General features: G+C 56.8%; 49 protein-coding genes (1 of these 49 running past the window's edge). 13 read left to right on the plus strand and 36 right to left on the minus strand.

What is annotated here, in order from left to right; all coding sequences use genetic code 11:
- Nucleotides 1-185: 185 nt before the first annotated feature.
- On the minus strand, nt 186-1,430 hold the full coding sequence (gene amiC / locus HFD94_RS12115; protein WP_010248623.1) for an N-acetylmuramoyl-L-alanine amidase AmiC: 1,245 nt from the start codon (nt 1,428-1,430) through the stop codon (nt 186-188).
- A 232-nt stretch (nt 1,431-1,662) separates the two neighbouring features.
- Here amiC and argA point away from each other — a divergent pair, with 232 nt between their 5' ends.
- Nucleotides 1,663-2,991, plus strand: a complete 1,329-nt coding sequence (gene argA, locus HFD94_RS12120; protein WP_010248624.1) for an amino-acid N-acetyltransferase — start codon at nt 1,663-1,665, stop codon at nt 2,989-2,991.
- A gap of 50 nt (nt 2,992-3,041) precedes the next feature.
- Here the strand turns inward: argA and recD are convergent, their stop codons facing one another.
- The 12 genes from recD to rppH all read right to left on the minus strand — a co-directional run bounded on the left by recD (nt 3,042) and on the right by rppH (nt 21,679).
- Nucleotides 3,042-4,883, minus strand: a complete 1,842-nt coding sequence (gene recD / locus HFD94_RS12125) for an exodeoxyribonuclease V subunit alpha (protein WP_010671032.1) — start codon at nt 4,881-4,883, stop codon at nt 3,042-3,044.
- Nucleotides 4,880-8,419, minus strand: a complete 3,540-nt coding sequence (gene recB / locus HFD94_RS12130) for an exodeoxyribonuclease V subunit beta (RefSeq protein WP_122889655.1) — start codon at nt 8,417-8,419, stop codon at nt 4,880-4,882. Before recB ends, recD begins: the two co-directional genes overlap by 4 nt.
- Nucleotides 8,416-11,313, minus strand: a complete 2,898-nt coding sequence (gene ptrA / locus HFD94_RS12135) for a pitrilysin (protein WP_122889654.1) — start codon at nt 11,311-11,313, stop codon at nt 8,416-8,418. The genes recB and ptrA overlap by 4 nt, the downstream gene beginning before the upstream one ends.
- Before the next feature lie 108 nt (nt 11,314-11,421).
- Nucleotides 11,422-14,799, minus strand: coding sequence for an exodeoxyribonuclease V subunit gamma (gene recC, locus HFD94_RS12140; RefSeq protein ID WP_122889653.1), 3,378 nt, complete (start codon nt 14,797-14,799; stop codon nt 11,422-11,424).
- A 101-nt stretch (nt 14,800-14,900) separates the two neighbouring features.
- Nucleotides 14,901-15,161, minus strand: coding sequence for a prepilin-type N-terminal cleavage/methylation domain-containing protein (locus HFD94_RS12145; protein ID WP_022623816.1), 261 nt, complete (start codon nt 15,159-15,161; stop codon nt 14,901-14,903).
- Between the two features lie 25 nt (nt 15,162-15,186).
- Nucleotides 15,187-15,591 carry a DUF2509 family protein gene (locus tag HFD94_RS12150; RefSeq protein WP_045139652.1) on the minus strand — a complete coding sequence of 135 codons (405 nt, stop codon included), beginning with the start codon at nt 15,589-15,591 and terminating at the stop codon, nt 15,187-15,189.
- A complete protein-coding gene (locus HFD94_RS12155) occupies nt 15,588-16,115 on the minus strand; it encodes a prepilin peptidase-dependent protein (protein ID WP_181955366.1) in 528 nt (175 codons plus the stop codon). Before HFD94_RS12155 ends, HFD94_RS12150 begins: the two co-directional genes overlap by 4 nt.
- Nucleotides 16,112-16,582 carry a prepilin-type N-terminal cleavage/methylation domain-containing protein gene (locus HFD94_RS12160; protein WP_045139650.1) on the minus strand — a complete coding sequence of 157 codons (471 nt, stop codon included), beginning with the start codon at nt 16,580-16,582 and terminating at the stop codon, nt 16,112-16,114. The genes HFD94_RS12155 and HFD94_RS12160 overlap by 4 nt, the downstream gene beginning before the upstream one ends.
- A 186-nt stretch (nt 16,583-16,768) precedes the next feature.
- Nucleotides 16,769-17,563, minus strand: coding sequence for a thymidylate synthase (gene thyA / locus HFD94_RS12165; RefSeq protein WP_167433173.1), 795 nt, complete (start codon nt 17,561-17,563; stop codon nt 16,769-16,771).
- The gene (lgt, locus tag HFD94_RS12170; protein WP_010671040.1) at nt 17,560-18,441 is read right to left on the minus strand and encodes a prolipoprotein diacylglyceryl transferase; all 882 of its coding nucleotides are present in this window, start codon (nt 18,439-18,441) and stop codon (nt 17,560-17,562) included. The genes thyA and lgt overlap by 4 nt, the downstream gene beginning before the upstream one ends.
- A 451-nt stretch (nt 18,442-18,892) precedes the next feature.
- Nucleotides 18,893-21,139: a phosphoenolpyruvate--protein phosphotransferase gene (gene ptsP / locus HFD94_RS12175; protein ID WP_010248647.1), complete on the minus strand. Its 2,247-nt coding sequence runs from the start codon at nt 21,137-21,139 to the stop codon at nt 18,893-18,895.
- 12 nt (nt 21,140-21,151) lie between these two features.
- On the minus strand, nt 21,152-21,679 hold the full coding sequence (rppH, locus tag HFD94_RS12180) for an RNA pyrophosphohydrolase (RefSeq protein WP_009087042.1): 528 nt from the start codon (nt 21,677-21,679) through the stop codon (nt 21,152-21,154).
- Nucleotides 21,680-22,363: 684 nt separating this feature from the next.
- Here rppH and mutH point away from each other — a divergent pair.
- The 4 genes from mutH to HFD94_RS12200 all read left to right on the plus strand — a co-directional run bounded on the left by mutH (nt 22,364) and on the right by HFD94_RS12200 (nt 25,369).
- The gene (gene mutH / locus HFD94_RS12185; protein ID WP_122889652.1) at nt 22,364-23,041 is read left to right on the plus strand and encodes a DNA mismatch repair endonuclease MutH; all 678 of its coding nucleotides are present in this window, start codon (nt 22,364-22,366) and stop codon (nt 23,039-23,041) included.
- A gap of 99 nt (nt 23,042-23,140) precedes the next feature.
- Nucleotides 23,141-23,851, plus strand: a complete 711-nt coding sequence (locus HFD94_RS12190) for a TerC family protein (RefSeq protein ID WP_010248654.1) — start codon at nt 23,141-23,143, stop codon at nt 23,849-23,851.
- Nucleotides 23,852-23,969: 118 nt separating this feature from the next.
- Entirely contained in the window at nt 23,970-24,188 is a 219-nt protein-coding gene (locus HFD94_RS12195; RefSeq protein ID WP_003853956.1) for a YgdI/YgdR family lipoprotein, read from the plus strand.
- Between the two features lie 140 nt (nt 24,189-24,328).
- Nucleotides 24,329-25,369: an NADP(H)-dependent aldo-keto reductase gene (locus HFD94_RS12200; protein WP_010248659.1), complete on the plus strand. Its 1,041-nt coding sequence runs from the start codon at nt 24,329-24,331 to the stop codon at nt 25,367-25,369.
- A 40-nt stretch (nt 25,370-25,409) separates the two neighbouring features.
- Here the strand turns inward: HFD94_RS12200 and HFD94_RS12205 are convergent, their stop codons facing one another.
- The 5 genes from HFD94_RS12205 to HFD94_RS12225 form a co-directional block, all read right to left on the minus strand.
- Nucleotides 25,410-25,862 (minus strand): GNAT family N-acetyltransferase, encoded by a 453-nt coding sequence (locus tag HFD94_RS12205; protein WP_122889651.1) that lies wholly within the window; start codon nt 25,860-25,862, stop codon nt 25,410-25,412.
- Nucleotides 25,859-26,632 (minus strand): FCD domain-containing protein, encoded by a 774-nt coding sequence (locus HFD94_RS12210; protein WP_010248663.1) that lies wholly within the window; start codon nt 26,630-26,632, stop codon nt 25,859-25,861. Before HFD94_RS12210 ends, HFD94_RS12205 begins: the two co-directional genes overlap by 4 nt.
- 96 nt (nt 26,633-26,728) lie before the next feature.
- Nucleotides 26,729-27,046, minus strand: a complete 318-nt coding sequence (locus HFD94_RS12215) for a PTS sugar transporter subunit IIB (RefSeq protein ID WP_122889650.1) — start codon at nt 27,044-27,046, stop codon at nt 26,729-26,731.
- Nucleotides 27,047-27,061: 15 nt separating this feature from the next.
- The gene (locus HFD94_RS12220; RefSeq protein WP_122889649.1) at nt 27,062-28,489 is read right to left on the minus strand and encodes a glycoside hydrolase family 1 protein; all 1,428 of its coding nucleotides are present in this window, start codon (nt 28,487-28,489) and stop codon (nt 27,062-27,064) included.
- Nucleotides 28,486-29,844 (minus strand): PTS sugar transporter subunit IIC, encoded by a 1,359-nt coding sequence (locus HFD94_RS12225; protein ID WP_010248669.1) that lies wholly within the window; start codon nt 29,842-29,844, stop codon nt 28,486-28,488. The genes HFD94_RS12220 and HFD94_RS12225 overlap by 4 nt, the downstream gene beginning before the upstream one ends.
- 178 nt (nt 29,845-30,022) lie before the next feature.
- Here HFD94_RS12225 and HFD94_RS12230 point away from each other — a divergent pair, with 178 nt between their 5' ends.
- The gene (locus HFD94_RS12230; protein WP_010671044.1) at nt 30,023-30,331 is read left to right on the plus strand and encodes a PTS lactose/cellobiose transporter subunit IIA; all 309 of its coding nucleotides are present in this window, start codon (nt 30,023-30,025) and stop codon (nt 30,329-30,331) included.
- Nucleotides 30,332-30,363: 32 nt separating this feature from the next.
- Here the strand turns inward: HFD94_RS12230 and lysA are convergent, their stop codons facing one another.
- Nucleotides 30,364-31,620, minus strand: a complete 1,257-nt coding sequence (gene lysA / locus HFD94_RS12235) for a diaminopimelate decarboxylase (protein ID WP_122889648.1) — start codon at nt 31,618-31,620, stop codon at nt 30,364-30,366.
- A gap of 102 nt (nt 31,621-31,722) precedes the next feature.
- Here lysA and HFD94_RS12240 point away from each other — a divergent pair, with 102 nt between their 5' ends.
- Entirely contained in the window at nt 31,723-32,643 is a 921-nt protein-coding gene (locus HFD94_RS12240; RefSeq protein WP_010248675.1) for a LysR family transcriptional regulator, read from the plus strand.
- Here HFD94_RS12240 and HFD94_RS12245 read toward each other — a convergent pair.
- A complete protein-coding gene (locus HFD94_RS12245) occupies nt 32,640-33,803 on the minus strand; it encodes an MFS transporter (protein ID WP_010248677.1) in 1,164 nt (387 codons plus the stop codon). The genes HFD94_RS12240 and HFD94_RS12245 overlap by 4 nt on opposite strands.
- Before the next feature lie 361 nt (nt 33,804-34,164).
- Between HFD94_RS12245 and HFD94_RS12250 the strand changes: the two genes are divergently transcribed.
- On the plus strand, nt 34,165-34,791 hold the full coding sequence (locus tag HFD94_RS12250; protein WP_060680937.1) for a serine protease: 627 nt from the start codon (nt 34,165-34,167) through the stop codon (nt 34,789-34,791).
- 300 nt (nt 34,792-35,091) lie between these two features.
- On the opposite strand, the gene lysS is transcribed toward HFD94_RS12250, so the two are convergent.
- From lysS to xerD, 5 genes are all read right to left on the minus strand, one after another.
- Nucleotides 35,092-36,612, minus strand: coding sequence for a lysine--tRNA ligase (gene lysS, locus HFD94_RS12255; protein WP_010248682.1), 1,521 nt, complete (start codon nt 36,610-36,612; stop codon nt 35,092-35,094).
- Between the two features lie 9 nt (nt 36,613-36,621).
- Nucleotides 36,622-37,720 (minus strand): peptide chain release factor 2 gene (prfB, locus tag HFD94_RS12260; protein WP_099257461.1). Its coding sequence is split into 2 segments (ribosomal slippage): nt 36,622-37,644 and nt 37,646-37,720, totalling 1,098 coding nucleotides; the frame shifts between segments, so codons are not numbered across the junction.
- 231 nt (nt 37,721-37,951) lie between these two features.
- Nucleotides 37,952-39,685 carry a single-stranded-DNA-specific exonuclease RecJ gene (gene recJ / locus HFD94_RS12265; RefSeq protein WP_010671048.1) on the minus strand — a complete coding sequence of 578 codons (1,734 nt, stop codon included), beginning with the start codon at nt 39,683-39,685 and terminating at the stop codon, nt 37,952-37,954.
- Nucleotides 39,686-39,688: 3 nt separating this feature from the next.
- Nucleotides 39,689-40,402 (minus strand): bifunctional protein-disulfide isomerase/oxidoreductase DsbC, encoded by a 714-nt coding sequence (dsbC, locus tag HFD94_RS12270; RefSeq protein WP_010671049.1) that lies wholly within the window; start codon nt 40,400-40,402, stop codon nt 39,689-39,691.
- A gap of 21 nt (nt 40,403-40,423) precedes the next feature.
- Complete coding sequence (gene xerD, locus HFD94_RS12275; protein WP_010248689.1) at nt 40,424-41,317, minus strand: site-specific tyrosine recombinase XerD; 894 nt, start codon at nt 41,315-41,317, stop codon at nt 40,424-40,426.
- 102 nt (nt 41,318-41,419) lie between these two features.
- Here xerD and fldB point away from each other — a divergent pair, with 102 nt between their 5' ends.
- Nucleotides 41,420-41,938 (plus strand): flavodoxin FldB, encoded by a 519-nt coding sequence (gene fldB / locus HFD94_RS12280; RefSeq protein WP_010248777.1) that lies wholly within the window; start codon nt 41,420-41,422, stop codon nt 41,936-41,938.
- A gap of 128 nt (nt 41,939-42,066) precedes the next feature.
- Here the strand turns inward: fldB and HFD94_RS12285 are convergent, their stop codons facing one another.
- Both HFD94_RS12285 and sdhE read right to left on the minus strand, forming a co-directional pair.
- Entirely contained in the window at nt 42,067-42,477 is a 411-nt protein-coding gene (locus HFD94_RS12285) for a protein YgfX (protein ID WP_010671050.1), read from the minus strand.
- Entirely contained in the window at nt 42,452-42,718 is a 267-nt protein-coding gene (gene sdhE / locus HFD94_RS12290) for an FAD assembly factor SdhE (protein WP_010248781.1), read from the minus strand. Before sdhE ends, HFD94_RS12285 begins: the two co-directional genes overlap by 26 nt.
- A gap of 226 nt (nt 42,719-42,944) precedes the next feature.
- Between sdhE and ygfZ the strand changes: the two genes are divergently transcribed.
- Nucleotides 42,945-43,931, plus strand: a complete 987-nt coding sequence (ygfZ, locus tag HFD94_RS12295) for a tRNA-modifying protein YgfZ (RefSeq protein ID WP_010248786.1) — start codon at nt 42,945-42,947, stop codon at nt 43,929-43,931.
- A 58-nt stretch (nt 43,932-43,989) separates the two neighbouring features.
- Here the strand turns inward: ygfZ and HFD94_RS12300 are convergent, their stop codons facing one another.
- Complete coding sequence (locus tag HFD94_RS12300; protein ID WP_167433174.1) at nt 43,990-44,655, minus strand: hemolysin III family protein; 666 nt, start codon at nt 44,653-44,655, stop codon at nt 43,990-43,992.
- Nucleotides 44,656-44,824: 169 nt separating this feature from the next.
- On the opposite strand from HFD94_RS12300, the gene HFD94_RS12305 reads away from it, so the two are divergent.
- Both HFD94_RS12305 and HFD94_RS12310 read left to right on the plus strand, forming a co-directional pair.
- Nucleotides 44,825-45,544 (plus strand): MurR/RpiR family transcriptional regulator, encoded by a 720-nt coding sequence (locus tag HFD94_RS12305; protein WP_122889646.1) that lies wholly within the window; start codon nt 44,825-44,827, stop codon nt 45,542-45,544.
- 115 nt (nt 45,545-45,659) lie between these two features.
- Entirely contained in the window at nt 45,660-47,099 is a 1,440-nt protein-coding gene (locus HFD94_RS12310; RefSeq protein ID WP_122889645.1) for a 6-phospho-beta-glucosidase, read from the plus strand.
- A 30-nt stretch (nt 47,100-47,129) separates the two neighbouring features.
- On the opposite strand, the gene HFD94_RS12315 is transcribed toward HFD94_RS12310, so the two are convergent.
- The 8 genes from HFD94_RS12315 to HFD94_RS12350 all read right to left on the minus strand — a co-directional run bounded on the left by HFD94_RS12315 (nt 47,130) and on the right by HFD94_RS12350 (nt 57,172).
- Nucleotides 47,130-47,873 carry an SDR family oxidoreductase gene (locus HFD94_RS12315; protein ID WP_061902050.1) on the minus strand — a complete coding sequence of 248 codons (744 nt, stop codon included), beginning with the start codon at nt 47,871-47,873 and terminating at the stop codon, nt 47,130-47,132.
- A gap of 66 nt (nt 47,874-47,939) precedes the next feature.
- Nucleotides 47,940-50,813 (minus strand): aminomethyl-transferring glycine dehydrogenase, encoded by a 2,874-nt coding sequence (gene gcvP / locus HFD94_RS12320; RefSeq protein ID WP_167433175.1) that lies wholly within the window; start codon nt 50,811-50,813, stop codon nt 47,940-47,942.
- A gap of 80 nt (nt 50,814-50,893) precedes the next feature.
- Nucleotides 50,894-51,280, minus strand: a complete 387-nt coding sequence (gcvH, locus tag HFD94_RS12325; RefSeq protein WP_010248802.1) for a glycine cleavage system protein GcvH — start codon at nt 51,278-51,280, stop codon at nt 50,894-50,896.
- Nucleotides 51,281-51,303: 23 nt separating this feature from the next.
- Entirely contained in the window at nt 51,304-52,401 is a 1,098-nt protein-coding gene (gcvT, locus tag HFD94_RS12330; RefSeq protein WP_010248804.1) for a glycine cleavage system aminomethyltransferase GcvT, read from the minus strand.
- A 432-nt stretch (nt 52,402-52,833) separates the two neighbouring features.
- A complete protein-coding gene (gene ubiI / locus HFD94_RS12335; RefSeq protein WP_010671056.1) occupies nt 52,834-54,036 on the minus strand; it encodes an FAD-dependent 2-octaprenylphenol hydroxylase in 1,203 nt (400 codons plus the stop codon).
- A 13-nt stretch (nt 54,037-54,049) separates the two neighbouring features.
- Nucleotides 54,050-55,228, minus strand: coding sequence for a 2-octaprenyl-6-methoxyphenyl hydroxylase (gene ubiH / locus HFD94_RS12340; RefSeq protein ID WP_167433176.1), 1,179 nt, complete (start codon nt 55,226-55,228; stop codon nt 54,050-54,052).
- Nucleotides 55,225-56,547, minus strand: coding sequence for a Xaa-Pro aminopeptidase (pepP, locus tag HFD94_RS12345; protein WP_080694246.1), 1,323 nt, complete (start codon nt 56,545-56,547; stop codon nt 55,225-55,227). The genes ubiH and pepP overlap by 4 nt, the downstream gene beginning before the upstream one ends.
- Before the next feature lie 46 nt (nt 56,548-56,593).
- The gene (locus HFD94_RS12350) at nt 56,594-57,172 is read right to left on the minus strand and encodes a YecA family protein (protein WP_022623836.1); all 579 of its coding nucleotides are present in this window, start codon (nt 57,170-57,172) and stop codon (nt 56,594-56,596) included.
- A 170-nt stretch (nt 57,173-57,342) separates the two neighbouring features.
- Between HFD94_RS12350 and zapA the strand changes: the two genes are divergently transcribed.
- On the plus strand, nt 57,343-57,671 hold the 5' portion of the coding sequence (zapA, locus tag HFD94_RS12355; protein ID WP_008925677.1) for a cell division protein ZapA. Its footprint extends 1 nt past the window's final position; only the first 329 of its 330 coding nucleotides appear in the window; its start codon is at nt 57,343-57,345; its stop codon straddles the right edge of the window (only 2 of its three bases are visible, at nt 57,670-57,671).

Here is a 57,671-nt window from a genome sequence, read left to right on the forward strand (position 1 = left end):
CGGGGTGGAGCAGCCTGGTAGCTCGTCGGGCTCATAACCCGAAGGTCGTCGGTTCAAATCCGGCCCCCGCAACCAATCATTTAAACACCTGAAAGGGTGTTTTTTTGTTTCTGACGTTCCCAAAAGCCGCTTTAGCCTCTTTCTGCCCTGAAAAGCGCGCGGATAGCCCGGCTACCCGCACTCTTTTACCGATGGGCCAGTGCCGCCCCACTCTCCACATACGCTTTGATGCCGTTCAGAATCGCCTCTGCCACCTGATGCTGGTAACGGGTGGTTCGCAACTTGCGCTCCTCCTCCACATTACTGATAAACGCCGTCTCGACCAGAATTGACGGGATATCAGGCGCTTTCAGCACCGCAAATCCGGCCTGATCCACGGTGCGTTTGTGCAGATGGTTGATGCGCCCCATGCGATGCAGCACCTCTTTGCCGAATTTAAGGCTGTCATGAATCGTCTGACGCTGCACCATATCGAACATGGTGTGATCGAGATAGCGGTCACCGCTTTTGCTGACGCCGCCAATCAGGTCTGATTCATTCTGAGTCTGAGCCAGGAAACGAGCCGCCGCCGAAGTGGCACCGCTGGTTGATAAGGCAAACACTGAAGAGCCACGTGCCGCGCGGCTGGTAAAGGCATCCGCATGGATCGACACAAAAAGGTCGGCACGCTGTTTACGGGCTTTGGCAACCCTGACGCGCAGCGGAATAAAGACATCTTCATTACGCGTCATATAGGCTTTCATATTGGACTCTTTATCGATCAGCGCTTTGAGTCGCCGTCCAATCTTCAGCACAATATCTTTCTCGCGGGTCTTATATTTGCCGTGCGCGCCCGGATCTTCCCCACCGTGACCGGGATCGATCATGATAATGATCGGACGATCGCGCCCCGCTTTGCCGGGTAAGGGCGCCTGCACCCCTTCATCTTTCTCCAGATCGCCCTGGTTGTAATCTTTCAGCAGGGCCAGCAGAGGATCGTCCTCAACCTGGTTCTGGCTCGGATAGAGATCGACCACCAGCCGGTGATTGATCCCGGCGACCGGCGAGAGATTAAAGATCTTCGGCGCGACGTTGCGCTTTAATTCCAGTACCACGCGCACCGTGTTGCTGTCGAACTGACCGACACGGGCATTTTTAATAAAGGGATCGTCGACCCGAACCTGCTTATCTACCCCTTTCAGAACCGGATTGAGATGCAGCCCCTGAATATCAATCACCAGGCGTTCGGGATTGCTCAGCGCAAACTGCTTGTACTTCAGCGCGACATTGGACTCCAGCGTCATCCGCGAGTAGGTCGATGAGGGCCAGATACGCACCGCCACAATGTGGTTCTTCGCCGCCAACCCTGTCCGGCTGACGCTTAACAGCAGTAAGGCGCCCGTCCCCTGTAAAAATCGTCTGCGTGAAAAATGGGAATTAACGTCTGACATGCCGCTCCAGCTGCTGTGTAATGTCTAAAAAAGCGCCAGTTACTAAAATGGCGGCGAAAACTTTATCCAATCCGCAGCATGATGTCACCCCGGAAACCCTAAATAATGCAGGCTGTTAGCGGCTTTGACACCCAGAAAAACGTAAATTTTCGTCAGGATTAAGACTTGCAAAACCGGGCGTAAAAGCATAAAAATACAAAAAATACGAATAAACATTCACTGAGGGTTGGCCGTGAAGGAACGTAGTACCGAACTGGTTCAGGGTTTTCGCCATACCGTTCCCTATATCAATGCCCACCGGGGTAAAACCTTTGTCATCATGCTGGGTGGCGAAGCGATTGAGCATGAGAACTTCTCTGGCATCGTTAATGATATCGGCCTGCTGCACAGCCTGGGCATTCGCCTCGTCGTGGTGTATGGCGCACGACCGCAGATTGATGCCAGCCTGGCTCAGCAGCAGCTGGAGCCGGTTTACCATAAGTTTACCCGGGTCACCGACGCGCAATCGCTGGAGTTAGTGAAGCAGGCCGCTGGCCGACTGCAGTTAGATATCACGGCCCGCCTCTCAATGAGTCTCAACAACACGCCGCTGCAGGGCGCGCATATCAACGTGGTCAGCGGCAACTTCATTATTTCACAGCCGCTGGGCGTGGATGATGGCGTGGATTACTGTCACAGCGGCCGTATCCGTCGTATTGATGAAGAGGCCATTCATCGTCAGCTGGATAACGATGCGATTGTGCTGATGGGCCCGGTTGCGGTTTCAGTTACCGGCGAAAGCTTTAACCTGACCTCGGAAGAAGTGGCTACCCAGCTGGCGATTAAACTCAAAGCGGAGAAAATGATCGGCTTCTGCTCTGAGCAGGGCGTGCTGAACAGCGAGGGTGAAATCATCTCCGAGCTCTTCCCGAATGATGCGCAGGCCCGTATCGATGAGATTGAAAAGGAAGGCGATTATCTTTCCGGGACCGTTCGCTTCCTGCGTGGTGCGGTGAAAGCGTGCCGGAGTGGTGTACGCCGCAGTCATTTAATCAGTTATCAGGAAGATGGCGCGCTGTTGCAGGAGCTCTTCTCACGCGACGGTATCGGTACCCAGATCGTTATGGAGTCGGCAGAGCAGATCCGTCGCGCCAATATCAATGATATCGGCGGCATCCTCGAACTGATTCGTCCGCTGGAGCAGCAGGGTATTCTGGTGCGTCGCTCGCGCGAGCAGCTGGAAATGGAAATTGATAAGTTCACCATCATTCAGCGCGATAATCTGACCATCGCCTGTGCAGCACTCTATCCGTTTATGGATGAAAAGATTGGCGAAATGGCCTGTGTGGCGGTTCATCCTGACTATCGCAGCTCTTCACGCGGTGAGATGTTGCTGCAGCGCGTGGCACTTCAGGCACGCCAGATGGGGCTGGAAAAACTGTTTGTGTTAACCACCCGCAGCATCCACTGGTTCCAGGAACGCGGCTTTACGCCGGTAGATATTGAGTCCCTGCCCGAGAGTAAAAAAGAGATGTATAACTATCAGCGCCGTTCAAAAGTGTTGATGGCCGATCTCACCTGATTCAATCCGTAAGGGACAGGCACCCCCCGCGTGGTCTGTCCCCTCTCTTCTCAGCCAGATTCCCCTAGTCGCTCCACCAGACCGCTGCGTCGCTGCGTTTGCAGCTGCACGGCACGCTGAAATACGCCGGGTTCGCTGTAGATGGTCAGTTGCCGCCGTGCACGTGTAATCGCGGTATAGACCAGTTCACGGGTCAGCACCGGCAGAAACTGCGTGGGCATCACCAGCGCGGTATGATCAAACTCCGAGCCCTGTGATTTGTGCACCGTCATCGCCCAGGCCGTTTCATGTGAGGGTAACCGGCTCGGCTGAATCGCCTTGATCGATCCATCCGGCAGCGGGAAAAAGACCTTCAGGTTGCCCTCTTCATCCCGCATCGTCATGCCGATATCGCCATTAAACAGGCCGAGCGCGCTGTCATTTCGGGTGATCATCACCGGACGCCCTTCATACCAGCGGCTGCCCATGCCAGGACGACGGATGCGCTGCAGCTGCATCAGTCGCTGCTCAATACGCTGGTTCAGACCCTGCACGCCAAATGGCCCGTCACGTAATGCACACAGCAGCTGATAACGGCCAAAAGCGGCAATCACTTCTGCGGGCGACGACTGCTGTCTGATCAACTGCAGGAAGGGCTGATAACCCTGGGCTACCTCATCCAGCATCGCCTGATAAGCGTCAGCGCTGTTCAGCGGCTGGTAACTGATATCCTCATAAGCCGCAGCAAACACCGCCCTGACCTGCTCTGCATCGCCACGATTGATCGCTTTTGCCAGCTGGCCGATGCCTGATGAGTCATCAAAACGATAACTCTTCTGCAGCAGACAGATACTGTCGCGGACTGCAGGTGCCTGCACATCGTCACTGCCCTGCAGTGTGCAGCCGGTCAGCAGCGCGAGCTGTTCAGCCCGTGCCAGGCTGTAGCCGCTTTCGGTGCAGCGGCAGATGTCGCCCAGCACCGCACCGGCTTCGACCGAGGCCAGCTGATCGCGATCGCCCAGAAACACGACGCGGGCATGGGCAGGCAGCGCGGCGATCAGTTTTGCCATCATTGAGAGATCGACCATCGACGCTTCATCAACCACCAGCACATCAAGGTGCAGTGGGTTACCGGCATGGTAGCGCAGCCGCTGAGTGTCGGGCTGTGCGCCCAGCAGGCGATGCAGCGTGGTGGCTTCGGCAGGAAAACGCCGGCGTTCTTCGTCGCTGACCGCCAGTTCCTGCAGTGCACTGCCCAGTGACTCGGTCAGTCGCGCGGCGGCTTTGCCGGTCGGTGCCGCCAGCTGAATCCGCAGTGCACCGGGATTCAGGCGAATCAGGGCAGCGAGGAGTTTCGCCACTGTGGTGGTTTTACCGGTACCCGGCCCGCCGGAAATAACCGCAGTCTTGCGGGTCAGCGCCACGGCCGCCGCAATTTTCTGCCAGTTCTCCGGCTGGTCGTCAAACAGGCTGTTCAGCACGTCGCCTGCAGCATGCATATCAAACGCAGTTTTTACTTCCTGCGCAGCGAAGAAGTCGGCGACCCGGCCTTCGCTTTGCCACAGCCGATGCAGATATAAACGCTGGTTGCTCAGCACCAGCGGCGTAACCAGGCTGCCATCACTGACAGCCGACCAGTCAGCAAAGCGTGCTGTCCAGTCTTCCGGCGCACCAGCGGCGTGCCAGATCGCCTGAGCCAGCGCAGGCTGGCGACCAGCGAACAGATTCGCTTCGCAGAGGTTGCTCAGCGGTAAACAGACGTGCCCCTCACCCGCGTCAGCGCTGACGCAGGCCGCAGCGAGCAGCAGCCCAGGCTGTGATTCCGGGGCCACCAGTTGGGCAAACTGTATATCCAGCGGTCGCAGGAGACGCTTCTCTACCGCCTGCAGCAGCAGACTCAGCATGTCACTCATAACATCTCCCCGGTTTCACCAAACAGTGCATCAATTTCTTCCACAAAGGCTTCAGCAGGTCGGGTGGCGAAAATGCCGTTGTCCGGCGAGCTGCCATCCATCCCGCGCAAAAACAGATAAAACACCCCACCAAAGTGACGCTGATAGTCGTAGTCCGGCAAACGATGCTGCAGATAGCGATGCAGCGCCAGCGTATAGAGCTGATACTGCAAATCGTAGCGGTGGCCAATCATCGCCTGCGCCATCGCCTCTGGCGTGTAAGCGGCGTGGCTATCCCCCAGCCAGTTCGATTTGTAGTCGAGCAGATAATATTTTCCCTGCCAGCGGAAGACCAGATCGATAAAGCCCTTCAGCATGCCCCGCACCTGACGAAAATCCAGGGGGGCGGCCTGCTGAGAGAGGCTGTCGTGCCGGCGCAGCAGAGCGTCAAGATCCGCCGCAGTCAGCAGATTGTTGATCGGCAGATAGAACTCCATCTCAATCAGGCGTTCGCTGCTTTTTATCGCCGACAGCGTCAGCCCCTCAGCATTGAGCGGCGTATGTAAGACCCGGTCAATCCACTGTTCCAGAACCGGCAACCAGGTCAGCGGATAGCCATTATGCTGCAGCTGATCTTCCAGCCAGACGCTGTCCGGCGGTTCGGTAAAGTCGATCGACTCAAACAGACCGTGCAAAAACGTACCGGGTGCCGCTCCGCGCGGAAAGTGGTGGGGTGTCAATGCAGCCTCTTCACCCTTCTCTTCTTCGCCCGCGGCATCAATATCAAAATTGGGCATCGCATCCAGCAGCGGCGAGCTGTGATGCTGTTGCAGGCCTGAATAACTGGTTACCCGCCAGACGTCAGCCAGCGCGCGCGTAATGTCGCGACTGCTTAAAACCTCATCGCCCTGCTGCGCATCCTGCCACATTTCTCCCGGCAGCAGAGCCTCTTCAACCAGCGCAATCCCTTCACCGGTTAACGCATTCAATCGCTGACTGAGCTGCTGCGCATCCGCCGCCTCACCCTGCTGCACCAGGTAGCCCAGCGCGCTCTTGTGCAGATCGCTTTCGCCCTCTTTTTTGCGGGTGCCTTTGATCAGTGGCGCAATGCCGACGCTGCAGTGATAGACCGAACGGGTCAGCGCCACGTAGAGCAGACGCAGATCCTCCGCCAGGCGCTCCTCTTCGGCCAGCGCCAGACTTTGTGCATCACCCTGCACATCCAGCAGTGCCGTGAACGTGTCGCGATCGTGATAAAGCGCGCTGGCCGCCTCGCGGAACCCGGCAGCAAATGGCAGCCAGACCAGCGGATATTGCAGTCCTTTCGATTTATGGATGGTGATGATCTGCACCAGATGGCGGTCGCTTTCCAGACGCAACTGCTGGCTGGAGGCCTGGCTGTTTGGCCGGGCAATCTGCTGCGCCAGGAAGCGCACCAGGGCGTGCGGACTCTCCAGCTGCACCGAAGCCTCCTGCAGCAGTTCACCCAGATGCATCAGATCGGTCAGGCGACGTTCACCGTTCTCCGAGGCCAGCATATTCTCTGCCAGCTGCCGCCTGATCATCACGTCACGCAGCATCGGTAACACGCCGCGCTGATGCCACAGCTGCTGCCAGACGGCAAACTGCTCCACCAGCGCATCCCACTCGCGTTCATTCTGTGTCAGCGCGTCGAGCGTTGCTGCATCAATAGCAAAGATTGAGGTCGCCAGCGCGCTGCGCAGCAGACGTTCCTGCTCGGGTGCCTGTATCGCCTGCAGTAACCAGAGCAGTTCGCGCGCTTCCGGCGTGGTGTAGACGCTGTCCCGGCTGGAGAGATAGACCGAAGGAATCGACAGCGCATTCAGCGCGTCGCGGATTAAACCGGCCTCATTACGACTGCGCACCAGCACGGTGATATCGGAAGCCCGCACCGGCTGCAGCGCCTCGCCTTTGCCCAGGCGGGCGCGCCCCTGCTGTCCGGCCACCAGCCAGCGGCTGATATCGGCCGCACACTGCTGTGCCATAAACTGCTGGTAATCGCTGTTACCCACGCCCTCGCCAGGCTGCAGCCAGAACCGTAACGCCGGTTGCTGCTGCTCGTCAAAAATCAGTTTCAGCGACTGATTGGGCGCAGCAGGCTTAACTGGCTGAAAGGGGATCGCCGAGAACAGAAAAGGCGAATCGAGCTGAGAAAAGAGGCGGTTGACGCTCCCGACCATCTCAGGTGATGAACGCCAGTTGGTATCCAGCGTGTAGTGAGCGCTGACTTCGTTTCTGGCCCGCAGATAGGTAAAAATATCCGCACCGCGAAACGCATAGATCGCCTGCTTGGGATCGCCGATCAGAAACAGTGCCTGTTCAGGCTGATTAATATAGAGTGTGCGGAAGATGCGGTACTGCTGCGGATCGGTATCCTGGAATTCATCAATCAGGGCCACCGGGTAACGCGCCCGGATGGTTTCTGCCAGCAAAACGCCGCCTGGCTGCTGCAGCGCTTCATCCAGTTTACTGAGCAGATCGTCGAAGCCTAACAGTGCACGTAACCGTTTCTCGCGCTGCACCGTAGCGCGCACATCGGTCAGCGCCTGCGCAATGATGACATCCCGCAGCGACAGCGGTTCTGCCATAAACTGATCGATCGCCTCAAACAGCGAATGACGCGGCGCTTCACCCTTTTTAGTTTTCTCCTCCAGCACCTGCTGTCCAAAGCGCTCCAGCTCTTTGGGCAACTGATAATCCAGCGTTTCGCTGCTGGCCCACTGCGTGACGCGGGCCACCCAGTTGGGCAGATGTTTACTGCTGTAGCTGCGCTTATCAACGCCAGATGCAGTGATAATGCCCTCAACATCGGCGCTGAGCGCCTGCCACTGCTGCTTGATGGCCTCGATGCGCGCCAGATTGCGGGCGTGCCGTGATGCCAGCGTCTCATCGGCGGCAGGCGGACGTTTCAGCCCCGGGGACTCCCCCTGTAGCCAGGGGCGCAGCGTGGTCAGCAGGCTATCCGGCCCGCTCCACTCTGCGGCGATGATCCGTGCCACATCCAGACTCAGTGGATAGCACTGACGACGCCAGAAATCGGCGGCCGACTGCTTCAGCAGCGCCTGCTCATCTTCAATCAACTCCTGCTCGAACAGCATGCCCGACTCAAAGGCATTGAGATTCAGCATCCGCTGACAGAAGCCGTGAATGGTAAAAATGGCGGCTTCATCCATCTGCCGCTCGGCAGCCAGCAGCTGCGCGGCGGCCTGAGCCAGATCAGGCATCTGCTCCAGCAGTAACTGGTGCATCGGATTGCTGCTTTTGCCGCGGATACAGGCCAGACGTAGCTGATGAATATTCTCGCGGATGCGCCCGCGCAATTCGGCGGTCGCGGCCTCGGTAAAGGTCACGACTAAAATTTCTTCGACAGAGAGCGGCCGGCTGTAGGCGTTTTCACCGCCCAGCCCCAGCAGCAGGCGCAGATAGAGCAGACCAATGGTAAAGGTTTTTCCGGTGCCCGCTGACGCCTCAATCAGCCGCTCGCCTCTGAGCGGCAGCGTTAAAGGATTCAGCGATACGGGAGGTAACTGCGTCATTGGGTCTCACTCTTTACCGGCAGCGACTGCTGCAGTTGTGCCACTTCACTCCAGGTTTTCCAGCCAGGCTGACGGGCAAACTCAACTTTGCCATTGCCGGTGCCTGCAATCTGCGAGGTCATCACCATGCCCTTATGTTCGATCACGGCCTGCCGGAAAAAGTCTGCCAGGCTCGCCGGGGTTAACCGCTGAACCTGCTCTGTCATTTTTTGCCGGGTATCAAATTGATCATTCTGCCGATCAAAGTCGCGGCTAAAGCGATCCGCTTCCTCAAAGAGCGTCTGAGGACGCTGCTGCAAATCATTGATCATCGCCTGCTGATACTGGGCAAAGTCTGCCTGGCTCATACTGCGCAGACGTTTTTCCGCCTGCGGGTAGAAGGCCTGATAGCGCTGCAACAGCCAGCCCGGTTGTTTGCTGTTACTTTGCAGCAGGAAGCCGATCCCCCACTGGCGACCCACAGGCATCTGGAAGGCAAAAACCGCGTAGCCGAGCTGCTCTTTGGTCCGCAGCTGATTGTAGAACCACGGCTGCACAATCTGGCTCAGCATGGAGCTGTGCGCCATGCTCTGATATTCACTGTATCCCAGTGGAACATAGAGCGCGGCAAGGGCGGAGTCGGTGCTGCTGCCTTTTTGTTGCAGGTTGGCTTTCAGCGGTTTTTTAATCGAGACATACTGACTATGCCAGTCGCGGGTCGCATGACTCTGCATCTGCTGTTTGAGCTCATGCCCCAGCTGCGTCACGCTGTCAGCACTGAGGTTGCCCACTACCAGCATCTCCGGCGTCGCGTCGCGGAACAGCGTATCGCGATAGTCAGTAACATCCTTAAGTGATAGTGTGCTTACCAGCTTGCGGCGAGCCTCGCGCTGGGTATATGGCAGCTGCGACAGCAGTTGCATCGGCTGAATCGCCTGTTCAAACGCTTTGCCCTTTTCCGCCGCGTCCAGCCGCTCCAGATACCAGGATTTAGCCTGCTCCAGCTGCTGTTCTGTCGGCTGGAAAGTGGCATAACCTTCCACCAGTTTCTTCAGCAGGGTCGGCAGACGCTGAGTGAAGCCGTTGGCGCTGAATACCAGCCCTTCATCTTCACCCGTTGAGAAGCTGATGCCGCCCACTGAAGCCTGTGAATTAAGCTCGTCCAGCGCCAGGCTGGAAAGGTAGTCATTCAGGCCAAATAGCACCTGCTGACGGGCATCACTGATGGTGTGCTTATTGCGTAACGCCAGGGTGATCGCCGCTTTTGGCTCGCTGGCGTAATAACGACTGGGCATCCAGTAAATACGCATATCATCCTGGTTATCCAGTCTCACCGGATGCTGATACGTTTTGCCGTCTGACGGTAACAGGGTGAAGTCGTCCGGGATATAGGGGTTCAGCACGGGCATCGCCAGCGTAATCTGGCTGGCGCGCTGCTGCCAGTCTGCAAAGGTTTGTGGAGTGATCTTCTCAACCTGATAAGGCGCATCCACAAAATAGGCTTTTTTGTTGTGCGGCTCCTGCGGACTGATGTACCAGATACGCGCATGCTGCGGGGTCATCTCTTTCAGCCGGGCATTAATCGCGGCGGCATCGTACTGATCCGCCAGATAAGGTGCATCCAGCGTATGTTCAACCGGTACGCGTAGCATGGTGTCGGCCAGCCATTCAATGTAATCCATATCGCGGGTAATTGAGGGATAGCGGAAGTCGAGCGCCAGCACATGCGAAACTTCATTGAAATAGCGCTTATCATCCCCCTGCTGACGCAGCAGATTGATGTAGCTGAATATCGCCGCCACGACCTGGTCGCGCTGCGCCAGACCTTTATCAGTCAGTGACGCGGTAATCGCAAACACGCCGCTGTTGCGCTCGGTCATCGGGTCAGCACCCGCATTCACCCCGTCGGCCAGCCCCTGTTTTTGCAGCCAGTCAGTCAGCGTGTTTTTGCTGCGGTTACTGATTAAATAGCTTATCAGCGTGTCGGTTTTACTGCGGAACCGATCGCTGTTGTTAGCAATGCGGAATTCAATTTTTAGCTGCTTGCGCGGCTGGGCCGGAACGTAATGGATGATGATGCCCTGCTGCGCATCGGTCACCACCGGCACCGTAATCTCCGGCACGCTGGCGTCATGATTTTGCACCCGGCCAAAGGTTTTAGCCGCAATCGACGCCATCTCCGGCAGCGGTTTGTTGCTGTAGATCACCGCTTTCATCAGATTGGCGGAGTAATGCGTATGATAAAAGTCCTGCAGCGCCTGGTGCAGTTTGCTGCCTGGCTTATCTTTCAGGGTCTCAAGATTGCCGCCCGAAAAACGTGACGCCGGATGCGCCGGGTTCAGGGTTTCTGCGCCGACCTGGGCCATACGCAGGCCATCGCGCGAGCGCGCCATGGTCAGCTCGGCATTCACGGCGTGGCGCTCGCGGTCAGCGTTAACCGGATCCAGCAGCGGCTCAGCCACCGCATCCGCCAGGCGATCAACCGCCGGTTCCAGCGCGTCATTTTCCACTTCCAGATAAAAGGCGGTGCGGTAAGAGGCTGTGCTGGCGTTGTGGCTGCCGCCATGTTTTTTCAGGAATTCAGCCAGGTTGTCGGGCTGCGGGTAGTGCTTTGAACCCATCAGCACCATATGCTCAAGGTAGTGCGCCAGTCCCGCCTGCTGATCGGGATCGTCCAGCGATCCTATCGGCAGCGTCAGCGCCGCCAGCGATTTCGGTGCCACAGGATCGGAAACCAGTAACACCGTCATCCCATTATCAAGCCGGATAGCCTGATAGTGGCGGGGATCCTGTTCACTTTTGCGAATAGTGTCGTTAACCGGCTGCCAGCCTGATGATGCCTGCTCCTGCGCCTGCGCTGTGCAAGCCATCAGGCTTAACATTAGCGCCGCTATCCAGCGTGCGTGTACCCGCATGTAAACCCCTCTCGTTTCCCGATAAACCGCCAATGTCGGACGCGGCGGCTCAAAGCAGAGCAAAATTTTTGTGTAATGAGTCAGTCAGCAAAAACGCCTTCTGATCGGCTATTCATCATCCTGATGTGCAGCCAGCACCGGTAAATACCAGCGCTGTGCCGCCTCAGTTATCTGCTGTAGTTGTGGCTCATCCAGCACCCGGCAAAGACGTTGCAGATAGGGATCGCTGCCTTCACCCTCAACCTGATAGTTGCCTGACCAGGCCGTCAGCAGGCGATTACGCGCCTTAAGCTGGGTTGCCTCATCAGTCAGTAACTGCTGACTTTTTTTGTCGTAGCTGGCGGTCAGCCACGCGCCGCCACTTTTGTTAAGCAGCATCAGCGGCTGACGCATACCCGCGAGATATCCCGTGACATACTCATTCAGCGCAGCAATCGCCTCTGCCTGCGGCACAGCAAGGAAGCACCAGCGGCTCTGCTGCCGGCCAAACATCCGGCTGCTGCCGGTGCCGCCCAGCGCGCAGTAGACCAGATGTTCCAGCCAGAGTAGCAGTCCGTCGTTCATGTTGAGTACGCCAGGCCGCCAGCGCAGCAATCCATCACTCTGAACCTGCGTCAGCCACCCGGTTAAGCTGACCTGCTCCAGTTGCAGATTCACTTCCCAGCTCTCGCCGTCGCTGCGCTGGGTGACCACTTCTGCCGCTACTTCCTGCATCTCATCGCGCTGCGCCTGCCAGAACAGCTCACCGAACGCGCCATAAGGCAGATTACCGGCCGCACGATGGTGCGCATAAAGCCGCTGAGTATCCTCGCCTTCGACCAGGGCATTCAGCAACTGCGCGTTAATCTGATAACGCTCAAGGTTGTCGAGCGCAAACGGCTCGCTGTCAGGCAGTTCGTTCTCCTCCAGCCAGAAACTCACGCCAAGCCGCTGGTGGAACCAGGCCCGGACCGGATGTCGCCAGAAGCGCAGGAACGCCTCCAGCGTCAGCGCGTCAATTAACGGCGCCTCCAGCGGCTGCACAAAATCGGGCTGCGGCTGCCCCGCGCCTCGCGCAGCAGGCAGCCACTCACGGGCGAAACTTTGCAGTCTGGCAGCAGGCTGGAAATTCTCGGCGGCAAACGGCATCCGGCTGTGCAGGTGCTGCAGGTGCATCCGCACCCGTTCGGCACTCTCATCCAGCTCAAGATGGCCATCACCGTCCAGATAAAAACTCTGTCCAATGTAATCCAGCAGTTCTGTGACCAGCACCGAGGGGTAGCGTTCCGTATTATCCTGAATCGCCCGGCCGATATAACTGATATAGAGCTGCTGCTGCGCCGAAATCATCGCCTCCAGGAAGAGATAGCGGTCATCATCGCGGCGACTGCGGTCGCCTTTGCGGGACTGCTGCTGCATCAGATCAAAACCTAACGGTGCTAAAGTACGGGGATAGACGCCGTCGTTCATGCCCAGCAAACAGACCAGCTGAAAAGGAATGGAGCGCATTGGCATCAGGGTACAGAAGTTAATCTGCCCCGCCAGGAAACGCTGACTGATGCGCTGTTGATCAAGCCGGCTACGCAGATCATCACGCAACAGCGCCACCGGAATCGCCTCTTCAAACCGCGCATCCATGCCATATTCAATCAATTGCTGCCACTGCTCTTCCACCAGCAGCAAGGCGGCCTCGGTTTCTGCATCGGGCCTGAAAAAGGCATTGAGCAGTTCCCGGCACATGGGCAGCCAGGCCGCCAGTGGTCGGGGTTCGGCAAGCAGCTGCCGCCAGTGATTAAGCCGGGAGAGCAGCTCAGCCAGATGTCCCGCCAGCTCCCCCACCAGACCACCCGACTCGTCATAAGGCAGAATCCCTTCCCAGTCACCGTTGTGGCTCTCCATCGCATTACCCAGCAGCATACGCTGCAGGCCAAAGCGCCAGGTGTGCTGGCCGGTAACCGGAAGTGACAGGGCTTCTACGCTGGCATCATCCAGCCCCCAGCGTACCCCCGATTCGCTGACCCAGCGCCGCAGTAAACGCAGGCCGCTTTCATCAATGGCGAAGTGGGAAGCGAGCGCCGGGACATCGAGCAGCGCCAGCACATCCTCCGAGACAAAACGGCTGTCCGGCAGTGCCAGCAGATGCAAAAACGCCACAATGGCCGGATGAGCCTGACTGGCACGGCGATCTGAAATCGCAAACGGCAGATAGCGATCGGCAGGTGCATTGGCGAACACCGCCTGAATAAAAGGGGCGTAGGCGTCGATATCCGCCACCATGACGATGATGTCACGCGCTTTCAGCGTCGGATCGGCCTCCATCATCGCCAGCAGATGATCCTGCAACACTTCAACTTCGCGCTGGGCACTGTGGCAGACCTGCACCGCAATTGATCGATCCTCCGGATCCAGGCAGCGCTTCTGATCGCTGTGTGCCAGTTCCGCCGCATTCAGTCCGATGATGGCGTTATCCTGCAGATTGAGAAGATCGTGCTGCATACAGTGCAGCAGGTTGTCCGGCTCCACATCGACAAAAGCATCAATGTCATCGTTTGACTCCATCTGGCTCAGCAGAAACAGGTTGTCACGTCCCAGCTTGCCCCATGAGGCGAGCAAAGGATTGGTCAGTTGCTGTTCACCGGCGTCGTTAAACAGCGCCGGTGCCTGCTCTGCATCCCGGAAGAGTCCGCGTGATTCATCAGCACCATGACGTCGGCGCTGACGACTTTGCAGTTTCGCCAGAAACGCATAATCCTGAATATCGCCCCAGTAATCGCGGCAGGGATTGGTGAACAGCAGATGGATGTCGATGTGACGTCCCAGCGCCTGCAACGCCTGCAGATAGACCGGCGGCAGCGCAGAGATGCCACAGATAAAGACCCGTTTGGGCAGATTTTCCGGCGTGCTTTTCGCCTGATCCAGCGTCTGGATAAATCGCGCATAGAGGTTGGCGCGGTGCCATTCAGGCTGGCGCAGGGCCTGGGTATAACTCACCAGATCGCGCCACAGGGCAGCCTGCCAGCGCTGCGCCTCGCCCAGCCCCTCAATGGTTTCGCCGCGCTCCCAGCTGTTGAGCCAGTCGGCACGATAGACCAGATACTGGTCGAACAGATCGGCCACACGTGAACTGAGCTGAAACAGTTTACGCTTGTCGCCGTCGTCATGGAGATAGTGGCGTAAAGAGGTAAACTCTTCATGCTTCAGCATCTCCGGCAGCCGGTGCATCAGCTTCCAGCCCATGCTGGCCTTACTGAAAGCACTTTCTACCGGGATATCGGGCAGTACGCGGACGAACATCTCCCAGATAAAACTGGCAGGTAGCGGGAATTCGATATTGGCAGCAATACCAAAGGTTTGCGCCAGCTCCATCTGCAGCCACTGCGCCATACCCGGACTCTGCACCAGCACCATTTCTGAGGCGAAAGGATCATCAAGAGGGTCATGTTTAATCACCGCAGCCGCCAGAATCTTCAGCACATCAAGCTGATTTGAGTGATAAACGTGAAACATGAAAACTCCTGTGATAACTCAGAACGTGACTGCGGTATTGCGGCTCTGTCACTTTACCGCGTATCGCGGTTGAAACCCATCAAAAGGGCGACCGGGAAGAGTTAACATCGCAGCCGCGTCAGGGTGGCACGGCGCTGATAAGGTCCCGTCACGTCAGCCCGATCCAGGGTGCAGCCTGAAGGACCGCTCTGCTGTTGCAGTATTGAAGTCCAGCCGGGACTCTCATGTCCCATCAGTTGCTGCTCAGCCACCCGCCATGCTTCACGCTGATACCACTGCTGGCTGAATCCCAGTGCCAGTGCGCGATGATAGTGCAACAGCGTGCTGCTGCTTAATGCCATTAACAGCAGAGCAAACAACACTTCCGGCAGGCTGAATCCACCGCGCTTACTGGCAGGTGGCCGGGGGCGTGAGCGGGCAGTAATCGATCCAGCCGTGCGGCAACGCGGTAATCTGATTGCCCCGTAACCGTACCCACTGCCAGACCGCCATACCACTGCCGCTGGCCTCCCCTTTAAGCAGACCTTCATCCTTTTCACCTCGTTGTAAACAGCTGCGCCAGCCCTGGCGATCATCCTGCTGACAGCTGGCCGCCTCACTGGCTGACCAGCTCAGGGAGAAGCCCCATTGCAGCGCAGACTGCGCCCGCCAGAAACCCTGAGTAAACTGCTGCTCATCCGCCAGCAGTCGCATTCCCTGCTCAGACATCTTACGGCTGGCATGCAGCGTAAAGCTGCCGATGACCATAATCATCAACACCATGCCCAGAGCGCTGCTGCCTCGCTGCTTCACAGGTTCTCTGCCTCAATCCAGCTCTCCACCGTTTCAAGCCAGCGTCCGGCCCGTGCCTGCAGCACTATCCTGACCTGCGTGCCCTGCTGGCTGACGCTGAACTGCTCCAGCGTCATAAACGCGGGATCGGAGAGCCGCTCCCAGCCCGCTGACTGACACTGGTCAACACCTCGCTGCATCTCAAGCTGCTGTTGTCGCAGGCGATAACCGTAATAGTCACTCTCTGCATAGCTCACCCCTTCCCATTTACCGTTGCTGTTCTCATCCCAGCGCAGCAGCAGGCAGTTCTCTCTGATTTGCAGCGCCTCACTGCCACACTCACCGTGACAATAACCGGCACGCCGCACCGCTTTTTCCAGCGTCGCCATCATCTGCTGTAACTCCTGACGCAGCTGCGCCCGTTGCATCACGCCGGCGTTCTCTGCCAGCAGCAGCGGCAGAAAACGGCCAGCACTTAACATCACGACGGCGCTGATTGCCAGGGCGATCAGCATCTCCAGCAGGCTGAATCCGGCCATTTTCAACGACACGTCTCCTCATCCGTCATGCAGAGGCGAATACGGGCTCTTGCCGAGATAATCAGCCGCATTCGTCCGGCGCTGTTACCCAGCTCAATGCTACCCGCCCGGGCCACATTACGTCGGCCATAGAAGCCCGGTTCACCCCGGATGTCATAGAGCGCAACGCCAGCGTGCGGCGCTACGAATTGCAGCCGTTTTCGGCTATCACAGCCTGCAACGGGGCGGCTTCCGGCACCGATGCACCAGGGATCGCCAGGCCGTGACCATAAAACCAGATCGCTATTTTGCCGGTTGGCCTGGGCACGCAGCCCAAGCAGGAATCCCTGCAGTTGCTGAGCGCTGTCGCGCAGTTGCTGCCGCTGTTGCCAGCGCTGCCAGCCATGCAGCGCGGCAACGCTCAGCATGCCGGCAATCACCATCACCAGCAGCAGTTCCGGTAGGGTAAAGCCGCGTAAGTGTGCTGTTTTCATGGTGTCAGAGTGCGGGTGATGAACAGATGAAACAAGGTGCGGTTTGGCAGGCTGGAAAGCACGTCGCAGAGAATCTTCCCCAATAGCATGAATTGGCAGAAGCGTGCGAGCGTTGCCGCAGATTTACCGGTTTGCGGGCAAAAAAAAGCCCCGGCGAAGTGCCAGGGCGTTATCTTTTATCGCGAATCAGATGGCGACAGGGGCTTTGATCGCGGGATGCGGATCGTAGCCTTCAATCTCAAAATCTTCGAACTGATAGTCAAACAGCGACGCCGGTTTGCGTTTGATAACAAGTGATGGCAGCGGACGCGGTTCGCGGGTCAGCTGCAGGCGCGCCTGCTCCAGATGGTTACTGTAGAGGTGGGTATCACCGCCGGTCCAGACGAAGTCGCCCACCTGCAGATCGCACTGCTGCGCCACCATATGTACCAGCAACGCATAGCTGGCGATGTTAAACGGCAGGCCCAGGAAGATGTCGCACGAGCGCTGATAGAGCTGGCAGGAGAGTTTGCCGTCCGCCACGTAGAACTGGAAGAACGCGTGGCAAGGGGCCAGCGCCATCTCGCTCAGCTCGCCGACGTTCCAGGCAGAAACGATAATCCGGCGTGAGTCGGGATCGCGCTTCAGCTGCTCCATCACCTGGCTTAACTGGTCAATCTCCTGGCCGCTGGCCGTTACCCAGCTGCGCCACTGTTTGCCATACACCGGGCCGAGATCGCCATTCTCATCCGCCCACTCATCCCAGATGGAGACGTTGTTTTCTTTGAGATAACCGATGTTGGTATCGCCTTTCAGAAACCACAGCAGCTCATGAATAATCGAGCGGATATGACATTTCTTGGTGGTGACCAGCGGAAAACCATCCTGCAGGTTGAAACGCATCTGGTGACCAAAAATTGAAAGCGTACCGGTGCCGGTACGGTCAGCTTTTGGCGTGCCTTCGTGCAGCACATGTTGCATTAAATCCAGATACTGTTTCATTTTTCCTCGCGAAATTGTGGCTGCGGGCGACGACGATACGCCCAGATCATCATAATAATACCGGCAATAATCATTGGCACAGAGAGGATCTGTCCCATACTGATTCCGCCTTCAAACAGGCCAAGCTGGGCATCCGGCTGGCGGAAGAACTCAACGATAATACGGAAGGCGCCATAGCCAATCAGGAACAGGCCTGAGACGCTGCCCATCGGGCGTGGCTTACGAATAAACAGATTCAGGATGATAAACAGCACTATCCCTTCCAGCGCCAGTTCATAGAGCTGCGAAGCATGACGCGGCAGCACGCCGTAGGTGTTGAGCAGCGCCTGGTATTGCGGATTGGTGGCGGCCAGCGCGACATCTTCGCTGCGGGAGCCAGGGAACAGCATGGCATAGCGGAAGCCCGGATCGACACGGCCCCAGAGCTCACCGTTAATGAAGTTGCCGAGACGACCGGCACCCAGACCGAACGGGATCAGCGGCGCGATGAAATCAGCCACCTGGAAGAAATTACGTCGGGTGCGGCGGGCAAAGACCAGCATGACGACAATCACCCCGATGAGACCACCGTGGAACGACATGCCGCCATCCCAGACTTTGAACAGATAGAGTGGATTTTCCAGGAACAGCGGTAAGTTGTAGAACAGCACATAGCCGATGCGTCCACCAAGGAAGACCCCCAGGAAACCGGCATAAAGCAGGTTCTCCACTTCCTCTTTTTTCCAGCCGCTGCCCGGCTGATTGGCGCGGCGGACAGCCAGCCACATGGCGAAAACAAAGCCCACCAGATACATCAGACCGTACCAGTGAAGCGAAACCGGTCCAATCGAGAAGATCACCGGATCGAACTGCGGAAATGCAATATAGCCGTTATTCATCATTCACCGTCTATTTTTCAACCCTGAAAAGGGGCGTTGTCAGGCACATAAATTAAGGCTGCGCATCATAGCACAGCCGGTTTTGTGAATTGTCCCGCAAATGTAAACGCGGATAACGCCCAGAGTCTGACCCGTCAGGCGTACATTGTTGCAGCCAGACTGGTCACGGACAGCGCGCAACAACCGGAGCGTACACGTAGTACGTGAGGATTGTGAGCACTGCCCAGGGCCAGAATGGCAAATAAAATAGCCTGACCCGTCAGGCGTACATTGTTGCAGCCAGACTGGTCATGTACAGCGCGCAACAACCGGAGCGTACACGTAGTACGTGAGGATTACTCGCTGTGCTCGCCCCTTCAGGGCCGCCCTGACGGGCGTTCAGGTTGCTAAAGCAGCCTGTGTGAGCACTGCCCGGGGCCAGAATGGCAAATAAAATAGCCTGAAGTGGCGCTTAGCGACCGCCGCGGATTAATCCACCCAGCCCGCGACGCTCCATAAAGGTCGAGACCAGATGACGAACCTCAGTGGCGGTATGAGCATTCATCCCCTGCTCGCTGAGCTGCTGTGCTTCTTCGTGATCCAGATGGCGCAGCAGGTATTTCACCCGTGGTACGTTTTTGCCGTTCATGCTGAGATGGTGATACCCCAGCCCGACCAGCAGCGCCACGCACATTGGATCGCCGGCCATTTCACCACACAGGCACAATTCCAGATTGGCCAGACGGGCTTCCTGCGCAATCGTATTCAGTGCACGCAGCATCGCCGGATGCAGCGAGTCGTAGAGATTGGCCACGCGGGTGTTGTTGCGATCCACCGCCAGCAGATACTGGGTCAGATCGTTGGTGCCAACCGAGACAAAATCGACCCGCGACGCCAGATGCGGGATCATAAACAGCATCGACGGCACTTCAATCATGATGCCGATGCGCGGCGCGGGGATCGTATAGCCCAGCATCTCTTCGACTTCGCGTCCTGCGCGATCGATCAGCTTTTTCGCTTCGTCGATCTCATCGATATGGCTGATCATCGGCAGCAGAATACTGAGGTTGCCGGATGCGGCGTTGGCACGCAGCATCGCGCGCACCTGCACCAGGAAAATTTCCGGCTGGTCAAGCGTCAGGCGGATGCCGCGCCAGCCCAGACAGGGATTCTCTTCACTGATAGGCATGTAGGGTAGCTGTTTATCTGCCCCCACATCCAGGGTACGCAGCGTCACAGGCTTGTTGTGAAACAGCTGTAACATGCCCTGATACTGTGCCACCTGCTCCTCTTCCGACGGGAAGCCGTTCTGCAGCATAAACGGAATTTCGGTGCGGTAGAGACCGATGCCATCCACCCAGTTGCCCAGCGTCTGCTCATGCTCCGGGCTTAAGCCGGCATTCAGCATCACCTGCACGCGCTCGCCGCTTTTCAACTCACCGGGCTGATCGACCACGCCCTCCGCCATTTTGCTCAGCGCATTCTCTTCGCTGATCAAACGCTGGTACTCCTGCACCAGCACCGGCTCGGGATCGATCAACAGCTCACCGCGATACCCATCGACGATCAGCAAACGTTTGTTGAGCTGATGAGGCTGGATGTCAGCGCCCATGACCGTCGGGATCCCCATCGCGCGGGTCAGAATCGCCGCATGGGAGTTGGCTGCGCCGTCACGCACCACCACGCCCGCCAGCCGCTCATGCGGCAGCTCAGCTAAGGTGGTGGCGGTCAGCTCATCGGCCACCAGCACAAAGCGTTCCGGCCAGGCATTGGTGCCGACCAGCGTATCGTCAAGGTGAAACAGCAGGCGCTGACCCAGCACCCGCAGATCGCCTGCGCGTTCACGCAGGTAGGTGTCCGTCAGGCTGGCAAACTGTTCAGCAAACTTCTCGATCACCTGTTTCACTGCCCATTCGGCGACCGATCCGCGTTCGATCTCATCGAACAGATCTTTTTTCAGTCGGGCATCGGTTAACAGGTGAGAGTAAAGGTCGAAAATGGCCGCACTCTCTTTCTGAGCGCTGGCGCTGAAGCGTTTACTGAAGCGACGAAATTCACTGGTGGCTTCACTCATGGCGAGCGACAGACGCTCACGTTCGCGATGAACATCCAGCGTTGAGGCAGCCGAAACCTGATCGAGCAGTGGCTGCGTCTCATCTACCCAGCCCGGTGCCACCGCCACGCCAGGCGCAGCTGCAATCGCGCGCACCCGCGTCTGCCGGAACTGACCAAACAGCTGGGCCATCTGCGACTGCGACAGCAATGCCGCCATCTGGGTGGCAAGGGTGACCAGAAACGACTCTTCGCTTTCATCAAACTGACGGTGCTCGCGCTGCTGTACCACCAGCACGCCCAGTAACTGGCGACGGCTGATAATCGGCACGCCGAGGAAGGAGCGGTAGCGCTCCTCTTTCACTGCGGGGATATATTTAAAGCTGGGATGACTCTGGGCGTCAGCAAGGTTAATCGGTTCGGCCAGACGGCCCACTAAACCGACGATCCCCTCGTCAAACGCCAGGGTCACGGTGCGGCCACGCGGTTTTTTAAGTCCGCGCGTCGCCATCAGGTAGTAGCAGTGACGATCGTGGTCGGCGAGGTAAACGGAACAGACTTCCGTATCCATCGCCAGACAGATCTCATTAACCAGGATGTCGAGTGCTTCATTGAGACGCGGCGCACTCGCCACTTTTTCTACAATTTCGCGCAACTGAGTGAGCATAAAGGGCGTGGCCTATCCTCTCTTACGTCGATGGGCAGGATTATTTCGCTGCCCCGCACTCTCCTGCATAGACATCACCACGCCAGCGAATTCCTTCATCACCCGACGATAAACGTCGCGCTTAAAGGAGACAACCTGACGCACCGGATACCAGAAACTGACCCAGCGCCAGCCATCGAACTCGGGCGTGCTGCTGTGCTGCACATTGATATCCGCGTCATTACACATTAACTGCAGAAGAAACCACTTTTGTTTCTGGCCGATACATACCGGCTTTGTGTCCCAACGCACCAAACGTTTTGGCAACTTGTAACGTAACCAGTTACGGGTAGAAGCAAGTATTCGAACATCTTTCCGGTGTAATCCGACCTCTTCGAACAGTTCGCGATACATCGCCTGTTCTGCGGTTTCACCGGGATTGATGCCTCCCTGAGGAAATTGCCAGGAGTGCTGTCCAAAGCGCCTGGCCCATAACACTTGTCCCTGCCGGTTACAGATTACGATACCAACATTCGGGCGGTAGCCATCATCATCGATCACCGGACTACCTCAAAGCAAAATTTGAATGAGCTGATTGTTTCACACTCCTTACAGGCGGTAAACCACTGGATTCATGGGGGGTTAAGCCATCATCGCCGGGATAACTCACAGAAAATGGCAAAGTTATAAACAATGACCGTGAAAAAGATCGATCTTATTCACCTTTTCTGTGGATAGCTTTGTGCAGAACGCGGGAGTTATCTGAATAACCTTTTCAGTGCGCGCTGAAGAGCCAAAAAGAACCAACAACACATCCGTATGATTTTTAATGACATTAAATCGAAAATCTTACCGGTAAATCTTTTATAAACAGTGAATATTTTCATGGTAACTGGCAATTGCTTAAAATATAAGCACACTGCTTTTTATCCACAGATAATCGCTCAGGGTTAGGCCAGAGCGACGAAATTATGGCCAGATCGTGAAAAGTCAAGGCTGTAAATGGAACCAGTACCGCACTCAGACGGTGGTTATCCCATTTTTCTGTGGATAACCGGGCTGGAGATCCTGTTCATTGTTGCGGGTAAGCTGGGATAACCCTGAAGCACCTGGGGCGGCGAGCGTGCAATCCGCTAAAAAAAGCACGATCTATCATGTTATTATCGATCCCTGACGCGGATTATTTATGTGAGAAACGTGACTCACCTGCTGTTGTACAAATTTTAATCATTGCGAGTGTTCACCATGAGTTACCAGCCAGGACCACCTGAAGATGAAGCCAGCCTGCTGGCACGCGCGCAGGATTTAGCCGGTTTGACACTGGAAACCCTGGCTGGCCGCGCCGGTCTGCCCATGCCTGCTGATCTCAAACGCGACAAGGGCTGGGTCGGCATGCTGCTGGAGTGGCATCTTGGTGCCAGCGCAGGCAGCAAAGCGGAGCAGGACTTTGCCCATCTGGGTATCGAACTGAAAACCATCCCGATTGATGCGCAGGGTAAACCGCTGGAAACCACCTTTGTCTGCGTGGCACCTCTGACCGGCAACAGCGGCGTGACCTGGCTCACCAGCCATGTGCGCCACAAGCTGGCGCGGGTATTGTGGATCCCGGTTGAAGGCGGGCGTGAGATTCCGCTGCGGGAACGCCGTGTCGGCGCGCCGCTGTTATGGAGCCCCGATGCGGAAGAAGATGAGATGCTGCGACAGGACTGGGAAGAGCTGATGGATATGATTGTGCTGGGTCGCGTAGAGCAGATTACCGCGCGACATGGTGCCTGGCTGCAAATCCGGCCCAAAGCCGCCAATAGCAAAGCGCTGACAGAAGGAATCGGCGATCAGGGCCAGCCAATCATGACGCTGCCGCGCGGTTTCTACCTGAAGAAAAGCTTCACCGGGCCCCTGCTGGCGCGTCATTTTCTCCTCTGAATATCGCCACCCGCGTTGATGTGTCGCAATTTTGTGGGAGATCGGCGAAATGAATGCGTATAATCGCCGTTTACTTTTCGTTTAGGATTAAATGTCGGTATGTTTGAGTGGATTTCCGATCCCAACGCCTGGCTGGCGCTGGGCACACTGACCATCCTTGAGGTGGTGCTGGGTATTGATAACATCATTTTCCTGTCGCTGGTGGTCGCTAAACTGCCAAAACACCAGCAAGCCAGCGCACGTCGCATTGGTCTGATGGGCGCGATGCTGATGCGTCTTGGCCTGCTGGCTTCTATCGCGTGGGTAGCCCGTCTGACTAACCCGCTCTTTACGCTGATGGATCATGCGTTCTCGGCGCGCGATCTGATTCTGCTGTTTGGCGGACTGTTCCTGCTGTGGAAATCGAGCATGGAGATCCATGAAACGATCGAAGGCAGTGAAGGCGAACACAACACCCGCGTCCATTCCTTCCTGGGTGCGATTGTACAGATCATGATGCTCGACATTATTTTCAGCCTCGACTCGGTGATCACGGCCATCGGCCTCTCCGATCATCTGTTCATTATGATGGCGGCGGTGGTTATTGCCGTGCTGATGATGATGTTCGCTGCGCGCGCGATCGGTGAGTTTGTTGACCGCCATCCGTCAGTGAAAATGCTGGCTCTCTCTTTCCTGATTCTGGTCGGTTTCACCCTGATCCTGGAGAGTTTTGCGGTCCACGTACCAAAAGGTTACATTTATTTCGCTATGTTCTTCTCAATGGCGGTTGAGTGTCTTAACCTGATGCGCAGTAAGAAAAAGCACGCCTGATAAAGTCAAGGGCGAGCCTGCTCGCCCGGTTATTTTCAGATTCATACGATTAACCCTGCCGGCAAAACCATTTATTACTACACTGTTTGCACTTGACCATTTGTGAGGATTAGGCGTGATGAAAGGGTTGGCAGGAGTAGCACTGGTGATGGTAACCGCCGCATTCTTAAGTGGATGCAGTTCTGATTATGTCATGGCGACCAAAGATGGCCGGATGATCATGACCGAAGGCAAGCCGAGCATTGATAAAGAGACCGGCCTGGTGGAGTACACTGACCAGACGGGTCATATGGTGCAGATTAACAGCGATGAGGTTTCTACGATCATTGAACGTTAAGTGCCCGATTTAATCACCTGCCACCGATTCCCGGCTGGCAGGTGATTTCCCCGACTTTTCCCCCTTCCTTCCCCGCCATTGCTCGCGCTATAGTCCCTGAGGACACAACATTCCATTCCATAAAGAAAAGGAAGCTGGCAATGCACTATCATCGTATTCCCCACAGCACGCTGGAAGTGAGTCAGCTGGGGTTGGGCACCATGACGTTTGGCGAACAGAACAGCGAAGCCGACGCCCATGCTCAACTGGATTTAGCTATCCGTTCCGGCATCAACTTTATTGATACTGCCGAGATGTATCCGGTGCCCCCGCGTCCGGAAACCCAGGGTCTGACCGAACAATATATTGGCAGCTGGCTTAAACAGCGCGGCAGCCGCGACAAAATCATTCTTGCCAGTAAAGTGGCCGGGCCTTCACGTGGCAATGATGCGTCGATTCGCCCGGATATGGCGCTGGACCGTAAAAACATCCGCGCAGCACTGGATGCCAGCCTGAAACGCCTGAATACTGACTACCTTGACCTCTACCAGCTGCACTGGCCACAGCGTCAGACCAACTATTTTGGCAAGCTTGGCTATCAGTACAGCGAAACCACTGCTCAGGTGACGCTGCTGGAGACGCTGGAAGCGCTGACCGAACAGGTGCGAGCCGGTAAGATCCGCTATATCGGGGTGTCGAACGAAACCGCGTGGGGCGTGATGCGCTATCTGCAGCTGGCGGAGAAGCATGAGCTGCCGCGCATTATCAGCATTCAGAATCCCTACAGCCTGCTGAACCGCAGCTTTGAAGTGGGTCTGGCCGAAATCAGCCAGCATGAAGGCGTAGAGCTGCTGGCGTATTCCAGCCTGGCGTTTGGAACGCTGAGCGGCAAATACCTGAATGGCGCGCAGCCTGCGGGCGCACGCAACACGTTGTTCAGCCGCTTTACTCGCTACAGCGGCGAGCAGTCACAAAAGGCGATTGCCGAATATGTGGCACTGGCTCAGCAGCATCAGATCGACCCGTCGCAGATGGCCCTGGCCTATGTGCGTCAGCAGCCGTTTGTGGCCAGCACGCTGCTGGGCGCCACTACGCCTGAACAGTTGCAGATCAATATCGACAGCTTCAATCTGACCTTAAATGCAGAGATCCTGGAAGGCATTGAGGCGATCCACCGACGTTATACTTATCCGGCTCCCTGAGCGCTCTGTTGCCAGCTGCCGCGATGGCGGCTGGCATCTCTTACAGGTCGCGATAATAGAGTTTTACCGGCTTAGCGGGATACTCCAGCGCCTGGCCCTGTGGCAGCCAGCCATAACGTTCGTAGTAGCCCCCAAACGTTGACCATAACCATAACCGTGGATAGCCCCGTGCCTGTGCATAGGCAATGACATGCTGCTGCAGCGCCTCACTGACACCTTTGCCGCGCACCGACTCATCAATATAGAGCGCCGCCAGCCAGGGGAAAAGATCCTGACGGCTGATCAGGTCGCAGCGCCAGAATCCCACCGTGCCGACTGCCCTGCCCGCCTCCACGGCAACGAAAGTCACCGGAAAATCAGCACCGATAAGGCTGCTGTTCACCACACTGGCAAAGAACGCCCGGCTGGTGGCTTCACCAAATGCGCGCCACTGCCAGTCGATGATCTGATCGGCAAATTGGGGGGCATCGCTGAGCGATACAATCTCAATCACATCAGTTTCCCCTGAAAGATCGGGACTGAATCAAACAGGTAGCCATCAAAGTCAGGCGCATCGGCGTCGGAAAGCTCCAGCAGCGTATTCTTGACGTTCTCAAGGTGCTGCCAGGTGGATTGCCAGGCCCCCATCACATCACGCCGACGCAGAGCGGCCAGGATAGTCTGGTGATCGCCAAGCCACTTCAGGCGATAGGCGCGGGTTTCAAACTGCGGGCGCAGCTGCTGCCAGAGCGGGCTACTGTCATGATGTCGCCAGATGCTGGTGACGGTATCGAGCAGCATCTGATTCTGACTGGCACCCGCCAGCAGCAGATGAAACAACTTGTCGTTGTCCTGACTGCTGTCGTTGGCGGCGATAGCACGCTGCTCCTGTTCCAGCGTTCGGCGCAGATTTTCAATGTCCGCTTTGGTCGCCATTTTTGCGGCAAAGGCTGCAATATTGCTCTCCAGCAACTGACGTGCCTGTAGCATTTCAAACGGGCCAACGTCGCTGCGGAAGAAGGCCTCTTCTTCATCATCACTGGCGGAAGGAATACGCATCACATAGACGCCGGAGCTCTGGCGGATATCCACCGTACCTTCCAGCTCCAGCATCAATAATGCCTCGCGCACGATGGTCCGGCTGACGCCCCAGGTTTCAGCCAGCTGACGTTCAGGCGGCAGGCGCGATCCCACCGGATAGTGCCCGTCACAGATCTGCTGACGCAGGTGCTGACCAATTTCCTGATACTGCTTTTTTTCTTGCGGCGCTTCGGCTTTGTCCACACTGTCACCCTTTGCAATCAATGCGCTAACGGCATTGCCGCGGTTCCCTGCGCGACAATGCCCGCGAACCGGAGAGGCTGGCTCGCAAACTGGGGCTCAGTGTATCAAAGCCAGCGCCTGATCGAGTACCTTTGCACCATTCAGCGTGCCGTAAGCAACCGTATCGATCACCGCGATGGGCAACTGATAGCTGTCGGTGAGTTTTCTGTTCTCCTCCAGTTTGAAGCGCACCTGTGGCCCGAGCAGCACGACCACCACCTCGTTGCCGTAGTTTTGCAGCTCTTCACGCAGGTTTTGCTCCGGAATGGCGTAGATCTGAAATGTCAGTCCGCGAGCGGCAGCCTCCTTTTCCATCCGCGTCACCACCATTGAGGTCGACATGCCCGCAGCACAGGCCAGAACAATTCGTTTCATGCTCGTTTCCTCGCGTTATTTCGGCTCATCATCAAGCCACAGGGTAAATTGCTGCGTGTCGCGCAGCGTACGGAACCAGTGGGCAGATTTCTTCATACGGCGCTGACGCTGCTTATCTAAGTCGATTTCGATAAGACCATAGCGATTTTTAAAGGCATTCATTGGCGAGACATTGTCGGTAAACGCCCACAGCATGTAGCCCTGACAGTTAATACCCGCCTGACTGGCGCGTATCGCCTGATGCAGGTGCTCGCTGATAAATGCGATGCGGTAATCGTCCTGAATCTCCCCGTCGGCATTTTTGAACTGCGCTTCGTTCTCAATTCCCATACCACTTTCCGCCACAAACCACGGGATATTGCCGTACTCATCGCGCATCCGCTGCGCCATATCCCAGATAATTTCAGGCTGAATTTCCCAGCCGCGCGAAGGGTTCATCCGTCGCCCCGGCAGTTCAAAGTGTTCGTAATACCAGGCGGGATGAAAGGGTGTCTCGGAATGCCAGGCGCGGGACGGTGCCTTCACGCGATGCGGATAGTAGAGATTAAGCCCGACCTCATCGACGGTATTGGCGGCAATAATCGCCAGCTCTTCCGGGGTGGTTTCCCACTCAATCTGATGCTTATCAAGCAGCGCCAGCAGCTCCGCCGGATACTCGCCTTTAATGGCGGGATCGAGAAACACCCGGTTGTAGAACAGGTCATAAATATGCGCCGCCTTCTGGTCGTGCGGGGCTGACGATCGCGGATAGGTGACTTCCGGATTGAGTATGGTACCAATGCGACCGGCATAGCCTGCCGCGCGGAACAGCTGCACTACCCGGGCGGTAGCAAGATTTTTGTGGTGGTTCCACTGCATCCATTTATGGGTGTTCTGCTCATAAGGCCAGCGCAGCGCGTCGAGATAGACGCGGGTCTGCACCACAATCGGCTCGTTAAACACAAACCAGCGCGTGACCCGACCGGCATAGCGTTTAAACACCTGTTCGACATAACGGATAAACAGTTCAACCACATGCTTTGACTGCCAGCCGCCATACTGGTCCAGCAGCGTGGCGGGCAGCTCGTAATGCTCCAGACAGAGCATCAGTTCAATGCCCTGGCGCTGCATTTCATCAATCAGCCGGTCATAGTAAGCCGCGTATTCCTCATCGACCGTAGCGGTTTCGTAATCGATCAGGAAACGCGACCAGTTGATCGAAGTGCGGTAGTGGGTCAGCCCGCTGGCCTTCATTAGCGCCACATCCTCACTAAAGCGGTTGATAAAGTCGGTGGCAACCGCCGGGCCGTAGCCGTTGTGCCAGACGTGACGATCCTGCTGATACCAGGCGTCAGGCCAGGAGTCCTGCCCCGCTTTTTTTCCGCTCCAGCCTTCCGTCTGCCAGGCGGAGGCAGCAGCTCCCAGAATGAAATTCTCAGGTATGTGGACAGTCTGACGACTCATAACACCTCCGTTCGGTTGGGGTTCAGCTCAGGTTGCAGGCTCTTTGCTTCCGCTGCTTCTGCTGCATCCGCGCGGCGGGCTGCGACTTTCACAAATGGCAGATAGATAAGTACTGACACCAGAATGCAGACGATCTGCGTCACCACCGCACCCATCGATCCGGCCGTTGACAGCCAGGCATTGATAATCGGAGGCGTGGTCCATGGCACCATCACCACGGCTTTCCCGGCAAATCCCATCACCGTAGCGAAGTAACCGATAGAACCTGTCACTAGCGGTGTGATGATGAAAGGGATAGCCAGTATCGGGTTAAGCATAATCGGCATACCAAATATAACCGGCTCGTTGATATTGAAAATGCCTGGCCCGAACGACAGTTTGGCGATTTCACGCATCTCTTTGCGTCGTGTTGCCAGCATCACGGCGGTGAGCAGCCCGATGGTCAGGCCGGAGCCGCCGATGCTCATATAAACATCCCAGAACGGCATGGTGATGATGTTCGGTGCCTCTTTTCCCTGCTCAAAAGCGGTCATGTTGACCATAATCGCGCCAAGCAACAGCGGCTCACGGATCGGCTTCACCATCTGGTTGCCGTGAATACCAATCACCCAGAACAGCTGGGCGACGAACATCAGAATCAGAATGCCCCACAGGCTCTGCACCACCGACTCCAGCGGCTGCTGCACCACCTGGTATACCGCGTCGTAAAGGTACATGCCGGTGACGCGATGGAAGATAAAGCCAAAGGTCGCTATCAGCGTCACGGTGATGATTGAGGGGATGAGCGCGGAGAAAGAGGCGGCCACGTTGGGCGGCACGGTGTCGGGCATTTTGATTTTCAGCCGCTCAACCTGTTCGAGGCGGCAGTAGATCTCTACCGACAGAATGGCGATAAACATGCCGAGAAACAGGCTTTTGGTATCGGAGAATTGTTTGGCCAGCACGTCGGTGACCAGGTGCATCTGCCCATCGACCATCATCTGTAAGGTGGTCGGCGTTACGGATACAAAGCAGATGATCGCCAGCAGGCCGGGAAACAGCGTTTTTATACCGTTGATGCGCCCAAGCTCAATACCAATCAGGAACACCGCACCAATGTTGAGAAAGCTGAGCGTGGCGTAATTGATACTGCTGGTGATGGGCTTGAGGTCAGCTAAAAAAGCCAGGGCGGCAAAGCTGGCAAGGCCATTTTTGCTGTCCAGCACCATGTTAGAGATCAATACCGAGAAGGCGCCAACAATGATCACCGGCATCAGGGTAATGAACGAGGCTTTAATCGCCATGATGTAGCGATAACTGTTAAAGCGGGTGGCAAAGCTGCCCAGGGAATCGATAAGGCGGTCCTGTAGAGACATGATCAACCCTCAGAGATGTAAGATCGGTATTCCTGTAATCGTCGTGGTCTTCCCTGTTAGTGGCATACCAAAATGACGAATATCCTCGGTTTTTTCTGTGACGAACCTCCCGGAAACGTTTATTGGCATTCCAGTATGATTAAAACGGCCAATTTGGCATACCAATAGCGGAGGCGTTATGGATTACGAACAGACCATGATGGAATTGCTGATCAATGCAGGGGAAGCCCGTTCGTCGGCGATGATGGCGATTCAGTGTGCGCGCAAACGCGACTGGACCGGGGCTGACGCGGCGCTGGCAGCTTCAGATACCGCGGCAAAAGCGGCACATAAAATTCAGACCGCGTTGATTGGTGCAGACGAGGGAAGCGGAAAATTGCCGGTCACGCTGATTCTGGTGCATGCGCAGGATCATCTGATGAATGCAATGCTGTGCCGCGAGCTGGCAGAGGAGCTGGTCATGCTGCGCAAAGAGATCTATGGCTGACAGGCGGCGCGCCGGCCGCCTGAGCGAGGTGATTAGCTGATTTCCAGTGCCAGTAGCGACTCAATAGTCTGCGCGCGGCGGATCTCGCGCGGCTGGCCCTGCTCAAACAGCACTTCCGGGATCAGCGGACGGCTGTTGTAGTTAGAGGACATGGATGCACCGTAAGCACCGGTGTCGTGGAACACCAGGTAATCGCCAACCTTTGCCGCCGGAATCGCGCGTGGTTCGACCATGCCGCCCTCCAGCTGGGTAAAGACATCACCCGATTCGCACAGCGGGCCAGCGACCACCGTGTCGATAGTCTGCTGCTCATCAATGGCCCGCTCATCGCCCGCCATCAGCGAGATATGGTGATAGCTGCCATACATGGAGGGACGCATCAGGTCACTGAAACCGGCATCGACCAGCACGAAGTGACGGCTGCCCATCGACTTAACCGCCCGTACCTGAGAGACCAGCACACCGGCCTCGGCCACCAGGAAACGGCCCGGTTCGATCTCCAGCTTTATCGCGTGACCCAGATGCTGAGCGATACGCTGCCGCGCTGCATCCCACAGGCCGAAATAGTGATCGGTATCGATCGCCTCTTCGCCATAGCGATAAGGCACAGAGAGGCCGCCGCCCGCAGAGATCGCGGTCAGATCCTGACCCGACGCCATCACCAGTTCAACCATCGCATCACAGACCTGCTGCAGATGCGCATAATCGACGCCAGAGCCGATATGCATATGAATGCCCACCAGCTGCAAGCCGTGCTGTTTAATCGCCGCCAGCGCCCCGGCTAAATCGGCATGCCAGATCCCGTGCTTGCTGTTTTCGCCACCGGTATTGGTTTTCTGACTGTGGCCGTGACCAAAACCAGGATTGACCCGCAGCCACACCGCATGTCCCGGTGAGACCGCGCCGAGCTGATGCAGCATATCGATCGATCCGGCATTAACCGGCACCTTTAACGCGGTCACCCGCTCCAGCGTCGGCTGATCGAACAGATCCGCGGTAAAGACGATCTCATCACCGCCAGGCTGGTAACCCGCGGCCAGCGCACGTTCGATCTCACCCAGCGATACCGAGTCCACTTTCACGCCTGCTGCGCGCATCAGGCGCAGGATATGCGTATTCGAGCAGGCCTTCTGCGCAAAGCGCACCATATCAAATGCCTGCAGCTGGGCAATACGCGCCTGAATAATCTGCGCATCATAAGCCCAGAATGGCCCGGTGTAGCGGCGTGCCAGCGGCAGCAGGTTAGCGGCGCTGAGTGCGGTTTCGGTACTCTGTAAGGAACGTGGCATGGCAATTCTCCTGTGGCAATAGCTGCATTAAGCCAGAATCGTGTCATAGCGAAAAATATCTGTTTTAATAGCATCTATGCAGAATGGATATAGGAAGGGTGCGTGGCGAACATTAACTGGCGGCATATCGAGATTTTTCATGCGGTGATGACCAGCGGCAATCTGACTCAGGCCGCGACACTGCTGCACACCTCACAGCCGACGGTGAGCCGGGAGCTGGCACGCCTGGAGCAGCAGCTGGGATTAGAGTTGTTCGGACGGGTTCGTGGTCGCCTGCAACCGACGGTGCAGGGATTGCGTCTTTTCGAAGAGGTGCAGCGATCCTGGTACGGACTGGATCGCATCATGGAAGCGGCTGAAGGACTGCGCCAGTTCCGTCAGGGTGAGCTGTCGATCGCCTGCCTGCCCGTTTTTTCGCAGTCGCTGCTGCCACCACTGTGTCAGCCCTTTTTACAGCGCTACCCGGATGTGAGCCTGAATGTGATTCCACAGGAGTCGCCGCTGCTGGAGGAGTGGCTGTCAGCACAGCGCTACGATATCGGCTTAACCGAAACCCAGCACGCTCCGGCCGGCACTGACCGTCTCGCCCTGCTGACCTGCGATGAAGTATGCGTATTGCCTCAGCATCACCCTCTGAGTCAGCGTTCAGAGCTGACGCCGCACGATTTTGCGGGCGAACAGTATGTGAGCCTGTCGCGCAGTGACAGCTATCGTCAGTTGCTGGATGCGCTGTTTCATGAGCAGGGAGTCGAGCGGCGGCTGGTGATGGAGACGCACAGTGCCGCTTCGGTGTGCGCCATGGTCAGAGCGGGCGTGGGCATTTCAATTGTGAATCCGCTGACGGCGCTGGATTACGCCGACAGCGGTGTGGTGATGCGTAAGTTCAGCGTGGCGGTTCCGTTTACCGTCAGCCTGGTGAGGCCGCAGCACCGCCCTGCATCGGCGCTGGTCGATGCCTTTGTCAGCCATCTACAACGGCAGGTGGCTGACTTTCCGGCACGCATCGCCGCCCGCCTGGCTTAAGCGCGAACCCTGGCGGCTGCGCGGCCCGATTTGCGGAAGGTGATCAGACAGATCAGCAGGCCGATTGCCGCCAGCGCAGCGGCAGCAACCGGCACCGCCGTCAGGCCATATCCACGGCCAATCACCGCACCGCCGACCCAGGCACCCAGCGCATTGCCCACGTTAAACGCCGAAATGTTCAGGGTTGAGACCAGGTTAGGCGCCTCTTTGCCGTGCCGTACCACGTTGATCTGCAGACCCGGCACCGTCGCAAAGGTCGCCATCGCCCACAGGAACAGGGTGATCTCCGCCAGCCACAGCGCATGGCTGGTCCAGCTGAACAGCAGCGAGAAGATGGCGATCAGGGAGAAGCTGAGGATCAGGCTAAAGGAGACTTTCCAGTCGGCCAGTTTGCCGCCAAGAATATTACCGACCGTCAGGCCTGCGCCAATCAGGAACAGCGTCCAGCTGACGCCGCGATCGCTGATGCCCGTCACCTCTAGCAGCAGCGGCGCAATGTAGCTGAACAGCGCAAACATCGCCGCGGCAAAGAACACCGTCATCAGCAGCGACAGCCACAGTTTCCCGTTGGCCAGTGCCCCAATTTCACTCGCCAGGTGAACCGGCTTTTCCTGTTTATTGTTGGGCAGACTCACGATCAGGGCGATAAACGCCAGCACGCCAATCACAGCCACGCCCCAGAAGGTGGCTCGCCAGCCAAACATCTGTCCGAAACTGGTTCCCAGCGGAACGCCCAGCACGTTGGCTAAGGTCAGTCCGGTGAACATCAGTGCGACAGCGGAAGCCTGGCGACCGGCTGGTACCAGACTGGCGGCGACCACCGCGCCAATACCGAAGAAGGCACCGTGACAAAGCGCGGTGACGATGCGTGCCAGCATCAGCAGGTTATAGTTGTAAGCCAGCGCACACAGCAGGTTGCCGACAATAAATATCACCATCAGCAGAATCAGCGTTTTTTTACGCGGCAGCCTGGCGGTGAGCAGCGCCATAATCGGCGCACCAATCGCCACGCCCAGCGCGTAGCCGCTGATCAGCCAGCCCGCCGACGGAATTGACACCTGAAGGTCACGCGCCACCTCCGGCAGCAATCCCATAATGACAAACTCAGTGGTTCCGATGGCGAACGCACTCAACGCCAGCGCCATTAATGCTACAGGCATAACACTCTCCCAATATCATTTGCAGGTGAACTGCACAGACGCGCAGCCCCTCGACGCTTATTAAAATTTGATCTGCGTCACGGTGAGCATTACAGCACAGTGCTGATGCGCGACATAGCCTGCGCGCAGCAAAGGATTATTGCCGGGGCCGCAATAATCCTGCTGCTTTGCCGGAACAAATGGCTTTGTCAGCCTGCTGGCTAAGCCCGTTAAAGCGCACATGACCCAGGGTCAGGTTGTCATTTCCCCCGAACCCGTTACGCTTTTTAGTGCGTATTTAATTAATAAATCCTTAACGTTGCCGATATATCCCTAATCAATTGCCAGGTGATGTAATCAACTTCTGACGCAGGGAGAGAGAATGCAACGACTCATAGCCTTAATGGTGTTTGGCTTAACCGGTTGCTCGGTAGGTCATTATGAGTACAGTAAAGAAGCTGAAAAACGGGTGGATATGACCGTGACCGGCATTCCCACCGTGCTGGGTTTAGGCACGCTCGGTACCACCATCCCACTGACGCCGGAGTACAGCCTGACCGCCGCCCATGTGGCAAAGTTTTCGCTTTACCGGGTCAAAGCCTGGCATCCGCAATGCGATCTGGCCGTGGTCTACCACAAAAACAGCGAAATGAACCTGCCACCCAACTTTCGTAACAGCCACATCGGCGATCAGGTCAATCTCTACGGCTACAGTTTTATTTCGGCCATGCCGGTCAGTTCCAGCGGGCAGAACCTGATTAATACCACGCTGGCGAACAGCTGGAACAAATCAGACTGCGTCGTGGTGGCGGCGAATGCGGGTGTGGTCAAAGGGATGTCGGGCGGCGCAGTCTATAACGCCTCTGATGATACGCTGGCGGGCGTGATTATTGGCTACAGCAATAACATCAACGACAATATCAGCGGTAAGACACTCTATAAGAACGTTGCGCTCTATGTGCCCTATGCACGGTTTCAGACCTGGCTGGATCAGGCGATTAAATCCTGATATCTGCTGAACGAACAGATGTAAAAAAGGCCGGAATTTCCGGCCTTAAGCTTGGTGACAAAGTCGGGCCTGGTTCGCTGTAAGACCGAGCCTGCACAGGTAACACGGTCAGATCGGAAAGACGCAAAAACTGTCATCCATGACCGCTCGGCCCACGCCATCCATGGCGCGGGACGCTTTCCTCTTCTGACCGTGTTCCCTGTGCCGTGAGTTTATCAGTTGCTGCCAAATTCACTCTGATTCGGCTTTGTCATCACGCTGTCAGGCCTGAAGATCAGGCCTGACAGCGACTCATAACGATTACTTGCTGCCTGGGCGCAGTGCCGGGAACAGAATCACATCGCGGATAGTGTGGCTGTTGGTAAACAGCATCACCATACGGTCAATACCGATACCCAGACCGGCGGTTGGCGGCAGACCGTGCTCCAGTGCGGTGACATAGTCTTCGTCGTAGAACATCGCTTCGTCGTCGCCAGCATCTTTGGCATTCACCTGCTGCAGGAAACGCTCAGCCTGATCTTCCGCATCGTTCAGCTCGGAGAAGCCATTACCGATTTCACGACCGCCAATGAAGAACTCAAAGCGATCGGTGATTTCCGGGTTCTCGTCGTTACGACGGGCCAGCGGAGAGACTTCAGCCGGATATTCAGTGATGAAGGTCGGCTGAATCAGATGCGCTTCTGCGGTCTCTTCGAAGATTTCGGTTACGACGCGGCCCAGCCCCCAGCTTTTCTCAACCTTGATGTGCAGTGATTGAGCAATCGCCACCGCTTTATCAAAGTCTTCCAGATCGGCCAGATCCGTTTCCGGACGGTATTTCTTGATCGCTTCACGCATGGTCAGTTTTTCAAACGGCTTACCGAAATCAAACTCCTGCTCGCCGTAAGGCACCACGGTGCTGCCCAGCACATCCTGCGCCAGCGTACGGAACAGGCTTTCGGTCAGCTCGATCAGATCTTTGTAATCCGCATAAGCCATATAGAGTTCCATCATGGTGAACTCTGGGTTATGACGTGGCGAAATACCTTCGTTACGGAAGTTACGGTTGATCTCGAACACGCGATCGAATCCGCCCACTACCAGACGCTTCAGATAAAGCTCTGGAGCGATACGCAGATACATGTCGATATCCAGCGCATTGTGATGGGTGATGAACGGACGCGCAGACGCGCCGCCAGGGATCACCTGCATCATCGGGGTTTCCACTTCCATAAAGTCGCGGCCCACCATGAACTGGCGAATGCCGGCCATGATCTGCGAACGAATTCTGAAGGTGTTACGCGACTCCTCGTTGGCGATGAGATCAAGGTAACGCTGACGGTAGCGCGTTTCCTGATCGGCCAGGCCGTGGAACTTGTCCGGCAGCGGACGCAGTGCTTTGGTCAGCAGGCGCAGTTCAGAACAGTGAATCGACAGTTCGCCGGTTTTGGTTTTGAACAGTTTGCCGCGCGCGCCCAGAATATCGCCGAGATCCCACTTTTTGAACTGCTCGTTGTAGATGCCTTCAGCCAGATCGTCACGCGAGACGTAAAGCTGAATCCGGCCACCCACATCCTGCAGGGTCACGAAAGAGGCTTTACCCATAATACGACGGGTCATCATACGTCCGGCGACGCTGACTTCGATGCCGAGATCTTCAAGCTCTTCGTTGCTCTTCTCGCCATAGCTCTCATGCAGCTGGTTTGAGAGGCTGTCACGACGAAAATCGTTAGGAAACGCCACGCCATTTGCACGCAGCACGCTCAGCTTTTCGCGACGCGCTTTCAGTTCGTTATTTAACTCAACGGCGGCATCAGCGCTCTGCGGTTGTTGTTCAGACATGTCGGTTCCTTATAACCCTGCTTTTAAACTAGCTTCAATGAATCGATCCAGGTCGCCGTCCAGCACCGCCTGGGTGTTACGCGTCTCTACGCCGGTGCGCAGATCTTTGATGCGTGCATCATCGAGAACGTAAGAACGGATCTGACTTCCCCAGCCGATGTCGGACTTGTTGTCCTCCAGCGCCTGTTTCTCAGCGTTTTTCTTCTGCATCTCAAGCTCGTACAGCTTCGCTTTCATCTGCTTCATCGCCTGATCTTTGTTCTTGTGCTGAGAACGGTCATTCTGACACTGGGTGACGGTACCGGTTGGAATATGGGTAATACGTACCGCAGATTCCGTCCGGTTAACGTGCTGGCCGCCCGCCCCTGACGCACGATAGACGTCAATGCGCAGATCGGCTGGGTTGATGTCGATATCAATATCGTCATCCACTTCCGGATAGATAAAGGCGGAGCTGAATGAGGTGTGACGACGGCCGCCGGAGTCAAACGGGCTCTTACGCACCAGGCGATGCACGCCCGTTTCGGTGCGCAACCAGCCAAAGGCGTAGTCGCCTGACACGCGAATGGTCACAGATTTAATGCCTGCAACTTCACCTTCAGACTCTTCGATAATTTCGGTTTTGAAGCCTTTGGCTTCAGCCCAACGCAGATACATACGCATCAGCATGCTGGCCCAGTCCTGCGCTTCGGTGCCGCCGGAACCCGCCTGCAGATCGATGTAGCAGTCGGCGCTGTCATACTCGCCAGAGAACATGCGGCGGAATTCCAGCTCGCCCAGCTTGCCCTCAAGGACATCCAGCTCGGCAACCGCTTCGTCGAAAGTCTCTTCGTCTTCCGCTTCTACCGCCAGTTCAAGCAGACCCTGCACATCTTCCAGGCCCTGCGACATCTGATCCAGCGTCTGCACGATCGCTTCCAGCGAGGAGCGCTCTTTGCCCAGCGCCTGAGCACGCTCAGGTTCGTTCCAGACATCGGGCTGTTCCAGCTCGGCGTTTACTTCTTCGAGGCGTTCTTTCTTGGCATCGTAGTCAAAGATACCCCCGAAGAACGTCGCTGCGCTCACTGAGGTCCTGAATACGGTTTTTGACCGGGTTGATTTCAAACATGGCTTTAGCGTCTTTCTTATGTTCGATGGGACAGGAAATTTAACGCACAAGTTTACCCGAAACTGGCGGCAGATTGTAGCGCTGAGACAGCCGGCTGATGCCGGGGCGGCGTGACGCGTTGCATTTGCTTATCGGGCTGCGACGACAACCGCTCGCACAGCAGGTTAACGCAGGGAAAAAACAGGCTGACGCGCCTCTGCCGTGACCGGAGACGCGCGCGCCTTATAAAAATCAAAGCGGCCAGATATGGTCAATGATCAGCTGTACCGAGCGGTTACCGCGATACTCATTGATATCCAGCTTATAGGCCAGCTCGACCTGACGAATGCTGCTGTCGGGCCACAGCGTGGTATCGACATTAAAGGCAATCCCGTCGATCAGCGGACCGCCGTCCAGCGGTTCGACCATCACTTTCAGATGTCGCTCGCCCACCAGCCGCTGTTGCAGCAGCTTAAATTTGCCGTCAAAAGCGGGTTCCGGGAACGCCTGGCCCCAGGGCCCCGCTTCGCGCAGCATCTCAGCGGTCTGCAGCGAAAACTCCTGCGGCTGCAACGCACCATCTGACCAGATGATGCCCTGCAGAGATTCGCCATCCAGCCACTCACCGACCAGATCGGCAAAGCGCTGACGAAACTCCTCGTAGCGTGCGGTTTCCAGTGATAAGCCTGCCGCCATGGCATGACCGCCGAACTTCAGCATCAGGCCGGGATTCAGCGTATCCAGACGCTCCAGCGCGTCGCGCAGATGCAGACCGGCAATTGAGCGGCCTGAGCCTTTCAGCGTGCCGTCGCCCGCCGGAGCAAAGGCAATCACCGGACGATGGAAACGCTCTTTCAGACGGGAGGCGAGGATCCCCACCACACCCTGATGCCATTCGGGATGATAAAAGGCCAGCCCCAGCGGTAGATCGCTCTGCTCACGCTCCAGCGCCTGACACAGCGCCAGCGCTTCGCTCTGCATGCCCTGCTCTATCTCTTTTCGTGTCTGGTTCAGCGCGTCCAGCTCACTGGCTAACATCCGTGCCTGACTGAGATCCTCAGTCATTAACAGCGCCACGCCCACCGACATATCGTCGAGCCGGCCTGCGGCATTGAGCCGTGGCCCCAGCGCAAAGCCGAGATCGCTGGCCGCCATCTGACGCGCATCGCGATTAGCAATCTCCAGCAGCGCCCGGATGCCTGGCCGGCATTTTCCGGCCCGAATGCGGCTGAGTCCCTGCCACACCAGAATGCGGTTGTTGACGTCGAGCGGCACCACGTCGGCAACCGTGCCGAGCGCCACCAGATCCAGCATCTCCGCCAGATTGGGTTCGGTGCGAGTGGCACCAAACCAGCCCTGGGTGCGCAGATGGGCGCGCAGCGCAAGCATCAGATAGAACGCAACGCCCACGCCCGCCAGTGCACGTGAGGGAAAGTTGCAGTCCGGCAGATTGGGATTAACGATCGCCTCAGCGGCTGGTAAGGTCTCGCCCGGCAGGTGGTGGTCGGTAATCAGCACCGGAATCCCGTGCTGATGGGCACATTCAACGCCGGCGTGGGAGGAGATGCCGTTGTCGACGGTCAGGATCATCGCCGCGCCGCGCGCCCGCGCCTGCTCAACCACTTCAGGGCTGAGGCCATAACCATCTTCAAAGCGGTTAGGCACCAGATACTGCACGTTGCCGCCGCCCATGCTGCGCAGCGCCATGACCGTCAGCGCGGTACTGGTCGCGCCATCGGCATCAAAGTCGCCCACCACCATAATGCGACGCCCATCCAGCAGCGCCTGATGCAGCAGTTCCACTGCGCTCTCAATCCCGCTTAAGGACTGGTACGGCAGCAGGTTTTTCGCCCCGCGCTCCAGCTCTGCCGCGTCGCGCACGCCGCGTTGCAGATAGAGTCGTTTCAGCAGCGGCGGCAGCGTCGCCGGAAGCGCATCATCAACCGTCACCTCACGGCGACGGAGTTCCACATCCTGTTTTACCACCGATTAACCACCACGCTTCTGATTGTCCAGCACCTGCTTCAGCTCCTGCGGCGACTGATAACCTGGGATCATCATGCCGCTGTCAGTCAGCATCGCGGGCGTGCCCTGAATGCCGAACAGCACGCCAAGTTTATAGTGCTGGGCGATATCGATTTTGCAGCTGTCTGGTGCGGCCATCTTCGGCGCATTGCCTTTCATCGCCTCATCAAACGCTTTATTGCGGTCAGCGCTGCACCAGATCGCTTTCATCGCCGGTTCAATCTGACCATTCAGCCCTTCACGCGGAAACGCCAGATAGCGCACGGTGATGCCCAGCGCATTGTAGTCCGCCATCTGCTCGTGCAGCTTGTGACAGTAGCCACAGGTGATGTCGGTAAAGACCGTGATCACGTGCTGCTCTTTAGGCGCTTTGTAGACGATCATCTCCGGCACCAGCGCCTCGACTTTTTTGTCCAGCAGCTGGTTAGTGACGTTGACCGGCTGTTTGCCGCTGACGTCATAGAGCGGGCCCTGGATCATATGTTTGCCGTCGTCGGTCACGTAGAGCACGCCGCTTTCTGACAGCACGGTTTTAAAACCCGGCAGCGGTGACGGGCTAATTTCTGTCTGGTTCAGACCGAGCTTTTTAAGTGATTGCTGAATGGCGCTGTCATCGGCCTGTGCGAGACCGGAAAAGGCGCTGGCTAAAAGAGCCAGCATGGCAAAATGCTTGTTCATTTTTGTCCTTATCGCCGCGGTTCAGGCCCGCGGATGGTGTTGTTGATGCAACTGACGCAGGCGCTCAGTGGCGACGTGCGTATAAATTTGGGTGGTGGAGAGATCGCTGTGTCCCAGCAGCATCTGTACGACACGCAGATCGGCACCGTGGTTCAGCAGATGGGTCGCAAAGGCATGGCGCATCACATGCGGTGATAACTTTTCGCTGTCGATCCCCGCCAGCGTGGCGTAATGCTTGATGCGATGCCAGAAGGTCTGGCGCGTCATCTGCTGCGCCCGATTACTGGGAAACATCACGTCCAGCGTCTGACCGTTGAGCAGCCACGGACGACCATGTTCCATATATTGCTCCAGCCAGTAAACCGCTTCTTCACCTAAAGGCACCAGCCGCTCTTTATCCCCTTTACCGATAACCCGGACAACGCCCTGGCGCAGGCTGATGTCGCTGAGCGTCAGGCCAATCAGTTCGGAGACGCGCAGGCCCGTGGCGTAGAGAAGCTCCAGCATCGCTTTGTCGCGCAGCTCCAGCGGGATATCGATATTCGGCGCCTGCAACAGTCGCTCGACCTGCGCCTCACTGAGATCTTTCGGTAAACGCTGCGGCAGTTTTGGTGCTGACAACAGCGCGCTGGGATCGTCCGGGCGCAGCTTTTCGCGGTAAAGATACTGGAACAGGCGACGCATGGCGCTGAGCAGCCGCGCTGAGCTGGTCGCCTTGTAGCCTCCCTCCAGCCGTTCAGCCAGAAACTGCTGCAGATCCAGCGGCGCCACGCTAAGCAGCGTCAGCTGATGATGCGCCAGCCATCCGGTCAGCGTCTGGAGGTCCTGGCGATAAGAGGAGAGAGTGTTCTGCGCCAGATTGCGTTCAATCCAGAGCGCATCAAGAAACTGTTCTGTCAGATCGCTGTCCTGCACGTTATCTCCGCCGTCTGGTGTAAAATCATGCTCATTATGCCTGATTCAGCAGCGCTTCTGGTACAATTGCGCCAAAGTCAGTATTTACAGAGTGTTATCTGCATGAAAATCGGTCTTTTTTACGGTTCCAGTACCTGTTACACCGAAATCGTAGCGGAGAAAATTCGCGATTTTATTGGCGAAGAGTTAGTGACGCTGCATAACGTGAAAGATGACGACCCACGCCTGATGGAGCAGTACGACTTGCTGATCATGGGCATCCCGACCTGGGATTTCGGTGAGTTGCAGGAGGACTGGGAGGCGATCTGGCCGCAGTTGCCCGCGCTGAATCTGCAAAACAAGATTGTCGCACTGTATGGCATGGGCGATCAGATTGGCTATGGCGAGTGGTTTTTAGATGCGCTCGGCATGCTGCACGATTTGCTGCAGCCGATGGGGGTACGTTTTGTTGGCTACTGGCCGCTTGAAGGCTATGAGTTCACCAGCCCGAAACCGCTGAGTGCCGATGGCTCGCAGTTTGTGGGTCTGGCGCTTGATGATGTGAATCAGTTTGAGGTCACCGATGAGCGCGTTGAGCAGTGGTGCGAGCAGGTGTTAACCGAAACCGCCGGACTGCTCTGACGGCCCTTCTGCCGGTGTCGAACCGTAGCCTGAACAGGTGAGCGGCTTTAACCGCTCTTGCCTGTCATTATTGAACCGCAGTGCAGGCAGATGAACGGCTTCAGACGCTCTTGCCTGCACTGCTGCCATTAATGCCGCGCCGGGCTGAAGCAGCAGGCGCGTAACGCCCGCCATTCGCCAGGCTGCATATTGTCCTGCATCAGCCACCAGCGCAGCGTGGCACCCTGTTCGCTCTTCGCCACCAGCAGCACGCCAACGGGTAACCAGCGTAGTGGCTGAGTTGGCCGCCAGCGTTTTCCCTGCCAGATCCAGCAATGGACGCTTTCCCGCTGTAACGTACCGTGCCGTTGAATCAATCGCCAAACGCTGCGCCAGCCCTCAGCCAGCAACAGCAGAATAATCGGCGCTTTAACCAGCCAGCCGCCTGCAGGCAGCGTCATCAGCACCACGCCAGTCACGGCTGCTATCAGCCAGGCGCAGACTAACCCGCACGCCAGACGAGAGGGCCGCAGCTTACATTGCCACCGGGCCGCGAGCATGGTTACGCTGCTGGATCAGGTTCACCATCCGCTTAAGCTCCGGATCCTTTGGCTCACCGTGATTCATCAGCCAGTTAAACAGATCGGGATCGTCACTCTTTAGCAAATCCACAAAGACCTGCTTATCGGTGTCGCTCAGCGTCTCATACTCAAATTTGAAGAACGGCATAATAGCCACATCCAGTTCCAGCATGCCGCGACGGCAGGCCCACTGAATGCGTGATTTATCATTAATATCCATGCATCAATTTCCACAATTCACAACGTGGCGCCTAGTGTAACCTGGTTTAATGCGGCTCGCAGGCGCAGCGTCGCATGCTGTGCAACCTGCCACATTTCAGGCTGGATCTTTTCAGGGTTATCACGCCTTTTGTGCGCCGTTTTCCGTAAACAGGTTGCATTGCCAGTCGGCTCTTTTAACATTGAAGATATTATTCCGGATGAACCTTCTTATACAGGATATCTCCATGCCCACATTTACTTTACCGCCGCGCCAGCCTGCCGCGTCGTCTCGTCTGCCGTTAACCCTGATGTCACTGGATAGCTGGGCGCTGGTTTCCATTACTGGTGCCGACAGCACCTCTTACCTGCAGGGTCAGTTAACGCTGGATGTCGCCGCGCTGGATGCCGACCACCATTCGCTCGCCGCACACTGCGATGCTAAAGGCAAAATGTGGAGCAATATGCGCCTGTTCCATCGCGGTGAAGGCTATGCTTATCTGATCCGTCGTGAGCTGCGCGACACCCAGCTGCCCGAGTTAAAGAAATACGCCGTGTTTTCGAAAGTGTCGATGGTGGCTGATGATGAGTCAGTATTGCTGGGCGTGGCCGGTTTTCAGGCGCGCGCCGCGCTGGCAAATCTGTTTGATAGCCTGCCCGACAGCGAAAAACCGGTGGTGCAGCAGGGAGAAACCACGCTGCTGTGGTTTGCCCATCCGGCCGAACGTTTTCTGATTGTCACTTCGCTGGCCCAGGCAGAAGCGCTGAAGCAGAAGCTCAATGACGATGCACAGTTTAATGACAGTCAGCAGTGGCTGGCGCTGGATATTGAAGCGGGCATTCCGGTGATTGATCCCGCCACCAGCGTGCAGTTTATTCCGCAGGCCACCAACCTGCAGGCGCTGGATGCTATCAGTTTTAAAAAAGGGTGCTATGCAGGTCAGGAGATGGTGGCACGGGCGAAATATCGCGGCGCCAATAAACGCGCGCTCTACTGGCTGGCGGGTCAGGCAAGTCATCTGCCCGAAGCCAATGCCCCGCTGGAGTTGCAGATGGGTGAACGCTGGCGTCGAACCGGCAGCGTGCTGGCTGCGGTGCAGTTAGATGACGGGATTAGCTGGATTCAGGTCGTGATGAATAACGATCTGGAGCCGGACAGCGTGCTGCGGGTGGAAGGCGATGAAGGCGGACATCTGACCATTCAGCCACTGCCCTACTCGCTGGATGAAAGCTGATTGAGCGTATGGCCCTTCCGCTAAGGGAAGGGCCAGTACCGCAATTCAGAGGCTCAATTCAGCGCACATAAAAGTAGATAGCGCAGAAGTGGCAGAGACTCCCACCCAGCACGAACAGATGCCAGATGGCGTGGTTAAATGGAATGCGGCGCGCCACATAGAAAATCACCCCCAGCGAATAGATAATCCCGCCTGCGGCAAGCAGCCAGATGCAGCCCGGCGGCAGGATCATCGCCAGCTGATAAACCACAATCAGCGACAGCCACCCCATACAGAGATAGGTCACCAGCGACAGCGCTTTAAAGCGATGCGCAATCGTGAGCTTGAACAGGATACCGGCCAGCGCCAGCCCCCAGATCACCGCCATTAATCCATACGCCAGCGGCGTCCTCAGCGCGACCAGCAGAAACGGCGTATAGGTGCCGGCAATCAGCAGATAGATGGCGCAATGATCGAACTTTTTCAGCCAGGGTCTGGCCGGGCCAGCCGGAATAGCGTGATAGAGCGTCGAGGCCAGAAACAGCAGGATCATGCTGCCACTATAGAGGCTGTAACTGATAAAAGTGAGGGTGTCGGCCTGCCTCTCCGTTGCCTGATTGAGCATCAGTATCAGTCCGACGATGCCGAACAGGCAGCCAAGACCGTGACTGATACTGTTGGCAATTTCCTCGACAAACGAATAGCCCGCAGCGTGTTGATGTTTGTGAGAGAGTGTGGGGGTCATAACAGATTCCTGATCAGCTCCATAGCAGTGATATCGTTATCCAGCGTAGCCAACAATTTTTTCAGTGTACACTTGTACGCTAAAATTATCCTGGTGAAATTCACTATCCCTTAAACCGGGTGATGAATCTGGTAAACTGGCCGCCAGTCAACTGTTCAATGAGTCATTCATGTTTTCGCATAGCGATCTCGCCCACCTTAACGATCTGGAAATGCAGGTCTATCAGTTCATCATTAAGCACCGCGAAGGCGTCAGCTACATGACGATCCGCGAGCTGGCTGAGCAGGCTGGTGTCTCCACCACCACCGTGCTGCGTTTCTGTCGCAAGATGGGCTGTGAAGGCTGGTCGGAATTCCGCATCCGCCTGCGTTTAAACGAACAGCAGAGTGCGCCAATGCTCAACACGGCGGGCGTCAGTGAAATGCTGAGCTTTTTTAAGAGCATCAATAATCCGGAGTTTGAACAGCTCATCGCTGAGGCCGCGCAGAAGATTAATCAGGCTGAGCGGGTCTTCTTTATTGGCGTCGGCACCTCCGGCAGCCTGGCAAAATATGGCGCACGCTTTTTCTCTAACCTCGGTAAATTCAGCCACGCGATTGACGATCCCTATTATCCGGTTAGTCCCGATCTCTATGAAAACGCCATTGCCATTATTTTATCGGTCTCCGGTGAAACGGAAGAGATCCTGCGCATTGCCAGCCAGTTCAGCCTGAATAAGTGTAAAATCATTGCGATAACCAACACGGAGAGCTGCTCACTGGCGAAGATCGGTGATTTCAACCTCTGCTACCATGTGCCCATCATCCGTATGGCGGACAATTCCGACATTACGACTCAGGTGCCAGTGACCTATATTATTGAAGCAATCGGCCGCCAGCTGGGGAAATAAAACAGCCTGTTTTTTGGATGTAACAAACGCAATTATTGCCGCGCTGTTATATCGTGACTTTCATTATTGCCTTGCTACACTCAGCTCAATTTCAATATCCGTAATGGGGTGAAGCATGAGTGCAGAATTGCAGTTACCAAAAGGCTTTCTTTGGGGCGGAGCGGTGGCAGCGCATCAGGTTGAAGGCGGCTGGGATCAGGGCGGCAAAGGCGTCAGCATTGCTGACGTGATGACCGGCGGTTCACACGGCGTTGACCGGGTGATCACCGACGGCGTGCAGCCGGGTCATTTCTACCCGAACCACAAGGGTGTGGAGTTTTACTCCCACTACAAACAGGATGTCGCGCTGTTTGCCGAGATGGGCTTCAAATGTTTCCGCACCTCGATTGCCTGGACCCGTATCTTCCCTAACGGTGACGAGCAACAGCCCAACGAAGCAGGCCTGCAATTCTATGACGACCTGTTTGATGAACTGCTGAAGTATGGCATTGAACCGGTCATCACCCTTTCGCACTTCGAAATGCCTTATCACCTGGTCAAAGAGTATGGCGGCTGGCACAACCGCAAAGTGGTCGACTTCTTTGTGCGCTTCAGCGAAGTGGTGCTGAACCGTTATAAAAGCAAAGTGAAATACTGGATGACCTTCAATGAGATCAACAACCAGCGTAACTGGCAGTATCCGCTGTTTGGTTACTGCTGTTCAGGCGTGATCTTTACCGAACATGAGAAACCTGAACAGGCGATGTATCAGGTGATGCACCACCAGTTTGTTGCCAGTGCAAAAGTGGTGAAACTCGGCCACGACATCAATCCTGAATTTCAGATTGGCTGCATGATCGCCATGGTGCCGGTCTATCCCTTCTCCTGCCACCCGGACGATGTGGTGCTGGCGCAGGAATCGATGCATCAGCGCTATGTGTTCAGTGACGTGCAGATGCGCGGCTACTATCCGGCCTACACCCTGAAAGAGTGGGCGCGCAAGGGTTACGACATTCAGATGGAAGCGGATGATGCCGAGACGCTGCGCCAGGGCTGTGCAGACTATGTCGGTTTCAGCTACTACATGAGCAACGCGGTGAAAACCGATGCCAGCGGCGTTGACGATCCGATCACCGGCTTTGAAGGTGTGGTGAAAAACCCGCATGTGAAAGCGTCCGACTGGGGCTGGCAGATCGATCCGGTTGGTCTGCGCTACGCCATGAACGAGCTGTATGAGCGTTACCAGAAGCCGCTGTTTATTGTTGAAAACGGCTTTGGTGCTATCGATAAGCCAAACGCCAATGGCGTAATTGAAGATGATTACCGCATCGACTATCTGCGTGCGCATATCGAAGAGATGAAGAAAGCTGTGGCGTACGATGGTGTTGAATTAATGGGCTATACGCCGTGGGGCTGCCTCGATTGCGTCTCGTTTACCACCGGCCAGTACGACAAACGTTACGGCTTTATTCATGTGAATAAAAACGATGATGGCAGCGGCGATTTTTCTCGTGGGAAGAAAAAGAGTTTCAGCTGGTATCAGCAGGTTATCGCCAGTAACGGCGAAAACCTGTAAGTCATCACGCCGCATCAGCGGCGAAGTGAGTTAACGCCCACCGGCAGCGTCAATGATGCTGCCGGTGACGTAAGAGGCCGCGTCGCTGGCCAGCCAGACGATCGCTTCCGCCACCTCTTCTGCTTCACCGCCGCGTCCCATCGGGATCACGCTGGCAAGCCTGTCCACTCTGCCTGGCTCTCCGCCATCGGCATGCATCTCTGTATAGATAAATCCCGGACGTACGCCGTTGACCCGAATCCCCTGCTGCGCCACTTCCAGCGACAATCCTCTGGTCAGCGTGTCCATCGCCCCTTTTGAAGCGGCGTAATCGACATATTCGCCAGGCGCACCGGTACGCGACGCTGCTGATGAGACGTTGACAATGGAGCCGCCCTGGCCGCCGTGATGCGTGCCCATCCGCTTAACCGCCTCACGACAGCAGAGAAAAGACCCAATCACGTTGGTGGCAAAGACCTTATGCAGGCGTGCCGCATCCAGCTGCTCGGTGCGACACTGCTGAAACAAAATCCCGGCGTTGTTCACCAGCAACGCCAGCGGTTCGGACTGCTGGTCGAGCTGCGCAAACATCGCCATCACCTGGGCTTCATCACTGATATCTGCCTGAACAGCAAAGGCTTCACCGCCCTGCTGCCGGATCTGCGCCACCACCTGTTGAGCTTCCGCTTCGCGCTGACGGTAGTTCACCGCAACCCGATAACCCCGGGCGGCCAGTAACAGCGCTGTGGCCCGCCCGATACCGCGGCTGCCCCCCGTAACCAGTGCCAGTTTCATGCTGATTCTCCAGTACAAAGGGCCGACGAATCGGCCCTTCTTGGTTAACGTTTGCCTGCGGGGAAATTACTGATAGTCGCTCATCGGCACGCAGGAGCAGAAGAGATTACGGTCGCCAAACACATCATCCAGACGTTTTACCGTCGGCCAGTATTTGTTGTGGCTGCCCGCCGGGAAGACTGCCAGTTCACGGCTGTAAGGATGTGACCACTCACTGACGATTTCCAGCTGAGTATGCGGCGCATTAACCAGTGGATTGTCATCCAGCGGCCATTCACCTGACGTCACCCGATCAATCTCCATGCGGATCGCCAGCATCGCGTCGATAAAGCGATCCAGTTCGATTTTGCTTTCCGATTCGGTCGGCTCCACCATCAGGGTGCCCGCCACCGGGAAGGACATCGTTGGTGCGTGGAATCCATAATCGATCAGGCGCTTAGCAATATCCAGCTCACTGATGCCGGTCTGCTCTTTCAGCGGACGGATGTCGAGAATACATTCATGCGCCACGCGACCATCACTGCCGGTGTAGAGCACCGGATAGGCAGACTGCAGGCGGCGGGCAATGTAGTTGGCATTCAGAATCGCGACCGAGCTGGCCTGTTTCAGCCCTTCTGCGCCCATCATGCGAATGTACATCCAGCTGATTGGCAGAATGGATGCACTGCCAAACGGCGCTGCGGATACGGCGCCCTGCTGCGTCAGTACACCATCGATCTGCACCACGCTGTGTCCCGGCACAAACGGGGCCAGGTGCGCTTTGACGCCAATCGGTCCCATACCCGGGCCGCCGCCGCCGTGCGGAATGCAGAAGGTTTTATGCAGATTCAGGTGCGAGACATCCGCGCCGATATAGCCAGGCGTGGTGATGCCGACCTGCGCATTCATGTTCGCGCCATCCAGATAGACCTGACCGCCATACTGATGCACGATCTGGCACACTTCGCGGATGGTCTCTTCATAAACGCCATGAGTTGACGGGTAAGTCACCATGATGCAGGAGAGCCTGTCGCCCGCCTGAGCCGCTTTCTCACGCAGATCGCCAAGGTCGATGTTGCCCTGTTTATCGCAGGCCACCACCACCACGTCCATGCCCGCCATCTGGGCTGAGGCCGGGTTAGTCCCGTGCGCCGAGCTCGGGATCAGGCAGAGATGACGATCGCCCTCGCCACGGCTTTCGTGATAGCGGCGAATCGCCAGCAGTCCGGCATATTCACCCTGCGCGCCGGAGTTTGGCTGCATACAGAGTGCATCATAGCCGGTGAGCTGCACCAGCCACTGTGAAAGCTGGCCGATCATCTGCAGATAGCCGGTAGCCTGTTCAGCCGGGCAGAATGGATGCAGCTCCGCAAATTCCGGCCAGGTGATCGGGATCATCTCTGCCGCGGCATTGAGCTTCATGGTGCAGGAGCCCAGCGGGATCATCGCCTGATTCAGCGCCAGATCCTTTTTCTCCAGGCTGTGCATGTAGCGCATCATCTCGGTTTCGCTGTGATGACGGTTGAACACCGGATGGGTCAGGATCTCGCTGTGGCGTTGCAGGCCAGCAGGAATCGCGTGGCTTTCGCTGGCCACTTCGCTGTCGAGCTTTTCCAGGTCCTGACCGTGTTCATCACCCAGCAGAATGGCGAACAGCGCCAGAATATCTTCGCGGCAGGTGGTTTCATCCAGCGTGATGCCCACGGCGTTATGGATGTCGCTACGCAGGTTAACGCCAAAGCTCAGGGCGCGATTCAGCACGGCGGCTTTATCTGCCACTTCCACCGTCAGCGTATCGAACCAGTGCTGATGGCGCAGCTTCAGGCCGCCCTGTTGCAGTCCTGCCGCCAGAATGTTGGTGAAGCGATGAATGCGTGAGGCAATGCGCTTCAGGCCCGCCGGGCCGTGGAACACCGCATAGAGACCGGCGATGTTTGCCAGCAGCACCTGCGACGTACAGATGTTGGAGTTGGCCTTTTCACGACGGATATGTTGTTCACGGGTCTGCATCGCCATACGCAGCGCCGTGTTGCCCGCTGCATCACGTGAAACACCAATGATACGGCCTGGCATAGAGCGTTTATGTTCGTCGCGGCTGGCGAAAAAGGCCGCGTGAGGGCCGCCGTAGCCCATTGGCACGCCGAAGCGCTGAGCTGAACCAAAGACAATGTCTGCACCCTGTTTGCCTGGCGCTTCCAGTAACACCAGCGACATAAAGTCCGCCGCCACGCTGACCACCACTTTGCGGGCTTTCAGTCCGGCAATCAGCGCGCTGTAATCGTGCGCTTCGCCGGTGGTGCCCACCTGTTGCAGCAGCACACCAAACAGGTCGTCATGATCGGGTGCTTTGTCCGCGCTATCAATAATCAGTTCGAAACCGAACGTCTCCGCACGGGTGCGGACCACATCCAGCGTCTGCGGATGGATATCATCGGCAATGAAGAATTTATTGGCATTTTTGAGCTTACTGACGCGTTTTGCCATCGCCATCGCTTCAGCGGCAGCGGTTGCTTCGTCCAGCAGTGAGGCGGACGCGATATCCATGCCGGTAAGATCCAGCGTCAGCTGCTGGAAGTTTAGCAGCGCTTCCAGACGGCCCTGGGAGACCTCGGGCTGATACGGAGTATAGGCGGTGTACCAGCCCGGATTCTCCAGCATATTACGCAGGATGACCGGCGGGGTGATCACCGCGCTGTATCCCATACCGATCCAGGATTTGTAACGCAGATTCTGGCTGGCAATCGCTTTCAGTTCGGCCAGAGCCTGCTGTTCAGTGGCGGCTTCGCCAACCGCTGGCGGGCCTGGCAGCTGAATGTCTGCCGGCACAATCGTGCTGATTAACGCTTCCAGCGAACGGGCACCAATAGCGTCAAGCATCTGCGCCTGCTGCTCAGGTGAAGGACCGATATGGCGCTCAATGAATGCACCGTTGTGTTCAAGCTGGCTGAGAGTCTGAGTCATTAGCAGTAAATCCTGAATCGGGCTGGGGGAACCGGAGAGCAAACATAAATCTGCGGCCTCTGTGTGAGGCCGCCTGACGACTACTCGTCGATGGAGGCTTTGTAAGCATCCGCATCCAGCAGCGTGTCGATTTCAGACGCGTCACTGGCTTTGATTTTGAATAACCAGCCGCCTTCATAAGGCTCGCTGTTGACCTGCTCCGGTGAGTCAGTCAGTGCTTCGTTGACCGCCACAATCTCACCGCTGATCGGCGCATAGATATCTGAAGCCGCTTTAACGGATTCCGCGACCGCGCACTCTTCACCGGCGGCAAACGTCGCGCCCACTTCCGGCAGATCGACAAACACCATGTCGCCCAGTAGCTCCTGCGCGTGTTCAGTGATACCCACGGTGTAGCTGCCATCTTCTTCTTTGCGCACCCACTCGTGGCTGTCGCGGTACTTCAACGTATTCGGCACATTGCTCATTGGCCATTTCTCCTGAATAAAATTTACTGAGCGACCGGTTTACCGGCGCGGACAAAAACGGGACGGGTAACCTGGACCGGCATCTGGCGGTTACGGATCTCAACGATGGCGGTGCTGCCGACTGAGGCCGGTACGCGCGCCAGGGCGATGCTGCAACCCAGCGTCGGAGAGAAAGAGCCACTGGTGATGATCCCCTCCTGCGGCTGCCCCTGGTCATCGGTGAAACGCACCGGCAAGCCGTTACGCAGCACCCCTTTTTCTGTGAGGATGAGTCCTACCAGCTTTTCGGTACCGCGTTCACGCTGCAGTTCCAGCGCTTCCCGGCCGATGAAATCGCGGTCAGCAGGTTCCCAGCAGACCGTCCAGCCCATGTTGGCAGCCAGCGGTGAAACGCCTTCATCCATCTCCTGACCATACAGATTCATACCCGCTTCCAGACGCAGCGTGTCACGTGCACCCAGTCCGGCAGGTTTAACGCCAGCAGCCAGCAGACGCTGCCAGAAATCGGCCGCCTCCTCTGCGGGCATAGCAATCTCATATCCCGCTTCGCCGGTATAGCCGGTGGTGGCGATAAACAGGTCACCTGACTGCACGCCGAAAAATGGCTTCATGCCGGCAACAGCCTGACGCTGCTCCTCGCTGAACAGCGTCTGTGCCTTCTGCTGCGCCTGCGGACCCTGCACGGCAATCAGCGCCAGGTCGTCGCGTTCCGTCAGCGTAATGCCATAGCCCTGCGCGTGTTGCGTGATCCAGGCGAGATCGTTTTCACGGGTGGCAGAGTTCACCACCAGGCGGAAGAACTCTTCGCTCATAAAGTAAACAATCAAATCGTCAATGACGCCACCCGAGGCATTCAGCATCCCGGTGTAGAGCGCTTTGCCTGGCTGGGTCAGTTTTGCCACATCATTTGCCAGCAGGTAGCGCAGGAATTCACGGGTACGCGGGCCTGTCAGGTCGACGATGGTCATGTGAGAGACATCAAACATACCGGCGTCGGTGCGCACTACATGATGTTCATCCATCTGGGAGCCATAGTGCAGCGGCATCATCCAGCCATGAAAATCCACCATGCGGGCACCGCAGGCCTGATGCTGTTCAAACAGAGGTGTTTGCTGAGTCATAACCATCCTGTGCAGAAGCGAGTGAGTGCAAAAGTGCGCCGGAATTCAGTGCCGACGCAAACGTTCTCTTAGGGCTGACGTTACCACCGAATCTGACGATTAACCATAAGCAAACCGGGGTCGAAAGCAGAGGCACAGCCTAACCAGGAACGGCTGCTAACAGGATATAAAACTGCAATTTTGTGATTAATCGCGCAATAAATGCAGGGATTTTAAATATACGCAGCAAATTTATGCGGGATGGCGTTCAGGATGTTAAAAAAATCCCGCGACCAGCGGGCAGAAGAATGAGAAAAAGTAATGCGAATTAGCCCGCAAAATTAGAATAAATCAAACGAAGACCTGTGCTGGTGCAGCGTTGCCTTTTTGTGGTGCAGAGCGGTGTCAGGCATAAAAAAAGCCAGCAGAAGCTGGCTTATCAGAAGGGCGGATTTAGCGTAGCCAGGCGGGCAGATCATTTAGCCCCATCGCCTGCTTCAGCATCATGGGTTTGACACCCGGCAGACGGTCAGCCAGTTTCAGACCCACGTCGCGCAGCAATTTTTTCGCCGGGTTATTGCCTGCGAACATCTCACGGAAGCCCTGCATTCCCGCCAGCATCATTGCGGCGCTGTGCTTACGGCTGCGCTCATAGCGTCGCAGATAGAGGTGCTGACCAATATCTTTGCCCTGCTGATGCAGACGGCGAATCTCACCGATCAGCTCGGCGGCATCCATAAACCCAAGGTTAACGCCCTGACCCGCCAGCGGATGAATGGTGTGAGCCGCATCGCCCACCAGCGCCAGACGGTGTGCCGCGAAGTTGCGGGCATAGCGCGCCACCAGCGGAAACGATTTGCGCTCGCTTTCCAGCTGGCACAGGCCGAGCCGCATATCAAACGCCACCGAGAGCTGCTGATTGAACAGCGCTTCCGGCATGGTTTCCAGACGGCTCGCTTCCTGCGGCGAGAGCGACCAGACGATGGAACTGAGATGCGGATCCTGCATCGGCAGGAAAGCCAGAATGCCGTCGCCGTGGAACACCTGGCGCGCTACTGCGTCGTGCGGCTTCTCAGTGCGGACGTTTGCCACTAACGCATGGTGATCGTAATCCCAGAAGGTCAGCGGGATATCGGCTTTGTTGCGTAGCCAGGAGTTAGCGCCGTCAGCGGCAATCATTAATCGCGCACTTAACATGCTGCCATCCTGCAGAGTAACAAAGGCTTCGTTGTCACCAAACGCGACCTGCTGTAACTGCGAAGGTGCCATTATCGTCACGTCGCTGCAGGCGCTGGCACGTTGCCAGAGCGCATTGTGGATCACCGGGTTTTCAATGATATGGCCCAGATGCGACAGGCCCTGCTGCTCATCATCAAAGGCGATGGAGCCGAAACTGTCCTTATCCCACACTTCCATACCGTGATAAGCGCTGGCGCGCAGCGAGAGAATGGTCGACCAGACATCCAGCTTCTGCAGCAGCCGTTCGCTGGCGGCATTGATTGCCGACACGCGAACTGACGGTGACGCACTCAGCGCCAGCGGTGGCTCCGGTGATTTTTCCAGTACGGCGATGCGCAGTCCGCTGCCCTGCAAGCCGCAGGCCACCGCCAGTCCCACCATACCGCCACCGGCAATCACCACATCAAAAGTTTGCATCTGAGCCTCTTTATTAACGCTTAACCCAGCCAAGCGTGCGCTCAGCCAGTTGATTTCTTAACCACGGCAGATGATCCATCGCCAGCAGGCCCAGGTTACGTCCTGCCACCAGCGGGCCATAGCGATTCGCAAAGACGCGAACCAGTCCGTCGGTGATACCGATGGTGGCAGCGCGGTCGGGCTGACGACGCTGCTGGTAATGATGCAGCACCGCATAGCTGCCGGGGTCCTGCTGTTGTCGATGGGCGGCTGCCAGCGTTTCAGCCAGCGACATCACATCGCGCAGGCCCAGGTTGAAGCCCTGCCCGGCAATCGGATGCAGCGTCTGCGCCGCATTGCCCACCACCGCCACGCGATGCGTCACCGGCGACATCGCCCGGTGCAGCGCCAGCGGGTAATACTCACGCTGACCGGTATGGGTGAATTTACCCAGCCGCCAGCCAAAGGCACGCTGCAGCTGGCGGAGGAATTCAGCCTCGCTCCACTGCTCAATGCGTTCACGCTGTGAAACCGGATGACACCAGACCAGCGACAGGCGATTGCCGGACATCGGCAACAGCGCCAGCGGGCCATGTTCGGTAAAACGTTCAAATGCCCGGCCCTGATGGGGCAGCGCGGTGGAAACATTGGCAATCACGGCAAGCTGTTCATAGTCGTCTCTTTGCCACTGAATGCCGCACGAAGCCGCCAGCGCAGAGCGCGTGCCATCCGCCGCCACCAGCAGTTTGCCGCTGAGTTGTTCGCCACTGTCCAGCGTCACCTCAACCTGCTGCTCACGGCGGTTAGCCTGGGTAACACGAGCCGGACAGCGCAGCGTTACGCCGGGTGCTTTTTTCAGCTCAGCAAACAGACGCTGACCGACGTCAAACAGCTCGACAACCTGTCCCAGCGCCGGAATAGCGTAGTCAGCCGCCGCCAGCGACACAAAACCGGCGTGACCGCGATCGGAGACATGAATGTCGGTAATCGGCGTGGCACAACGGGCGATGTGCTGCCACAGATTGATGTCCGCAAGCTGCTGGCAGGTACCGGCAGAAAGCGCAATAGCGCGGCCGTCGAAACCGGGATGCGCCCGGCTGCCGGGCTCGCTGCTTTCAATCAGCGTTACCGGCAGAGTGCCCTGGGTCAGATGGGAGATCGCCAGCGCCAGCGTCGCCCCGGTCATGCCGCCACCGGCAATCAGAATCGTCATGCCTGTTTTGCCGCCGCCATCAGTGCTTCAATCTCATCCGCCTCTTTTACGACGCTGTCGGTGAGATTTTCAATGCCATCTTCAGTGATCACAATGTCATCTTCGATTCGGATACCAATGCCGCGATACTGCGCGGGCACGTCGGCATCCGGTGCGATATAAAGACCCGGCTCGACGGTTAACACCATGCCAGGCTCCAGTACGCGGTCGCGGCTCGGGGTGCCGTAGTGGCCGACATCATGCACATCCAGCCCCAGCCAGTGGCCCAGGCCATGCATATAGAACTGACGATGGACTTCCTCGGCGATCAATGTATCGACGTCGCCCTCCAGGATGCCCAGCTCCACCAGCCCGGTGACCATGATACGCACCACTTCATCATTCACTTCACGAATGCTGATGCCCGGCCGGAACAGTTCAAGCGAGCGGTTGAGGCAAGCCAGCACAATGTCATAAATCGCGCGCTGCGCCGGGCTGAATTTGCCGTTAACCGGGAAGGTGCGGGTGATATCGCCTGCATAGCCGTGGAACTCACAGCCTGCATCGATCAGCACCAGATCGCCGTCGCGCATTTCGCTTTCGTTTTCGGTGTAGTGCAGAATGCAGCCGTTAACTCCGGCACCCACAATGGTGTTATAGGAGGGAAAACGCGCACCGTGACGGTTAAATTCGTGCTGAATTTCCCCTTCGAGCTGATACTCGAACAGGCCTGGCCGACAGGCTTGCATGGCGCGGGTATGCGCCAGTGCACTGATTTTCCCGGCGCGACGTAACAGTTCAATCTCATCCGCATCTTTAAACAGGCGCATCTCATGCACCCAGGGACGCCAGTCAGTGAGGGTATCGGGCGCACTGAGATGCTGGCGGAAGCCGCGACGCAGCTTATCCAGCGCGCTGAACACCAGTGTGTCCGCGTGGGCATATTCGCCCTGCGCATGGTAAACCACATCCAGGCCATTCAGCAGCAGGTGCAGCTGGTCACCAATATCATTCCAGGGTAAAGCGCGATCGACGCCCAGTTTGTCGGGTGCGGCCTCCTGACCCAGACGACGGCCAGACCAGGTTTCCGCCGCAGGATCGCGCACGCGATTAAACAACACGCTGTGGTTATGATTCTCATCGCTTTTGATCAGCACCAGCAACGCCTGCGGCTCGTTAAAACCGGTGAAATACCAGAAGTCGCTGCTCTGGCGGAACGGATATTCGGTGTCATTACTGCGCATCACTTCTGGCGCAGCAAAGATTAACGCTGCGCTGCCAGGCACCATCTTCGCCAGCAGCGCCTGACGACGCTGCAGGAATCGTTCCAGTGAAATCATCTCTGCACTCCCTGTAAACTGACCGGTTAAACTCGTTGACCTGAAATTAGTGTAGCGTCGGTTTTTGCACTTCTGGCGCGGTTGGCTGCGGGCGGGTGAACGTATCGTGGCACAGCAGCGCGGCGACACGAACGTACTCAATCACCTCCTCCAGCGACTGCTCCAGCTCCTCCTGGTCTTCATCTTCTTCGTAACCGAGCTGTGCGATAGTGCGCAGATCATCGATTGCTTCGCCGGTTTCGCCGGTGACTTTATCCAGTTTAGGCTGTGTTACGCCCAGGCCGAGCAGAAAATGGTTAACCCAGCCCGCCAGCGCGTCGGCACGGTCAAATACAGTGATGTCGTCGTCAGCAGGCAGCAGCAGCTGAAACAGGAAGCCTTCATCTTCCAGCGTAGTCGCCGTATGCTCGTGTAGTTCCGCCAGCGGCACGGCAAGAGTGTGTGAAAACGCCATGCCTTCGTTAGCCAGATCGTGTACCAGCGTCTTCCAGCTGGTGTCCTGGTTACCACCGCAGAGGATCCCGCTCAGCAGGCCATGCATTTCCGCGGGCGTCATTCCAACGCCCTGCTGTGAGAGCACCGCCGCGAGCGCGTTGTAATCGGGGGTTGCGTTCTGTAAGGACATAAGTTTTCATCGTCGTTGGCAGAATAAGTTCGTGTTATGCTACCACTAGCTGCCTCAAGGTTTCCAGAAAAGGGGTTGTATCTTATTTCGTGGGTCTATATAGTTGCCCGCCTCCCAAGCCATTGACTGCTAAGGGAGTTGCGAGCGAAGTAATCAGTCAGGAAGGTGGCATGTCTGCACAACCGGTAGATTTACAAATTTTTGGTCGTTCGTTGAGAGTAAATTGTCCGCCAGAGCAGCAAGATGCGCTCAATAGCGCGGCTGAAGATCTCAATCAACGGTTGCAAGATCTAAAAGTTCGCACTAGAGTCACCAATACAGAACAACTGGTGTTCATCGCCGCGTTAAACGTCTGCCACGAGCTGGCGCAAGAGAAAGTGAAAACGCGCGATTATGCTGCTAATATGGAACAGCGTATCCGTATGTTGCAGCAGACGATTGAACAGGCATTAGTTGAGCAGGGTCGCATCTCTGAGCGTGAGGGTGCGAAGTTCGAATA

It is taken from the genome of Pantoea sp. EKM20T, from assembly GCF_011800485.1.
In the GTDB taxonomy this organism is placed as follows: Bacteria; Pseudomonadota; Gammaproteobacteria; order Enterobacterales; family Enterobacteriaceae; genus Pantoea; species Pantoea agglomerans.

What these genes read in the sequence shown, in the direction of transcription:
- HFD94_RS12215 (WP_122889650.1), bottom strand. Translation starts at nt 27,046, where the DNA reads ATGAAACGAATTGTTCTGGCCTGTGCTGCGGGCATGTCGACCTCAATG.
- HFD94_RS12350 (WP_022623836.1), bottom strand. Translation starts at nt 57,172, where the DNA reads ATGTCCTTACAGAACGCAACCCCCGATTACAACGCGCTCGCGGCGGTG.
- HFD94_RS12230 (WP_010671044.1), top strand. Translation starts at nt 30,023, where the DNA reads ATGGATTACGAACAGACCATGATGGAATTGCTGATCAATGCAGGGGAA.
- ygfZ (WP_010248786.1), top strand. Translation starts at nt 42,945, where the DNA reads ATGCCCACATTTACTTTACCGCCGCGCCAGCCTGCCGCGTCGTCTCGT.
- gcvT (WP_010248804.1), bottom strand. Translation starts at nt 52,401, where the DNA reads ATGACTCAGCAAACACCTCTGTTTGAACAGCATCAGGCCTGCGGTGCC.
- mutH (WP_122889652.1), top strand. Translation starts at nt 22,364, where the DNA reads ATGAGTTACCAGCCAGGACCACCTGAAGATGAAGCCAGCCTGCTGGCA.
- pepP (WP_080694246.1), bottom strand. Translation starts at nt 56,547, where the DNA reads ATGATTTCACTGGAACGATTCCTGCAGCGTCGTCAGGCGCTGCTGGCG.
- HFD94_RS12190 (WP_010248654.1), top strand. Translation starts at nt 23,141, where the DNA reads ATGTTTGAGTGGATTTCCGATCCCAACGCCTGGCTGGCGCTGGGCACA.
- sdhE (WP_010248781.1), bottom strand. Translation starts at nt 42,718, where the DNA reads ATGGATATTAATGATAAATCACGCATTCAGTGGGCCTGCCGTCGCGGC.
- ptsP (WP_010248647.1), bottom strand. Translation starts at nt 21,139, where the DNA reads ATGCTCACTCAGTTGCGCGAAATTGTAGAAAAAGTGGCGAGTGCGCCG.
- lysS (WP_010248682.1), bottom strand. Translation starts at nt 36,612, where the DNA reads ATGTCTGAACAACAACCGCAGAGCGCTGATGCCGCCGTTGAGTTAAAT.
- gcvP (WP_167433175.1), bottom strand. Translation starts at nt 50,813, where the DNA reads ATGACTCAGACTCTCAGCCAGCTTGAACACAACGGTGCATTCATTGAG.
- lysA (WP_122889648.1), bottom strand. Translation starts at nt 31,620, where the DNA reads ATGCCACGTTCCTTACAGAGTACCGAAACCGCACTCAGCGCCGCTAAC.
- HFD94_RS12315 (WP_061902050.1), bottom strand. Translation starts at nt 47,873, where the DNA reads ATGAAACTGGCACTGGTTACGGGGGGCAGCCGCGGTATCGGGCGGGCC.
- amiC (WP_010248623.1), bottom strand. Translation starts at nt 1,430, where the DNA reads ATGTCAGACGTTAATTCCCATTTTTCACGCAGACGATTTTTACAGGGG.
- HFD94_RS12250 (WP_060680937.1), top strand. Translation starts at nt 34,165, where the DNA reads ATGCAACGACTCATAGCCTTAATGGTGTTTGGCTTAACCGGTTGCTCG.
- recB (WP_122889655.1), bottom strand. Translation starts at nt 8,419, where the DNA reads ATGACGCAGTTACCTCCCGTATCGCTGAATCCTTTAACGCTGCCGCTC.
- ptrA (WP_122889654.1), bottom strand. Translation starts at nt 11,313, where the DNA reads ATGCGGGTACACGCACGCTGGATAGCGGCGCTAATGTTAAGCCTGATG.
- HFD94_RS12245 (WP_010248677.1), bottom strand. Translation starts at nt 33,803, where the DNA reads ATGCCTGTAGCATTAATGGCGCTGGCGTTGAGTGCGTTCGCCATCGGA.
- HFD94_RS12300 (WP_167433174.1), bottom strand. Translation starts at nt 44,655, where the DNA reads ATGACCCCCACACTCTCTCACAAACATCAACACGCTGCGGGCTATTCG.
- gcvH (WP_010248802.1), bottom strand. Translation starts at nt 51,280, where the DNA reads ATGAGCAATGTGCCGAATACGTTGAAGTACCGCGACAGCCACGAGTGG.
- HFD94_RS12195 (WP_003853956.1), top strand. Translation starts at nt 23,970, where the DNA reads ATGAAAGGGTTGGCAGGAGTAGCACTGGTGATGGTAACCGCCGCATTC.
- thyA (WP_167433173.1), bottom strand. Translation starts at nt 17,563, where the DNA reads ATGAAACAGTATCTGGATTTAATGCAACATGTGCTGCACGAAGGCACG.
- HFD94_RS12285 (WP_010671050.1), bottom strand. Translation starts at nt 42,477, where the DNA reads ATGCTCGCGGCCCGGTGGCAATGTAAGCTGCGGCCCTCTCGTCTGGCG.
- HFD94_RS12200 (WP_010248659.1), top strand. Translation starts at nt 24,329, where the DNA reads ATGCACTATCATCGTATTCCCCACAGCACGCTGGAAGTGAGTCAGCTG.
- HFD94_RS12225 (WP_010248669.1), bottom strand. Translation starts at nt 29,844, where the DNA reads ATGTCTCTACAGGACCGCCTTATCGATTCCCTGGGCAGCTTTGCCACC.
- ubiH (WP_167433176.1), bottom strand. Translation starts at nt 55,228, where the DNA reads ATGACGATTCTGATTGCCGGTGGCGGCATGACCGGGGCGACGCTGGCG.
- HFD94_RS12220 (WP_122889649.1), bottom strand. Translation starts at nt 28,489, where the DNA reads ATGAGTCGTCAGACTGTCCACATACCTGAGAATTTCATTCTGGGAGCT.
- HFD94_RS12305 (WP_122889646.1), top strand. Translation starts at nt 44,825, where the DNA reads ATGTTTTCGCATAGCGATCTCGCCCACCTTAACGATCTGGAAATGCAG.
- ubiI (WP_010671056.1), bottom strand. Translation starts at nt 54,036, where the DNA reads ATGCAAACTTTTGATGTGGTGATTGCCGGTGGCGGTATGGTGGGACTG.
- HFD94_RS12310 (WP_122889645.1), top strand. Translation starts at nt 45,660, where the DNA reads ATGAGTGCAGAATTGCAGTTACCAAAAGGCTTTCTTTGGGGCGGAGCG.
- recC (WP_122889653.1), bottom strand. Translation starts at nt 14,799, where the DNA reads ATGTTTCACGTTTATCACTCAAATCAGCTTGATGTGCTGAAGATTCTG.
- recD (WP_010671032.1), bottom strand. Translation starts at nt 4,883, where the DNA reads ATGAGTGACATGCTGAGTCTGCTGCTGCAGGCGGTAGAGAAGCGTCTC.
- dsbC (WP_010671049.1), bottom strand. Translation starts at nt 40,402, where the DNA reads ATGAACAAGCATTTTGCCATGCTGGCTCTTTTAGCCAGCGCCTTTTCC.
- lgt (WP_010671040.1), bottom strand. Translation starts at nt 18,441, where the DNA reads ATGAATAACGGCTATATTGCATTTCCGCAGTTCGATCCGGTGATCTTC.
- HFD94_RS12160 (WP_045139650.1), bottom strand. Translation starts at nt 16,582, where the DNA reads ATGAAAACAGCACACTTACGCGGCTTTACCCTACCGGAACTGCTGCTG.
- fldB (WP_010248777.1), top strand. Translation starts at nt 41,420, where the DNA reads ATGAAAATCGGTCTTTTTTACGGTTCCAGTACCTGTTACACCGAAATC.